Annotated in this window: 44 protein-coding genes; 13 read left to right on the top strand and 31 right to left on the bottom strand. The window is 55.0% G+C overall.

All coding sequences use genetic code 11. The features are described from left to right. The 9 genes from ACMV5I_RS24645 to fkpA form a co-directional block, all read right to left on the bottom strand. The coding region (locus ACMV5I_RS24645) for a GTP-binding protein (RefSeq protein WP_233169678.1) at positions 1-298 on the bottom strand (298 nt) is incomplete at its 3' end. 71 nt (positions 299-369) lie between these two features. After that, positions 370-2,484 (bottom strand): elongation factor G, encoded by a 2,115-nt coding sequence (fusA, locus tag ACMV5I_RS24640; RefSeq protein ID WP_121608465.1) that lies wholly within the window; start codon positions 2,482-2,484, stop codon positions 370-372. A gap of 90 nt (positions 2,485-2,574) precedes the next feature. After that, positions 2,575-3,045, bottom strand: coding sequence for a 30S ribosomal protein S7 (gene rpsG, locus ACMV5I_RS24635; protein ID WP_021181637.1), 471 nt, complete (start codon positions 3,043-3,045; stop codon positions 2,575-2,577). 91 nt (positions 3,046-3,136) lie between these two features. After that, on the bottom strand, positions 3,137-3,511 hold the full coding sequence (gene rpsL, locus ACMV5I_RS24630; protein ID WP_021181638.1) for a 30S ribosomal protein S12: 375 nt from the start codon (positions 3,509-3,511) through the stop codon (positions 3,137-3,139). 144 nt (positions 3,512-3,655) lie between these two features. After that, positions 3,656-3,943 (bottom strand): sulfurtransferase complex subunit TusB, encoded by a 288-nt coding sequence (gene tusB / locus ACMV5I_RS24625; RefSeq protein WP_121608464.1) that lies wholly within the window; start codon positions 3,941-3,943, stop codon positions 3,656-3,658. Positions 3,944-3,952: 9 nt separating this feature from the next. Beyond that, positions 3,953-4,312 (bottom strand): sulfurtransferase complex subunit TusC, encoded by a 360-nt coding sequence (gene tusC / locus ACMV5I_RS24620; protein WP_121608463.1) that lies wholly within the window; start codon positions 4,310-4,312, stop codon positions 3,953-3,955. 9 nt (positions 4,313-4,321) lie between these two features. Continuing rightward, positions 4,322-4,711 (bottom strand): sulfurtransferase complex subunit TusD, encoded by a 390-nt coding sequence (gene tusD / locus ACMV5I_RS24615; protein ID WP_414825494.1) that lies wholly within the window; start codon positions 4,709-4,711, stop codon positions 4,322-4,324. Then, positions 4,711-5,433 carry a transcriptional regulator gene (locus ACMV5I_RS24610; RefSeq protein ID WP_162304310.1) on the bottom strand — a complete coding sequence of 241 codons (723 nt, stop codon included), beginning with the start codon at positions 5,431-5,433 and terminating at the stop codon, positions 4,711-4,713. The genes tusD and ACMV5I_RS24610 overlap by 1 nt, the downstream gene beginning before the upstream one ends. A 326-nt stretch (positions 5,434-5,759) precedes the next feature. Next, on the bottom strand, positions 5,760-6,638 hold the full coding sequence (gene fkpA / locus ACMV5I_RS24605) for an FKBP-type peptidyl-prolyl cis-trans isomerase (protein WP_024482692.1): 879 nt from the start codon (positions 6,636-6,638) through the stop codon (positions 5,760-5,762). Positions 6,639-6,955: 317 nt separating this feature from the next. Here fkpA and ACMV5I_RS24600 point away from each other — a divergent pair, with 317 nt between their 5' ends. After that, the gene (locus tag ACMV5I_RS24600) at positions 6,956-7,183 is read left to right on the top strand and encodes a SlyX family protein (protein WP_024482693.1); all 228 of its coding nucleotides are present in this window, start codon (positions 6,956-6,958) and stop codon (positions 7,181-7,183) included. Between the two features lie 45 nt (positions 7,184-7,228). Here ACMV5I_RS24600 and slyD read toward each other — a convergent pair whose 3' ends face one another. The 4 genes from slyD to kefG form a co-directional block, all read right to left on the bottom strand. Next, positions 7,229-7,816 (bottom strand): peptidylprolyl isomerase, encoded by a 588-nt coding sequence (gene slyD / locus ACMV5I_RS24595; RefSeq protein ID WP_021181645.1) that lies wholly within the window; start codon positions 7,814-7,816, stop codon positions 7,229-7,231. A gap of 94 nt (positions 7,817-7,910) precedes the next feature. After that, positions 7,911-8,114 (bottom strand): YheV family putative zinc ribbon protein, encoded by a 204-nt coding sequence (locus tag ACMV5I_RS24590; RefSeq protein ID WP_037376686.1) that lies wholly within the window; start codon positions 8,112-8,114, stop codon positions 7,911-7,913. 14 nt (positions 8,115-8,128) lie between these two features. Beyond that, positions 8,129-9,937, bottom strand: coding sequence for a glutathione-regulated potassium-efflux system protein KefB (kefB, locus tag ACMV5I_RS24585; RefSeq protein WP_024482695.1), 1,809 nt, complete (start codon positions 9,935-9,937; stop codon positions 8,129-8,131). After that, positions 9,937-10,491, bottom strand: a complete 555-nt coding sequence (kefG, locus tag ACMV5I_RS24580; protein ID WP_024482696.1) for a glutathione-regulated potassium-efflux system ancillary protein KefG — start codon at positions 10,489-10,491, stop codon at positions 9,937-9,939. The genes kefB and kefG overlap by 1 nt, the downstream gene beginning before the upstream one ends. Positions 10,492-10,625: 134 nt before the next feature. Here kefG and ACMV5I_RS24575 point away from each other — a divergent pair, with 134 nt between their 5' ends. Next, a complete protein-coding gene (locus ACMV5I_RS24575; protein ID WP_024482697.1) occupies positions 10,626-12,545 on the top strand; it encodes an ABC transporter ATP-binding protein in 1,920 nt (639 codons plus the stop codon). A 129-nt stretch (positions 12,546-12,674) separates the two neighbouring features. Here the strand turns inward: ACMV5I_RS24575 and ACMV5I_RS24570 are convergent, their stop codons facing one another. Then, on the bottom strand, positions 12,675-14,195 hold the full coding sequence (locus ACMV5I_RS24570; protein ID WP_202671839.1) for a nicotinate phosphoribosyltransferase: 1,521 nt from the start codon (positions 14,193-14,195) through the stop codon (positions 12,675-12,677). Between the two features lie 135 nt (positions 14,196-14,330). Further along, a complete protein-coding gene (prs, locus tag ACMV5I_RS24565) occupies positions 14,331-15,191 on the bottom strand; it encodes a ribose-phosphate diphosphokinase (protein ID WP_414825493.1) in 861 nt (286 codons plus the stop codon). A 191-nt stretch (positions 15,192-15,382) separates the two neighbouring features. Between prs and ACMV5I_RS24560 the strand changes: the two genes are divergently transcribed. Beyond that, on the top strand, positions 15,383-16,102 hold the full coding sequence (locus ACMV5I_RS24560) for an NUDIX hydrolase (RefSeq protein WP_261282250.1): 720 nt from the start codon (positions 15,383-15,385) through the stop codon (positions 16,100-16,102). Between the two features lie 3 nt (positions 16,103-16,105). On the opposite strand, the gene tauD is transcribed toward ACMV5I_RS24560, so the two are convergent. The 9 genes from tauD to ACMV5I_RS24515 form a co-directional block, all read right to left on the bottom strand. Continuing rightward, the gene (tauD, locus tag ACMV5I_RS24555; protein WP_414825492.1) at positions 16,106-16,954 is read right to left on the bottom strand and encodes a taurine dioxygenase; all 849 of its coding nucleotides are present in this window, start codon (positions 16,952-16,954) and stop codon (positions 16,106-16,108) included. Continuing rightward, positions 16,951-17,784, bottom strand: a complete 834-nt coding sequence (gene tauC / locus ACMV5I_RS24550; RefSeq protein WP_024482702.1) for a taurine ABC transporter permease TauC — start codon at positions 17,782-17,784, stop codon at positions 16,951-16,953. Before tauC ends, tauD begins: the two co-directional genes overlap by 4 nt. Beyond that, positions 17,781-18,548 (bottom strand): taurine ABC transporter ATP-binding subunit, encoded by a 768-nt coding sequence (gene tauB, locus ACMV5I_RS24545; RefSeq protein ID WP_261146774.1) that lies wholly within the window; start codon positions 18,546-18,548, stop codon positions 17,781-17,783. The genes tauC and tauB overlap by 4 nt, the downstream gene beginning before the upstream one ends. Before the next feature lie 10 nt (positions 18,549-18,558). Further along, positions 18,559-19,554, bottom strand: a complete 996-nt coding sequence (tauA, locus tag ACMV5I_RS24540; protein ID WP_414825491.1) for a taurine ABC transporter substrate-binding protein — start codon at positions 19,552-19,554, stop codon at positions 18,559-18,561. Positions 19,555-19,647: 93 nt separating this feature from the next. After that, the gene (locus tag ACMV5I_RS24535; protein WP_414825490.1) at positions 19,648-20,775 is read right to left on the bottom strand and encodes a Gfo/Idh/MocA family protein; all 1,128 of its coding nucleotides are present in this window, start codon (positions 20,773-20,775) and stop codon (positions 19,648-19,650) included. Continuing rightward, entirely contained in the window at positions 20,772-21,836 is a 1,065-nt protein-coding gene (locus ACMV5I_RS24530; protein ID WP_414825489.1) for a sugar phosphate isomerase/epimerase family protein, read from the bottom strand. The genes ACMV5I_RS24535 and ACMV5I_RS24530 overlap by 4 nt, the downstream gene beginning before the upstream one ends. After that, positions 21,833-22,909, bottom strand: coding sequence for a Gfo/Idh/MocA family protein (locus ACMV5I_RS24525; RefSeq protein WP_414825488.1), 1,077 nt, complete (start codon positions 22,907-22,909; stop codon positions 21,833-21,835). Before ACMV5I_RS24525 ends, ACMV5I_RS24530 begins: the two co-directional genes overlap by 4 nt. Next, the gene (locus tag ACMV5I_RS24520; RefSeq protein WP_024482708.1) at positions 22,902-24,164 is read right to left on the bottom strand and encodes an MFS transporter; all 1,263 of its coding nucleotides are present in this window, start codon (positions 24,162-24,164) and stop codon (positions 22,902-22,904) included. The genes ACMV5I_RS24525 and ACMV5I_RS24520 overlap by 8 nt, the downstream gene beginning before the upstream one ends. A gap of 47 nt (positions 24,165-24,211) precedes the next feature. Further along, a complete protein-coding gene (locus ACMV5I_RS24515) occupies positions 24,212-25,129 on the bottom strand; it encodes a GNAT family N-acetyltransferase (protein ID WP_414825487.1) in 918 nt (305 codons plus the stop codon). Positions 25,130-25,458: 329 nt separating this feature from the next. On the opposite strand from ACMV5I_RS24515, the gene ACMV5I_RS24510 reads away from it, so the two are divergent. Further along, positions 25,459-26,439, top strand: coding sequence for a LacI family DNA-binding transcriptional regulator (locus ACMV5I_RS24510; protein WP_121608441.1), 981 nt, complete (start codon positions 25,459-25,461; stop codon positions 26,437-26,439). On the opposite strand, the gene ACMV5I_RS24505 is transcribed toward ACMV5I_RS24510, so the two are convergent. Both ACMV5I_RS24505 and ACMV5I_RS24500 read right to left on the bottom strand, forming a co-directional pair. Next, a complete protein-coding gene (locus ACMV5I_RS24505) occupies positions 26,431-27,213 on the bottom strand; it encodes a PhzF family phenazine biosynthesis protein (RefSeq protein ID WP_414825486.1) in 783 nt (260 codons plus the stop codon). The genes ACMV5I_RS24510 and ACMV5I_RS24505 overlap by 9 nt on opposite strands. A 9-nt stretch (positions 27,214-27,222) precedes the next feature. Then, positions 27,223-27,825 (bottom strand): LysE family translocator, encoded by a 603-nt coding sequence (locus ACMV5I_RS24500; protein WP_021808042.1) that lies wholly within the window; start codon positions 27,823-27,825, stop codon positions 27,223-27,225. Positions 27,826-27,942: 117 nt separating this feature from the next. Between ACMV5I_RS24500 and ACMV5I_RS24495 the strand changes: the two genes are divergently transcribed. The 6 genes from ACMV5I_RS24495 to ACMV5I_RS24470 all read left to right on the top strand — a co-directional run bounded on the left by ACMV5I_RS24495 (position 27,943) and on the right by ACMV5I_RS24470 (position 32,276). After that, complete coding sequence (locus tag ACMV5I_RS24495; protein WP_024482712.1) at positions 27,943-28,923, top strand: hydrolase; 981 nt, start codon at positions 27,943-27,945, stop codon at positions 28,921-28,923. Continuing rightward, complete coding sequence (locus ACMV5I_RS24490) at positions 28,920-29,153, top strand: YheU family protein (RefSeq protein ID WP_021808044.1); 234 nt, start codon at positions 28,920-28,922, stop codon at positions 29,151-29,153. Before ACMV5I_RS24495 ends, ACMV5I_RS24490 begins: the two co-directional genes overlap by 4 nt. 151 nt (positions 29,154-29,304) lie before the next feature. Beyond that, positions 29,305-30,174: a phosphoribulokinase gene (locus ACMV5I_RS24485; protein WP_202809990.1), complete on the top strand. Its 870-nt coding sequence runs from the start codon at positions 29,305-29,307 to the stop codon at positions 30,172-30,174. A 630-nt stretch (positions 30,175-30,804) separates the two neighbouring features. Beyond that, positions 30,805-31,278 carry a hypothetical protein gene (locus ACMV5I_RS24480; RefSeq protein WP_414825485.1) on the top strand — a complete coding sequence of 158 codons (474 nt, stop codon included), beginning with the start codon at positions 30,805-30,807 and terminating at the stop codon, positions 31,276-31,278. Between the two features lie 5 nt (positions 31,279-31,283). Further along, a complete protein-coding gene (locus ACMV5I_RS24475) occupies positions 31,284-31,886 on the top strand; it encodes a LuxR C-terminal-related transcriptional regulator (RefSeq protein ID WP_414825484.1) in 603 nt (200 codons plus the stop codon). Positions 31,887-32,042: 156 nt separating this feature from the next. Continuing rightward, positions 32,043-32,276, top strand: coding sequence for an ANR family transcriptional regulator (locus tag ACMV5I_RS24470; protein ID WP_414825483.1), 234 nt, complete (start codon positions 32,043-32,045; stop codon positions 32,274-32,276). 80 nt (positions 32,277-32,356) lie between these two features. On the opposite strand, the gene ACMV5I_RS24465 is transcribed toward ACMV5I_RS24470, so the two are convergent. Both ACMV5I_RS24465 and ACMV5I_RS24460 read right to left on the bottom strand, forming a co-directional pair. Further along, the gene (locus tag ACMV5I_RS24465; RefSeq protein WP_414825482.1) at positions 32,357-33,535 is read right to left on the bottom strand and encodes an amidohydrolase; all 1,179 of its coding nucleotides are present in this window, start codon (positions 33,533-33,535) and stop codon (positions 32,357-32,359) included. Then, positions 33,532-34,731: an MFS transporter gene (locus ACMV5I_RS24460; protein ID WP_024482714.1), complete on the bottom strand. Its 1,200-nt coding sequence runs from the start codon at positions 34,729-34,731 to the stop codon at positions 33,532-33,534. The genes ACMV5I_RS24465 and ACMV5I_RS24460 overlap by 4 nt, the downstream gene beginning before the upstream one ends. 192 nt (positions 34,732-34,923) lie before the next feature. On the opposite strand from ACMV5I_RS24460, the gene ACMV5I_RS24455 reads away from it, so the two are divergent. Next, entirely contained in the window at positions 34,924-35,832 is a 909-nt protein-coding gene (locus tag ACMV5I_RS24455) for a LysR substrate-binding domain-containing protein (RefSeq protein WP_024482715.1), read from the top strand. Between the two features lie 2 nt (positions 35,833-35,834). Here ACMV5I_RS24455 and ACMV5I_RS24450 read toward each other — a convergent pair whose 3' ends face one another. Further along, positions 35,835-36,242: an OsmC family protein gene (locus tag ACMV5I_RS24450; protein WP_021181673.1), complete on the bottom strand. Its 408-nt coding sequence runs from the start codon at positions 36,240-36,242 to the stop codon at positions 35,835-35,837. A gap of 381 nt (positions 36,243-36,623) precedes the next feature. On the opposite strand from ACMV5I_RS24450, the gene crp reads away from it, so the two are divergent. Both crp and ACMV5I_RS24440 read left to right on the top strand, forming a co-directional pair. Beyond that, positions 36,624-37,256 (top strand): cAMP-activated global transcriptional regulator CRP, encoded by a 633-nt coding sequence (gene crp / locus ACMV5I_RS24445; RefSeq protein ID WP_005969523.1) that lies wholly within the window; start codon positions 36,624-36,626, stop codon positions 37,254-37,256. A 56-nt stretch (positions 37,257-37,312) separates the two neighbouring features. After that, positions 37,313-39,388: a YccS/YhfK family putative transporter gene (locus ACMV5I_RS24440; protein WP_141133109.1), complete on the top strand. Its 2,076-nt coding sequence runs from the start codon at positions 37,313-37,315 to the stop codon at positions 39,386-39,388. 31 nt (positions 39,389-39,419) lie between these two features. On the opposite strand, the gene argD is transcribed toward ACMV5I_RS24440, so the two are convergent. Together argD and ACMV5I_RS24430 are read right to left on the bottom strand one after the other, a co-directional pair. Then, on the bottom strand, positions 39,420-40,637 hold the full coding sequence (argD, locus tag ACMV5I_RS24435; RefSeq protein ID WP_414825481.1) for a bifunctional acetylornithine/succinyldiaminopimelate transaminase: 1,218 nt from the start codon (positions 40,635-40,637) through the stop codon (positions 39,420-39,422). Between the two features lie 94 nt (positions 40,638-40,731). Beyond that, on the bottom strand, positions 40,732-41,307 hold the full coding sequence (locus ACMV5I_RS24430; RefSeq protein WP_059199470.1) for an aminodeoxychorismate synthase component II: 576 nt from the start codon (positions 41,305-41,307) through the stop codon (positions 40,732-40,734). Positions 41,308-41,659 lie beyond the last annotated feature (352 nt).

The raw sequence follows: 41,659 nt of genomic DNA, 5'->3' as shown, positions 1-41,659 counted from the left end.
CCATCTGAGCAGCACCGGTGATCATGTTTTTCACGTAGTCGGCGTGCCCTGGGCAGTCAACGTGCGCGTAGTGACGAGTCGGGGTGTCATATTCAACGTGAGAAGTGTTGATGGTGATACCACGAGCTTTTTCTTCTGGCGCGTTATCGATCTGGTCGAAAGCACGTGCAGAACCACCGTAGGTTTTAGCCAGAACGGTAGTGATTGCAGCGGTCAGGGTAGTTTTACCGTGGTCAACGTGGCCGATAGTACCAACGTTAACGTGCGGTTTGGAACGTTCAAATTTTTCTTTAGACACGGCTATATTCCTTAACTCTTTTGCTCCCCCCTCATGGAGGGAGCACTGATCAATGTGTTAAACCCGAAAGCTTATTTACCACGGGCTTCAATAACGGCCTGAGCGACGTTGTTCGGCGCATCATCGTACTTCAGGAACTCCATGGAGTAAGAAGCACGGCCTTTGGTCAGAGAACGCAGTTGAGTTGCGTATCCAAACATCTCGGACAACGGAACTTCAGCGTGAATCTGAACGCCAGTAGCGTTGGATTCCTGACCTTTCAGTTGACCACGACGACGGCTAAGGTCACCGATGACGTCACCAGTGTTCTCTTCCGGCGTTTCAACTTCAACCTTCATGATAGGCTCAAGCAAAACAGGTTTTGCTTTCTTAAAGCCATCTTTAAAGGCGATAGACGCGGCCAGTTTAAACGCCAATTCGGAGGAGTCAACATCGTGGAAAGAACCGAAATGCAGACGCACACCGAGATCAACTACCGGATAACCGGCCAGTGGACCAGACTTAAGTTGCTCCTGAAGACCTTTATCAATGGCAGGGATGTATTCCGTTGGGATCACACCACCTTTAATGTCATTGATGAACTCGTAGCCTTTCGGATTTGAGCCCGGCTCCAGTGGGTACATGTCGATAACAACATGACCATACTGACCACGACCACCAGACTGCTTGGCGTGTTTACCTTCGATGTCAGTAACTTTCGCGCGAATCGCTTCACGGTAAGCAACCTGTGGTTTACCCACGTTCGCTTCAACGTTAAATTCACGACGCATACGGTCAACCAGGATATCCAGGTGAAGTTCACCCATACCTGCGATGATGGTCTGACCTGATTCTTCGTCAGTCCATACGCGGAATGATGGGTCTTCCTTCGCCAGACGGCCCAGAGCCAGACCCATTTTTTCCTGGTCAGCTTTGGTTTTTGGTTCTACCGCTACGGAGATTACCGGCTCTGGGAACTCCATACGCTCAAGAATGATCGGGCTAGTAGGATCACACAGCGTATCACCGGTAGTTACGTCTTTCAGACCGATTGCCGCAGCGATGTCGCCTGCACGAACTTCTTTAATCTCTTCACGCTTGTTAGCGTGCATCTGAACGATACGGCCCAGACGCTCACGCGCGGACTTCACGGAGTTCAGAACGGTGTCACCGGAGTTAACAACGCCAGAGTACACACGGAAGAACGTCAGGTTACCCACGAATGGGTCGGTAGCGATTTTGAACGCCAGTGCTGAGAACGGCTCGGAGTCGTCAGAATGGCGTACAGCCGGGGTATCTTTACCGTCGTCCAGAATACCGTTGATAGCTTCAACGTCATTTGGTGCTGGCAGGTATTCGATAACCGCATCCAGCATTGCCTGCACGCCTTTGTTTTTAAAGGCAGAACCACAGGTTACCAGAATCACTTCGTTGTTCAGCACGCGCTGACGCAGAGCTTTCTTGATTTCTTCCTCGGTCAGCTCTTCGCCGCCCAGGTATTTGTCCATCAGCTCATCAGAGGCTTCAGCAGCAGACTCAACCAGATTCTGGTGCCATTCAGCAGCCAGTTCTTGCATGTCAGCTGGGATCTCTTCGTATTCGAAGGTCACGCCTGCATCAGCTTCGTTCCAGTTGATGGCTTTCATTTTCACCAGGTCAACAACACCGGTGAATTTCTCTTCTGCGCCAATTGCCAGCTGCAATGGAACCGGGTTTGCGCCCAGACGAGATTTAAGCTGACCAACAACTTTCAGGAAGTTGGCACCCATACGGTCCATTTTGTTAACGAACGCGATGCGTGGCACTTTATATTTGTTAGCCTGACGCCATACGGTTTCAGACTGTGGCTGAACACCACCAACAGCACAGTAAACCATTACCGCGCCATCAAGCACACGCATGGAACGTTCTACTTCGATGGTGAAGTCAACGTGCCCTGGGGTGTCGATGATGTTTACACGGTGCGGCTCAAACTGCTTGGCCATACCAGACCAGAAAGCAGTTGTCGCTGCAGAAGTAATGGTAATACCACGCTCCTGCTCTTGTTCCATCCAGTCCATGGTGGCGGCGCCGTCATGAACTTCACCGATTTTGTGGTTTACACCGGTGTAGAACAGGATACGTTCGGTAGTTGTGGTCTTACCGGCGTCGATGTGAGCACTGATACCGATATTACGGTAGCGCTCAATGGGTGTTGTACGAGCCATTTGATTCCTCTATTGCCTTAGGCGGTTCGGTGAAACCAAGCGGGTTGGCTTCTTGAAGCGCCCACTTGGTTAGCAAAACTACTGCATGGATTACCAGCGGTAGTGGGCGAACGCCTTGTTGGCTTCTGCCATACGGTGAACGTCTTCACGCTTCTTAACAGCAGAACCTTTGTTCTCTGCTGCATCAGACAGTTCGTTCGCCAGGCGCAGAGCCATGGATTTATCACCACGTTTACGAGCGGCGTCAACGATCCAACGCATTGCCAGAGCATTACGACGAACCGGACGAACTTCAACTGGTACCTGGTAAGTAGAACCACCAACGCGGCGAGACTTAACTTCTACAGTCGGGCGCACGTTGTCGAGAGCGACTTCGAAAGCTTCCAGGTGACCTTTACCAGAACGCTGAGCCAGGGTCTCCAGCGCGGTATAGACGATTGCTTCTGCAGTAGATTTCTTGCCATCTACCATCAGAATGTTTACAAATTTAGCCAACAGCTCGGATCCGAACTTAGGATCTGGCAGGATTTTACGTTGGCCTATTACGCGACGACGTGGCATGGAAATACTCCGTTGAAAATTTCAGGATTGTCCAAAACTCTACGAGTTTATTTTGACATTAAAATGTTTGGCCTTACTTAACGGAGAACCATTAAGCCTTTGGCTTCTTCACGCCGTACTTGGAACGAGCTTGCTTACGGTCTTTAACGCCGGAGCAGTCAAGTGCACCACGGACGGTGTGGTAACGCACACCTGGCAAGTCTTTAACACGACCGCCACGGATCAGGATTACGGAGTGTTCCTGCAGGTTGTGGCCTTCGCCACCGATGTAAGAACTCACTTCGAAACCGTTAGTCAAACGCACACGGCAAACTTTACGCAGTGCAGAGTTTGGTTTTTTCGGGGTGGTAGTATATACGCGAGTACATACGCCACGTTTCTGCGGGCAAGCTTCCAGCGCTGGAACGTTGCTTTTAGCAGCCTTCACAGAGCGTGGTTTGCGAACCAGCTGATTAATCGTAGTCATTAAAAAAAGCTCCTGGGTTTTGCTTCGTTTTTTGCTTCGTAAACATGTGATAAATCCCCCGTATGCACTATTGGCACAGTACGAGGACGCAGAATTTTATGGCTGACTGGTAGAGGTGTCAAGAAATATACAACATTGCACGCATTACCATGCCATTTGGCTGTGGTGTTTCTCGGTTAACACAACGAAGTCAGTATAACCGATCGGCGTGATTTTGGGTGAAAAATGACCAGACAGGCCTCTGGCATCCAGATCGTCCTGCAGCGCATAAAGGGATATGGGGGCATTGAGCAATAAATCAAGGCTGGCGCTACCGGCCAGGCCGGCCAGTACGCCGTCTTGCAGTAACAGCAGAGCATCACCTTCTCTGGTGAGCCTTAACAACGCAGGCAGGTCGCAACGGGTTGGGGAATGGCTGAGGGTATACAGCATCAAAATTTCCTAGAAAGTCATGACTACATCGTAAGCAGCCAGTTTCTGGCGCAGAGTATCTGGCGGCAGAATTTCGGCCTTCAGCACCCAGTCGGTGACCTGTTGCAGACCGCGCTCCTGGATGGCCGTTGCGCAGAGATAACAGTTTTCAACGTCATACAGCGGCAATACGCCAAAGGTGGCGATGTAATTGCGGGCCAGGATCTTTTCGGGTTGTTGACCTGGCAGCAGTTGCAACACGCCATCGCCGACAAAAAATACGCCGATATCCTCGCTCAGTGCCGACGTCGCCAGTACCGCATCCAGCCCTTCCCGACCAGTTGCACTGCCATGTGGCCCTTGGGTAAATACAAACGCAACTCGCTTCATTCTGCTCACTTAAAACTGTACCAGGCGATCGTTGCTCAGCGCCGCTTCTGCCAATGAGCCCAAACCGCTGAGGGTAAACCCCGGCTGCAGGTTAGCGGCCGCCAACGCCAACTGTGCGGCTTCTTGCTCATCGGTCACGCCACGGCGCAAAGCTGCCGCCACACAGACATTAAGCTCCACGCCATGTTGCTGCGCCAGAGACGCCCACGCTCGAACCAGATCGAACTCATCGCTGGCCGGAGATGATAGCTGGTTAGCATTCAGCACCCCTTCACGATAGAAAAAGACGCTGGTAATGCGGTGGCCAGCCGCCAACAGGGCCTGGGCGAACTGCCAGGCGCTGCTAGCTTGCTGAGTGCCATAAGCCGGGCCGGTGACCAATAGGCAGTAGTTAAGCATCAGCGCTCATTGCCCAGCAGATCGCCACTCTTGAACTGGCGGATATACAGGTAAACGGTATGTTTGGAGATATTCAGACGGTCGGCAACCTGATTGATCGCGTCCTTGATATCAAAAATGCCTTTCTCATACAGGTTGAGTACGATCTGGCGATTTTTGGCGTTATTGGACACGTTGCGATCGGCATTCACCTCTTCGATGGTGAACTCCAACGTCTGCGCCACCAGATCGTCAACCGAGGAGGCGAAGTTGACAGAGGAAGCCACCTCCTGCGTTTCCGGCGGCATAAAGGTCTGCATGATCTGCGAAAACGGCACATCGAGGTTCATGTTGATACACAGCAGGCCGATCACCCGCTGTTCGCGATTGCGGATGGCAATCGTCACCGACTTCATCAACACGCCACTTTTGGCCCGGGTGAAATAGGCTTTGGAGACGCTGCTATCATCGCCCGCCATATCGTGCAGCATACGCAGTGCCAGATCGGTGATTGGTGAACCGATTTTACGCCCGGTGTGTTCACCATTGGCGATACGCACGGCGGAGCATTTCAGATCCTCCAGGGAGTGCAGCACGATTTCGCAGTGCCCACCAATCAGCATCGCCAGCCCGTCGACCACGACTTCATACGACTTCAGGATTTCATGGTCCGTCTGACTAAACGGACGCTCATTCAGCAAATCAAGTTCGCTGGCTTCGCTGGATAAAAGCGAATTTGACATCGAAGATACCACCTACATAGATCGCCTGTGCCAGGGGACGCAACTAAAACGGCTCGCGCAAGAGGCAATCGCTGCCGGGAGCAGTTTTAGGTACACGCCCTAAGGGGCAGGCGCATGATTCATAAGTTCAGACCCAGAGTCTAGCAAAACGGTCAGATGCTGGTTCTTACATTTGCGCGTGATATTGACGTTAAGCCCGATGCCCGGCAGGCGTCAAGCGATCAGTAAAGGCAGGGAGTAAAGTTGCAGGATATTTTGCATTCTTGGTAGCGCAGAAATGAAAACCGCCGCGAAGAACGTTCGCGGCGGTTGGGAAAATCTCAGACTTATTTGGCTTTAGCGTCTGCAGCAGCTTCGTCAGCCGCTTTTTCTGTTTTGTCGTCAGCCTTGGCTGCCGGTTTCACATCCAACAGTTCAACGTCAAACACCAGCGTGGAGTTGGCAGGGATCCCTGGAACGCCATTTTTGCCGTAGGCCAGAGCCGGTGGGATAACCAGCTTGATCTTGCCGCCTTTCTTGATGTGCTTCAGGCCTTCGGTCCAGCCTGGGATCACGCCGTCCAGACGGAATGACAATGGCTCGCCGCGATCGTAGGAGTTGTCAAACACGGTGCCGTCGGTCAGGGTACCTTTGTAGTTTACCACTACGGTATCACTGTCTTTCGGTGCTTCACCGGTCCCTTCTTTCTCTACTTTGTACAGCAGACCAGATTCGGTTTTCTTCGCGCCTTTTTCTTTGGCGAAGGTTTCAGCGTATTTAGCGCCTTTCGCTTCGTTTTCTTTCGCGTCCTGCTCCATCTTCGCCTGAGCGGAAGCCTTCACGCGCACTTCAAAACCTTGCAGGGTTTTTTCGATGTCAGAGTCATTCAGCTTGCTCTGCTTGGCAAACGCGTCCTTAACAGCCCCGAGCATCACATCTTTGTCCAGCTTGATGCCCAGTTTTTCCTGTTCATCCAGCGAGTTTTCCATGTAGCGGCCAAGTTGCACACCCAGTGCGTAAGCTACCTGCTCATCGTCATTCTTGAACTTGCCAGTGCTTGGTGCTTCTGCAGGTTTAGCCGCTTCAGCAGCAGGCGCAACCTCACCGGTCGTGGTAACGGTGGCCGCATCAGCAGGTTTGGCCGCATCGGCTGCCATAACTTGGGTCGCATTCAGAGCAAGAGCCATAGTGGTTGCCAGAAGCGTGACTTTAAACAAAGATTTCATCCATTTCTCCAGTGTCTGAAGCGGTGCCTCAAACCATCATTAAGTAAGTTAACCGGGCTACTATAGCTGCCTGAAACAAAACAAAACAGTCACACAGGTAACCAATCGAGTCAAGATGTGACCTCATATTGGTAGCAAAGTTCAAGAAAAATAAAAATATCATTGATAATTAACGATTTTATTTAACGACTTTGCGGATTGAATTGCCCGATCTGCGGCAGCGAAAAACTGCTTGCCGAAATTGGCAGGCACAAAGCCGACCGCTACTGATAACATAGTGCCAGAATCCCAGATTTAACAGTGCCAGAGGTAACATCATGCACGAGAAAAACTACGAGAACCTGCTGCTGCGGTTGGAAGAGATGGAAAGCCGCCAGGCCTTTCAGGAAGTGACGATTGAGGAACTCAATCAAACCGTGGTGCAGCATCAGCTTGAAATGCTGAAGATACAAGAGCATCTGCGCCTGCTGACCGACAAACTGCGCGCCAGCCAACCTTCGATGATCGCCTCGCAGTCAGAAGAGACGCCGCCCCCGCATTACTAAAAAAGGCCGCCGAAGCGACCTTTTGTTGCAGTTACAGCACCAGGATTAGTGGCAGCCGCAACCACCGTTGCCACCACAGCCGCCTTTCTTGCCGTGGTCATGATCGTGGTCGTGATCGTGGCCATGACCGCCGCAGCAGCCGTCACCGTGTTCGTGGTGATGATCGTGCTCACCGTGAACGTGGCCGTGGGCCAGTTCTTCTTCGGTCGCTTCACGCAGCGCCACAACTTCTACGTGGAAGTTCAGGTCTTGGCCAGCCAGCATGTGGTTACCATCAACCACTACGTGGTCACCATCAACTTCGGTGATTTCAACCGGAACCGGGCCCTGATCGGTATCAGCCAGGAAGCGCATGCCTACCTGCAGTTCATCAACGCCCATAAAGACGTCTTTAGGAACGCGCTGCACCAGGTTTTCATCGTAGTTGCCGTAAGCTTCGTTAGCGGCGACATGAACGTCGAAACGATCACCAGCTTCGTGACCTTCGAGTGCTTTTTCCAGACCTGCGATCAGAGAACCATGCCCGTGCAGATAGTCCAACGGTGCACTCACCGGAGACTCATCAACCAAAACACCGTCTTCTGTACGTACTTGGTAAGCCAGGCTGACCACCAAGTCTTTTGTTACTTTCATGATATCTCCTACCGTTGGAAACTAAATCGGTGGAGATTGTAGCGGAAATCTCCAGCGCTGTACCCTTCAGCATAAAAAATCACGGCAGATAACGCTACTCCGGATGAAAAATACCGATCACCTGCTCCTGCGGGCGAACGTGTTTTTCCACCTGTTGCTCGGTCTGACGCTGATGGTGGCCACACTTGACGCACTCCACCACTTCAACCTGGTCTTCACGCCAAACCGCCAGCGTATCCATAGCGTTACAGCTTGGGCAAACCGCCCCGGCGATAAATCTTTTACGTGTTGCAGACATCATTGTGCTCCGAATTATTCGTATTCATCCCAACCGTCGAACTGCCGTTTTTCTTTTTGCATTTCACGGTGGAAAAGTTCTTCCAGCTCGCGCCGGGCTTCTTTCACGCGGGAAATCTGGGCCACGTCCCCCAGATGCGGAGGCATCAGTTCACGCAGCATGCGCATATCCAGACGGCGAAAATGCTGCTGAGCGCGATAAGCCTGATGCGGGTGCATTCCCAACTCCGTTAACGCCTTGCGCCCTAGCTCCAGAGCGCTGGAGAAAGTTTCCCGGCTAAACTGTTTTACGCCAGCCTGTAGCAACTCATGCGCTTCCACACGCCCCCGCGCCCGCGCCAAAATGGACAGGTTGGGGAAGTGCTGCTGGCACAGATGGACAATGGCCATGGTATCTTCCGGCTCATTACAGGTAATGACGATAGATTTGGCCTTTGCCGCACCGGCTGCCCGCAGCAGTTCCAGCTCCGTGGCATCCCCGTAATAAACCTTGTAACCGTAGCGGCGCAATACGCCAACCGCGCTAACATCCCGCTCAAGCACGGTGATACGCATCTTGTTAGCCATCAGTAAGCGGCCAACCACCTGCCCGAAGCGGCCGAAACCGACGATGATCACCTGCGGATCGTCGTCTGCCACATAGGGCGCTTCTTCATCCTCGTCTTTGGCGTTATAGCGGCGGGCCAGAATGCGATCGATAATCTGCATCAGCAGCGGCGTGGTCATCATTGAGAGCGTCACCACGACCAGCAGCAAGGCCAGTTGATCGTCGTCGAAGATATGCTGCGTCGACGCCGCCGAGAACAGCACGAAGGCAAACTCACCGCCCTGGCTCAGCACCCCGGAAAATTGCAGACGCACCGAACGCCGCAGGCCAAAAATACGCGCCAACGAGTACAACACACCTGACTTCACCGCCACCAGGATCACCACGCCAAACAGCACTTCCAGCAGATGGGTATACAACACGCCCATATTCAGTGCCATGCCTACCGAGATAAAGAACAGCCCGAGCAACAACCCTTTGAAAGGCTCAATGGCGATTTCCAGCTCATGGCGATATTCGCTCTCTGCCAGCAGCACCCCGGCGATAAAAGTCCCCAATGCCATCGACAGGCCAAGGGCATCCATAAACAGCGCAGCCCCCAGCACCACCAACAACGCGGCGGCGGTAAATATTTCACGCACCCCAGATGAGGCGATATAACGAAATAGCGGACGTAACAGGAAACGCCCGCCGATCAGCATGCCGCCGAAGGCCGCAACCTTCATGGCGATTTTCGCCCAATCGTCGCTGGTGCCTGCGCCACCGGCCAGGATCGGGATCAACGCCAACGCCGGGATCACCGCCATATCCTGGAACAGCAGCACCGAGAAGCCTAACTGGCCCCCTTCGTTGCGGTTCATCCCCTTTTCACGCATCAGTTGCAGTGCCATGGCCGTCGATGACATGGCCAGACCAATGCCGCCGATCACCGCCGCCTGCCAGGCGAAATGGCTGAAATAAAGCAGAGCGCCGAGCACTGCCGCCGTGACCAATACCTGCCCGGCACCGACACCAAAGATCGAACGACGCAGTTCCCATAGTTTGGCCGGGTTCAGTTCCAGCCCGATGATAAACATCAGGAACACCACACCCAACTCGGAGAAATGCAGAATTTCATCCACATCCCGGATGAATCCCAATCCCCACGGGCCGATGGCGATACCGGCAATCAGATAGCCTAAAACGGCCCCGATCCCCAGACGACGGGCAATGGGTACTGTCACCACCGCGGCAAACAGGAACAGCAGTATGGCGGTTAATAGCGCAGAACCTTCCATCAGTGCCTCCCGGTGTGCGGTAAAGGATTACGCAACCAATCGCCATAGGCGCTGGCATGGCTGCTCAGCACTTCCGGTTTCTGCCGGCGTGCCCAGTAGACGAGGATCGGCGTCAGCCAGTGCATATGACACATGGCCGCGGTGAGCTCAAAAGGGCGCAGAATATCCTCGATCGGATAGCGATTGTAACCGCCGGTGCGATAGGCGCCCTCCGGCTCCCCGGTGGTGATCACCGAACGCCAGTATTTGCCTGCCAGGGCATTGCCGCCCATCCCGCTGGCAAAGCCACGGGACAGCACACGGTCCAGCCACTCTTTCAGCAAGGCCGGGCAGCTATAGGTGTATAAGGGGTGTTGGAAAACGATGACCTGATGGTCGCGCAGCAGCTGTTGTTCGTGGTGGATATCAATAAAGAAATCCGGATAGTGCGCGTATAAATCGTGCACGGTGACATGTTCCAACTGCTGTGCCGGTTGTAACAAAACCCGGTTTGCTACCGAGTCCTGGGATTCCGGATGGGCATACAGCAGCAAAACCTTCGGCGGCTGTGACATCATTCCCCTCCAAAGCGTCGTCAGGGTGGCGGATTTCCGTTACCATGCAACGCAAAGACTAATAATAGGACTGCTACGCGTCCTGTTAACGTAAACTCAATTCAATTTAACATACTCTGAACAAACGGCGCTTTATGATTGTTTTCTCCTCGCTACAAATCCGACGCGGCACCCGCGTCCTGTTGGACAACGCCACGGCGACGGTTAATCCAGGTCAGAAGGTCGGCCTGGTGGGTAAGAACGGCTGTGGGAAATCTACGCTGCTTGCCCTGTTGAAAGGTGAGATCGCCGCAGACGGTGGCAGCTACACCTTCCCAAACAACTGGGCGCTGGCCTGGGTGAATCAGGAAACACCGGCACTGGACGTGCCCGCCATTGAGTATGTTATCGATGGAGATCGGGAGTTCCGCCAGTTGGAAGCCGAATTACAGGTGGCAAACGATAATAACGACGGCCACGCCATAGCCACGCTGCACGGCAAGCTCGATGCCCTGGATGCCTGGACTATCCGTTCCCGTGCCGCCAGCCTGTTGCACGGTTTAGGTTTTTCCAATGAACAGCTGCAAAGCCCGGTGCGCGCCTTCTCGGGCGGATGGCGCATGCGCCTTAACCTGGCACAGGCTTTGGTTTGCCGTTCCGATCTGCTGTTGCTGGACGAACCCACCAACCACCTGGATCTGGATGCGGTGATCTGGCTGGAACGCTGGCTGAAAAGCTATCCGGGCACCCTGGTGCTGATTTCGCATGACCGTGATTTCCTCGACCCAATCGTCGACAAGATCCTGCACATCGAAAATGAGACCATCAACGAATATACCGGCAACTATTCCTCCTTCGAGCGCCAGCGCGTCACCAAACTGGCACAGCAGCAGTCGCTGTATCAGAGCCAACAGGAAAAAGTGGCGCATCTGCAAAGCTATATTGACCGTTTCCGTGCTCAGGCCACCAAGGCCAAACAGGCCCAGAGCCGCATCAAGATGCTGGAGCGGATGGAGCTGATTGCCCCGGCGCACGTCGATAACCCGTTCACGTTTAGCTTCCGCCAACCCGAAAGCCTGCCGAACCCATTGCTGCGGATGGAAAAAGTCAGCGCAGGCTATGGCGACAAAGTGATCTTGCAGTCAATCAAGCTCAACCTGGTGCCTGGTTCACGTATTGGCCTGTTGGGGCGTAACGGCGCCGGTAAATCAACGCTGATCAAAATGCTGGCTGGCACGCTGGAGCCGCTAAGCGGGGAGATCGGGCTGGCAAAGGGCATCAAACTGGGTTACTTCGCCCAGCATCAGTTGGAGTTCCTGCGCGCCGATGAGTCACCACTACAGCATCTGAGCCGTATAGCACCTCGCGTGTTAGAACAGCAGTTACGCGATTACCTTGGCGGCTTCGGCTTCCAGGGCGATAAGGTCACCGAAATCACCGAACGTTTCTCCGGCGGTGAAAAGGCACGGCTGGTGCTGGCGCTAATCGTCTGGCAGCGCCCTAACCTGCTGCTGCTCGATGAACCGACCAACCACCTGGATCTGGATATGCGCCAGGCGTTGACCGAAGCACTGATCGATTTCGAGGGGGCATTGGTGGTGGTTTCGCACGATCGCCACCTGCTGCGTTCTACTACCGACGATCTGTATCTGGTGCACGATGGCCAGGTGGAGCAGTTCGAGGGGGATCTGGACGATTACCAGCAGTGGCTTAGCGATCTGCAAAAGCAGCAGGCGCAACAGGATGCCGCACCGAAGCAGGATAACGGCAACAGCGCCCAGGCGCGTAAAGACCAAAAGCGCCGTGAAGCCGAATTCCGTACGCAAACCCAACCACTGCGTAAGCAGATCGCCAAGCTGGAACAACAGATGGATAAGCTGGGTGCCGAATTGGCCGCGGTGGAAGAACAGCTGGCAGACTCGGCGCTGTACGACATCAGCCGTAAAGCCGATCTGACCGCCTGCCTGCAAAAGCAAAGCCAGGCCAAGTCCGCTCTGGAAGAAACGGAAATGACCTGGCTGGATGCCCAGGAACAGCTGGAAAATCTGACCCAGGCGTTTGAAGCAGAGAGTTGATTTAACGCCCCCTCACCCTAGCCCTCTCCCACAGGGAGAGGGGATCTATCGTGCTACAGCTTAACTCTGGTTATAATATTTTAGATCAACCAGTTAAATATTAACTCCGTAATCACCTACGAGCTCAATTCAGCTCCCTCTCCCTGTGGGAGAGGGTTGGGGTGAGGGGCAGGCAATGCGCTGACGGATCTGCTCCAGCGACTCCTGGTTATAGAGTTTTCCATCCAGGAAGCGCGTTTTCAGTTCGCCCTGCTGCTCCTGTTGCCAGTCCTGATTATCCAGCAGTTGATATTCCCCTTCCCCATCGCGGATCACCCGTAACAAACCGCGTGCAGATTGTTTCAGGCCGCTGTCGGTCTTCGGCTGTTTGAAGATGGGGCGCCCCACTCCGTTCACCTCACCGTAGGTGGCCTTCATCGCGAAACCAAAAGTATCGCGGGTATTATACTGATAAGTAAAGGAACCCACGCCAAACACCACGTTAGAGCTGGCAAAACCTTTCGCCTCCAGACGTTGCAGAATTTCCTGGGCGCGCTCCAAAGTGATGGAGTCTCCATAAATCAGCCCGACATGCGGATCCAACACTTTGTAGCCCTTGCTGTTTACCGTGCCGCCAAAGATCTCCCACAACACTTCCACCGAGCCTTTCTCTTCGGCGCTGCGTTGCGCACTGCGGTCGCTGTCGTCGCCGGTTCCACAAAGAATAGCTACCGGATCGCCACTGTCTGGGCGGAAGACCACTCGGCCATCGCGCGCCATGATTTTGCTGTGCAACTCACGGGTAAACTCCGTCAGCACCTGCCAGTAATCCCAGGTATCCGACACGATGGAAACCAACCCATTCGGGTAGAGATCTTCAATCAGGCGGCGGAACGTTTCGATCTCCGTTGCCTGCTCACCCATGCACATTACGCTATGTTCGGTGGCGGGGATGCTGCCAGCCACGAAGTAGTCTTCAGCGGTTGGATAATACTTCTGTGCGTATAGCACCGCGGGAATGTTGTCGGTGCCCTTGAAGCTGAGCAAATGCCCGGTACCGGCCTGCGCGACATCATGCATACCCGACATACCGCGGAAGGAAAAGTCGTGGCATTGGAAATCCAGATGCGCCACATCGTCACAGGTTTTTGCCGCCCACATCTGGCAGATCTTGCGATAATGATGGGCAATGGTGGCATTGGTGGAGGCTTTCCACAGTTCGGCCGAGATCACCGTTTCCAGGTAGTTGACCAGCCAGAAGAACTCCTCACGCGTATTGGTGATGGTCAGCACTGGCACCTTCATCTTCACCTTGCTGCCTTCATCTAATCCTTTGATATGCAGCGGCAGATAGCCCAACCGATGCAGCTCACGAATATGCTCCACGCAGACCCGGTCCTGACCAATGTAGCTGTCCATCAGCTTTTTATATTCCCCTACCACAAGCTCTTCCGGTTGGGCAAAGAATTGCTGATTAAATAAATCCACCATGAACCACTGTAAAAAGCCCTGCAAACCGAAGAACACCAGTTGGCCGTCCGGCAGCGGGGAAGCAAAGAACCGATCGCTGCGCGGCGTGAAGTTGGAGTAGATACGCGTGGTGCCCAGCGGATACTGCTCACGGTGTGACACTTTGTAGCCATCAATCGCCAAAATAGGATTAGTTAACATAGTCGGTTCCTTAGTGAGCGTATACCCGTCGCCTTTCAAGCTGCAGCGTTCTTACCTGCACTCACCCATCCCAGTCACTTACTAAAGTAAGCTCCTGGGGATGAGTGAGCTTGTCGCCTAGCTGCAGCTTGAAATTCATAGGGTATAAATAGATTCAATATCAATCAGTTCAACACGTTGCTCAGCGAGTTCCGCCGCAGCATAGGAAGTGGTGGTATAGATGTTATCGATGCCTTGGTCCAGCAAAGCAGCGGTGCCTTTGGAGAACACCCCGTGGGTGACATACAGGCTGACCGTACGCGCCCCCGCCTGACGCAATACCTGGGCCGAGCCGATAAAGGTGCCGCCACCGTCGCACAGGTCATCCACAATCAGCACGTCTTTGCCCTGCACATCGCCAGCCAGCAGTTCGAACCCCGTCAGTTCGCCGCTGAACACGTCCCGGTGTTTGGTCAGGATGCCGTATTGTGCGATGCCAAAGTGGGCCGCCACCGCGTGAATTTTTTTCAGCGCTCCGGCATCCGGAGCCATCAGGAACAGCTGCTGCTGGGTTAATAAATTGGCCAGTCTGCTGCTGTGCTGCATGCACTGCTGCTGAGTAATGATGTGCATGTTGTCGATCACGGCGGCAGCTACTTCACTGTGTGGATCCAGCACCGTCACACGGTCAAACGCCAAGGTGTTGAGTAATTGGCCGAACACCTTGAGCGCGAAGCTGTCGCCGGAGGTCATATGGCGATCTTGGCGGGCATAGGGCAGATAAGGCAGCTCAAGCAGGCTTTCTTTGATCAGGAACTGGTGGCGTACCGCCTGCGTCAACTGTGCCAACAGCATGAAGTCATCCATGCTGCACATGGCGCTGGCACGAATACGCATCTGCGAAGCCCCCGTTGTTTCAGGCTTTGCAAACCGGGCATACACCGCCCCATCGGGAAACTGTCCGGTTGTCACCTTCACTTCAATGTCGTTCAAAAACAACTGCAGTTGTGCGCTCATATTCTTCCCCCCACCAATTAATGTCCCTAGGACATTTATATAATTGTCTAAGAGACATTTATTGGCAAGCGAAAAATGTCTTAATCGCAGCAAATTCGCTTAACCGTTTGTTTATTTAGGATATTAATAATTATCATTAGCCGGCAGCTATTGTTATATTGTCTCAAAGACCTTTTTAGCCGAGCGCCAGCATGACCACGCAAGCCGAGTACCTGAAAAACTACGATCCGCGCCTCTTCCCCTCACCACTTGTCACCGTCGACAGCGTGCTGTTTACCGTACACGGCGGGAAGCTGTGTGTGCTGTTGGCCAAGCGCGCTAATCACCCTTTTCTCGATCAATGGGGATTGCCCGGCGGGTTTATCGATTTGCAGCACGACGCCTCCACGCAAGCGACGGCCGAACGTAAACTGAGGGAAAAAACCGGTGTGGTGCCGCCCTATCTGGCGCAGTTGGCCAGTTTTTCTGGCCCGGAAAGGGACCCGCGCGGCTGGAGCCTGACCACGGTCTACTTTGCCCTGATCGCCCATGCCGATTGCCAGCCGCATATCGTCGACGTGAGTGACGTAGCCTGGGTGCCGTTGGACAGCCTGCAAACACAGCAGCTAGCTTTCGATCATCAAACGATCGTGGAAGCGGCACTTCAGCGGCTACGGCAAAAAACGGCTTACTCCATGCTGCCGGTCTATTGCCTACCAGCGGAGTTCACGCTTTCCCAGTTGCAGGAAGTGATTGAGATTATTTTGTCGCATACGGTGCAGCGCAAAAGCCTGATGCGGCGTTTTGACGCTTCGGAGATGTTTGAGGAAACCGGCGAGAGAGTGGCAACAGGCGCACGTAAGGCACGCCTGTACCGCAGGAAAGCGGGGGTAGATATGAGAAACTTTTCCAGAAACCTGATGGTGGAGTGATCCTCAGGCGCGATAGAACGGCTTATCCCCCAGAATGGTTGCGCGGTGCATAATGCGCCGCTGAGGCAGGTAATCCGCGTTGGCATAATGCTGCGTAACCCGGTTATCCCAAATGGCAATATCGTTGGCCTGCCAGCGCCAGCGCACCTGAAACTCCGGCTTGGTGATATGCGCAAACAGGAAGTTCAGCAGAGCATCACTCTCCTTCGCCGCCAGATCGACAATCCGCGTAGTAAATCCTTCATTGACGAACAGCGCCTGCTTGCCGGTCACCGGATGGGTGCGGATCACCGGATGCAGCAACGGTGGATTTTTCTGCACGGCCAACTGCCAGCGCTGATGCTCTTCCTCACTGCCACGATGTTTATATTCGGGGAACGACTTGGTGAAGTCATGCTCCGCCTGCAACCCGACCAACAACTGTTTAAAGGGGGCAGACAACGCTTCATAAGCGGCAATCCCGCTAGCCCACAGCGTGTCCCCACCGGTCGTCGGCAGCTGCTTGGCGGCTAAAATCGCCCCCTGCGGCGGGTTTTCGATAAAGGTGACGTCGGTATGCCAGTTGTCGTTATCCGGTGGGTTATCGTCATGAGTATCCAGCACAATGATCTCCTCCACGTCGGGAGCATGTGGATACACCGGGTGAATATGCAGATCGCCGAAGCGCCCTGCCAGCTCACGCTGTTGTATCGGTGTGATTGGCTGATCGCGCAGGAACAGCACCTGATGCTTGAGCAAGGCATGGTAAAGCTGTTCAAACTGACCATCGCCCAGTGGTCGCGCCAGATTGACGTTTTCCACCAACGCACCGATATAAGGCCCCAACGGGGTAATTGCTAAACGTTCGTTCATTGCTGTACTCCATGCCAGGGGGTCAAACGGCGCTGTAAGGCACGCAGCCCCAGCTCCAGACCAAATGCGATTATCGCAATCACGCTGATACCGGCGATCACCACGTCGGTCGCCAGAAACTCACCAGCGGACTGCACCATAAATCCCAGACCGCGCGTGGCGGCAATCAGTTCGGCGGCCACCAGCGTAGACCAGCCGACGCCCAGGCCAATACGGATGCCGGTCAGAATTTCCGGTAGCGCACTAGGCAACACCACAAAGCGCAGCAATTGCCAGCGGTTGGCTCCCAAAGCCTGCGCGGCACGAATGCGCACCTGCGCTACGCTGCGTACGCCTGCCACGGTCGAAAGCGTCACAGGGGCAAAAATCGCCAGGTAGATCAGTAGGATTTTCGAGGTTTCACCGATGCCAAACCAGATCACCATCAGCGGCAGATAGGCCAGCGGAGGTACCGGGCGATAAATTTCAATCAGGGGATCAAGCAGGCCACGCACTGTCTCACTTAGCCCCATCGCAATACCCACCGGGACACCGATCACCACAGCGGCCAGTAATGCCACCAGGATCCGCCCCAGACTGGCGGCCAGGTGTTGCCACAGCGTGGCATCCATAAAGCCTTGCGGGCTGGCAATGACCACCAACTGATGCAAGACCTGCTGCGGCGCGGGCAGAAATAACGGGCTGATCAGTTGCAAGGCGGTTACCGCCCACCAGACAGCCAATAGCACCAGCAAGGTTGCCGTGCTCAGCTTGAGGCTGCGCGGCAGCGTGAAACGAGATTGGCGCACCGCTGTCGGTACTGCGGCTTTCAGAACAGAATGCAGGCTCATAGCAAGGCCTCGCGCTGTTGGAACACCCGGCCCAGCACGTATTCACGCTGGGCGATAAACTCAGGATCGGACTTGATGGAACGGCAAGCCTCTCCGGCGGCATAGCGCTGGCCAAAATTCAGCGATAAACGCTCCACCACCTGCCCAGGGCCAGGAGAAAGCAGTAACAGCTCGCTGGCCAGGAACACCGCTTCTTCGATGTCATGGGTGATCAGCAGCACCTGCTTGCCGGTATCGCGCCAAATGTTCAACAGCAGTTCCTGCATCTGTTCGCGAGTGAACGCGTCCAGTGCCCCGAAAGGCTCATCCAGCAGCAACAGCCGAGGGTCGGCAGCCAAGGCGCGAGCAATACCCACCCGCTGACGCATCCCACCGGACAGTTGCCAGATGAAGTGTTGCTCATAGCCGGTCAGCCCAACGCGTTGCAACATCTGCTGCGCCACCTTGCGGCGTTGCGGCTTGGCCACACCGGCCAGCTGTAAGCCAAACTCCACGTTATCCACCACGTTGCGCCACGGCAGTAAGCCTTCATGCTGGAAGACCACGCCCCGCTCGGCCCCCGGGCCTTTGACGGGGACATCATCCAGCGTAATGCTGCCTGCCGTTGGCTCAATAAACCCGGCGATCAAATTCAGCAACGTGGTCTTGCCGCAGCCAGAAGGCCCCAACACCACCACCAGTTGCCCTTTGGCTATCTGGAACGACACATCGCGCAGCGCCGCACGCCCCTGATAATCGGCCGAAAGATGGTTAACGTTTAGCATGGCGGATCCCTTACGACTGCGGCGCAGCCTGCACCTGTTTGACAAAGCGGTTGGTCACATAGGCGCTGTAATCACTGTCCACCTGCGGGATCTTGCCTTGTTGCTTAAGGAACTCGGCGGTATCGCGAATGGCTTTATCTACCGGCTGGCCCAGTTGAGTGATCTGATCGGCGACCGGCAGGTAGCGGTTACCCTTCACCAGTTCCGGCACCTGTTCTGGTGGCACTCCGCTCAGGCGAGCCAGCGTGCTCAGGTTGCTTGAGTCTTTCAGCCACTGCTCCGGCTGTGCCAGATAGGCTTTCTGCGCTTTCAGGGCGCTGGCAGCAAACGCGGTGACAACTTCCGGATGCTGCTCGGCAAAGTCTTTACGCACTACCCACACGTCCAGCGTTGGTGAGCCCCACTGGCCAACCTGTTCGGAATCGGTCAGCACCTTGCCCTGTTTGGCGAGTTCATTGACCACCGGAGCCCATACATAAGCCCCGTCGATATCCCCACGCTGCCAGGCCGCCGCAATGGCTGGCGGCTGCAGGTTGAGAATTTGCACCTGGTCAGGTTTGATGCCCCAGTGTTTCAGGGAGGCCAGCAGGCTGTAGTGAGTGGTGGAAATGAACGGTACCGCAATGCGCTTACCGATCAGATCCTGGGGAGATTTGATGTCCTTTTTCACCACCAGCGCTTCGGAACTACCCAGCTGCGAGGCGATCAGGAACACTTCGATAGGGAGCTTCTGGCTGGCGGCCACGGCCAGCGGGCTGGAGCCTATATTGCCAATCTGCACATCGCCAGAGGCCAGCGCACGCAACACGCTGGAGCCGCTGTCGAACTTGCGCCAGTCAACGGTCGCGCCAGACTGTTTGGCAAAGCTGTTTTCCGCCTGCGCCACCTTGGCGGGTTCGGCGGAGGTCTGGTACGCCACGGTAACGTCCACTGCCTGGGCACTGGCCGCACCGAGCGATAAAGCCAACAATACTGCACTGCGTAATGAGAAAAGTTTGCTCGCCATGATCCGCTCCGTTGATAAAATTCTGTGCTGTGACCAACAGTTTTATCTGAGCGGCGTCCGGCAATAAAAGAATAAAAAAATCTTCTTTATTACTTATGGCGATATCAACTCCACCCACTCTCCTCCCGCACGGCTACTGCGCTGAGCGGCATCAATAAATGCCATCCCTTGCACGCCGGTTTCAATCCTTGGTAACAACGGTGCCGCCGAAGGACCATCACGCAAACAGCGGGCCGCTTCACGGTAAATCTGGCCAAACCCTTCTAAATAGCCTTCAGGATGCCCTGCGGGTACGCGGGCCAGCAGGCGGTTTTCTGCATGCTGAAATGCCGAGGCGCGGGTGATGCAATAGGCGGGCGCGTCAAAAGGCCGTATCCATAGCTGGTTCGGGTTTTCCTGGCAAAACTCCAGGCTGCCCTCACTGCCGTAAACTCGTAACTTCAGCCCATTCTCATGACCACAGGCCACCTGGCTTGCCCAGAGCCGGCCTTTGGCACCGTTGGCATAGCGCATCTGCACCCGCACATCGTCGTCCAGCTTGCGCCCCGCAATGAATGACGTCAGCTCAGCGCTGATCGCCTCAGGCAACATACCACTGACAAACTCAGCCAGCTGCCAGGCGTGGGTACCTACGTCACCGATGCAGCCGGATCCAGCTTTTTCCGGCTGCGCACGCCAACCGGCCTGCTTGTTGTCGGTCAGCTCCAGCGGTTTTGCCAGCCACTGCTGCAGATATTCCACCTCGACGAAGCGGATCTCGCCCAACTCCCTCGCCAATATCCGGCTACGTGCCTCACGCACCAGCGGGTAGGCGCTGTAGTTATGGGTCAGGATCAGTTGTCTTCCGCTTTGGCGCACCGTTTGTGCCAGTTGCAGAGCCTCGGCATAAGAGGTGCATAACGGCTTATCGCAGATCACATCAATCCCGGCGTTGAGAAAGGCGCTGGCGACTGGAGCATGCAAATGATTCGGGGTCACGATCGCGACGACATCAATCCCATCCTCTCGTGCCGCTTCTGCCTGCGCCATCTGGTTAAAATCGGCATAGCAGCGATCCGGTTGCAGATGCAACAACGCCCCGGTGCGCTGACAGTTGTGCCTATCGGAGGAGAAAGCCCCGGCGACCAGCTCAAACTCATCATCCATCCGCGCCGCCAACCGATGCACCGCGCCAATAAACGCACCTTCACCGCCACCTACCATTCCCAGCTTTAATCTCATGATGCATCCTCCACACCCAGCATGGCTCTGACTCGCGCCCGGTCAGTATCCACCACGGCAAAATCATCAAAGGCCCGTTCCGCTACCGGAATAATATGGCGAGCGATAAAGGCGGCACCTTCGCGTGCCCCCGCCTCCGGCGACTTAAGGCAGCACTCCCATTCCAACGTAGCGACTCCAGGGAAGCCGTACTGCGTCAGCTTGCTGAAAATCGCCGGGAAGTCGATCTGCCCGTCCCCCAACGAGCGGAAGCGCCCAGGCCTTTCCGACCACGGTTGGTAGCCTCCATACACGCCGCTGCGGGCGTTGGGGCGGTACTCGGCATCTTTGACGTGAAACGCCCGGATACGTGGGTGATAACAATCGATAAAGCCCAGATAGTCCATCTGCTGCAAATGCAGATGGCTCGGATCATAGAGAATATGGCAGCGGGGATGGTTGCCGACCTTGGCCAGAAAACGTTCAAAGGTCACGCCGTCATGTAGATCCTCCCCCGGATGCAGCTCATAGCACACATCTACACCAGCCAGATCGAAGGCGTCCAGGATCGGCAGCCAGCGCTTGGCCAACTGTTCGAAGGCCTCCTCCAGCAGTAACGCATTATGCGGCGGCCACGGATAGAAATAGGGCCACGCCAGCGCCCCAGAGAAGGTCGCATGGGCCGTTAGCCCCAAGCGCTGCGAAGCCTGCGCCGCCAGCAGCAGTTGTTCCGTTGCCCAGGCCTGCCGCTGCTGAGGCTTACCCCGGACTTCTGACGGGGCAAAACCGTCAAAGGCCAGATCGTAGGCTGGATGGACGGCGACCAGTTGCCCTTGCAAATGCGTCGACAGCTCGCTGATACGGATGCCGTGCCGCCCAAGCCGTGCGACGATCTCATCGCAATAATCCTGGCTGCGCGCCGCCAGCGCCAAATCGAAAATGGCCGGCTCAAGCGTGGGGATCTGGACGCTGGTGAAACCCAGCCCAGCAGCCCACTCCGCCAAGCCATCCAGCGTATTAAACGGGGCCTGCTCGGCGATAAACTGCGCCAGAAACAATCCCGGCCCCTGCATCGTCTTCATGCTTCTCTCCCTAATATCACCGTACGTTGGCTGCGTACCGCCTCGTCTGCCGCCAGCACCACCCGTAAGCTGTTCAACGCATCCTGAAGATGCTGATTGAGATCCAGCCCCTCACGAATAGCCTGTAAAAAGTACCGCTGTTCACTCAGACACAGCGCTAAATGGTCCGGCTCATCCTGACAGTCGATCCAGCGATCCGGCCGCTTAAAGCGGTTCTCATCGTCCAAATCGGCATAATGCACCCGCAATGATTCGGTTTTGGTATGCCCCCCAACATCGTCAGAAGCCCTTTCGTGATGACGAGCCACGATCGAAACCGCACCGCGCGGCCCAATGACGTCTTTCACAAAGTAGGCCGTTTCACTGATCATCGGCCCCCAGCCAGCTTCGTACCAGCCGATCGAACCGTCGGAAAAACGCACCTGTAGCTGGCCGTAGTTATACATCCCCTGCGGCAGGTCATCGCTCAGCCGGGCGCCGATAGCGCTCACGCTGATCGGCTCCGCCTGTGCCATCTGGCACATCACGTCCAGATAATGTACGCCGCAATCGACGATTGGCGACAATGACTGCATCAGGTTGCGATGCACATTCCACATCTGCCCGTGGCTTTGCTGGTTGAGGTTCATCCGCATCACCAAAGGCTTACCCAAACCCCGAGCGAGCTCCACAAACTGCTGCCAGGAGGGGTGATGACGCAGGATATAGCCCACCACCACCTGTCGTTGTACCTGATGGGCGGCAGCAATTACCCTTTCAGCCCCTGCTACCGTGGTGGCGAGCGGCTTTTCGATAAACAGATGACATCCCGCCGCCAGCGCCGACAAGGCGTAGGCTTCGTGGGTATCCGGATAAGTGGTCAGGCACACGGCATCGGGCCGGGTTTGCGCCAGCGCCAACTCAAAGTCGCTAAAGGTGGGATAACCGCCCCCCAAGCGTTGATTGAGCAGCTCACGCGAGTCACCCCGAGCCACCAGCCCACAGATTGTCACCCCGTCCATAGCGTGGTAGGCCTCGGCATGGGACGCCCCCATATTGCCGCAGCCCACCACCAGCACCCGCAAATCAGCCATCGCGTTTCTCCCCTGCTGGAATATCCCGGTAGTTGAAGGTGAAGAAGAACAGCGCGGCGATCGCCAATGCGCCGAAGGCCGGGTACCACCAGAAGTGCTGCCATTGCGGCAACGCCGCAGCCCCTTCCGCCGTCACCATATGGTTAAACAGCGCACCGCTGATCTGCGAACCAATCAACATACCGATGCCGTAGGTGAACAGCACCAGCAGGCTTTGTGCCTGGCCTTTCACCTTGTCGCCCGCCACTTTATCGGTATAGATAAAGCCGATAACGAAGAAGAAGTCATAGCACATGCCATGCAGGATGATGCCGAGGTAGATCATCCAGCGCATTTCTTCGGTAATGCCCAGAGCGAACATCACGTAGCGCAGGAACCAGGAAAGCATGCCGATCATCAGCATGTACTTGATCCCCAACCGGGCAAACAGGAACGGGATCAGCAGCATGAAGAACAGCTCGGACATTTGCCCCAGCGACATCACGCCACCCACGTTGGTGAAACCAGCCGCGGCAACGAACGGCGCGGCATAGGCGTAATACGCCGCCAGCGGGATGGAGATCAGCATGGCGCAGATGATAAACACCAGGAAATGGCGCTGCTTGAGCATCGCGAAAGCATCGGCGCACAGCAGATCGCGCATTTTTACTGGCTTGCCGCGTTCCGGTGCCGGGGTATGCGGCAGCGTAAAACTGTAAATCGCCAATACCAGCGAGGCTACGGCAGCCAGCGTGAAGATATCGGTACTGTCCGACAGGCCACTGCTGCCGACGATCAGCCCGGCGACAATCCAGCCAAAGGTGCCGAACGCCCGCACGACCGGGAAGGCTTTCTCGCTGTTGCTCAGGCTATAAAATGCCACGTTGTTGCTCAGGGCAATGGTGGGCATGTAGCACAGCATATAGCCGAAGATGATCCACAACAGCCCGCTGCCCTGCCCCTCGGCAAAGAAGCCAGGCATCATCCACAGCAGGCCTGCCCCAATCAGGTGCAACACAGCCAATACTTTTTGCGAGGCAAAGAAGCGATCGACCACCATACCCAGCACAAAAGGCGACAGGATGGAGGCGATCGGCCCGGTGGAATAGGCATCACCAATAATCGCCGCCAGGCCGTATTTGCCCATCACCACGCCAAGCGTAACGTACCAGGCCCCCCAGACAAAAAATTGCAGGAACATCATCAGTGCCAGCCGTGGCACTACCCATTTGAACGTGGCGCCTTTGGCCCCCAAGGCCTGGCTATCTGTTTGCATAACTCCCCCATCGGTGTTGATTGGTTAATACAGCAACGACGCCGGTGCTAACCGCTTTCCGGCAAAAAGGACGGCATCACCACGCCGCCGGGTTGTTGCGCCTGGCCTTTCACCTGCGCGATATGTAATTCACAAATTCGTCCGCCCCAGCGCAGCAAAACCTGGCTAAGCGCGGAGCGCTCTGCGGGTACCAATACCACCGGTGTCGTACCGCGATGATGGCGATCGAGCATCCAGCCAAGTAACTCCAGGGCGATCTCTTCGCTATGGCAGCACCCCGGCCCTAACATACGGGAGGCCGGATGCGCCACCGAGGCCAGATAACCGCCGATGCGATCGTCCAACTCCCAGACGGCAACCCGCCACAGTCCACTGGCGTCATTGAGGAAATAATCGATATCGCGCTGGCGTTCGATGCCCAGTATTTCGCGCTCCAGCTCCAGGATGGCGGGCAGATCGTCGAGCCGGGCAGCCCGTACCTGGCCGCGAGTCAGGCGTGGGTAAGCAAATCCCTGGCTCGGCACCGGGATCGCCATATCCTGATAGAGGGCATACGGGGTAAATCCCCCGCGCTGGTAAAGCGAATAGGAATCCAGGTTCAACGCGCTGGAAAGCAAACGAACCGGTAAGCTACCCGCCAGTTCGTCGGCCTTGGCCAACAAGCGGCTGGCAATTCTGCGGCCAAAATAATCGGGATGAACATTCATGATGCCCAACCCCAAATGAGTTTCACGCGGGTGGAAAAAGCAGGAGCCACAGATCGCCCCTTGTTGATCGCGCGCAATCCAGTGGTGGCCCTGATCCAACTGCTGGTAAACATCAACAAACAGGCCGCAACTTTCTGGCCCGGCAGAGAAGATGTCGCCCAGCCCGTGGCGCTGATACCAGGCATTGGTTGAGCAATGGACCAGAGCGGCAATCTCACTGCGATCCTGCGCCTGCGCTAGCTGAAGCTGTATCTCCATCTGCCACCTCCTATTGCGTCGGTCTTTCGGGATTTCGCGGCAAAAGCCAAAATGAAATCGATTACATTTAGATGATGAATAAAATGTAATCGATTTCTTTTTTTCGGCAACCCGATTAAGCTAGATAAAAGCGTCGAGAAGAGAGATCTGTAATCGGCGTCACAAATTGCCCGTAGGGATCAGATTGATGCCAAATTGGCAATGAGGCTAAATGTGTCGAGGTCGAATATATACGACCGTAGGGGCGCCGCATGCTGCGCCCGTTTAACAGCAACACAACCTCTACATAGTGTGCATTGCCATATAGTAGGCAGAAGGAAAAGCAAACCATGTCGATAGCAAAGGTGGCGAAAATCGCAGGCGTCTCAGCGGCCACCGTCTCACGGGTGTTGAACGGCCAACAGATCGTCAAACCAGCCACTCGCGATAAGGTCCTGGCGGCGATCCGCGCATGTGACTATCAACCCAACCTGCTCGCACGCCAACTGCGCACTGCCCGCAGCGGGATGCTGCTGGTGCTGGTGTCCAATATCACCAACCCCTTTTGCTCCCTGGTGGTACGCGGTATCGAAGAAGAAGCCGAACGCCACGGTTACCATATTCTGCTGTGCAACTCGGAATCTAACCCAACCCGTGAATCCGCCTACCTCAGCCTGCTGAGTGGCAAGGTGGTTGACGGGGTGATCACCATGGATGCCATCAGCTGTTTACCAGGGCTGACCGCCATGATCGGTGATTTCCCCTGGGTGCAATGCGGTGAAGGGGATACCCAATTCCGCGCCTCCTCCGTCACCATCGATAACCACCAGGCCGCCATGGCCGGTGTACAGCACCTGGCAGCCAAAGGGCGCCAACGGATCGCGTTGCTCAATGGTGATATGCGTTACCTGTATTCACAACAGCGGGAACAGGGCTACCGGCAGGCGTTGGCAGAGTTGGGGCTGGACTATTGCCGGGTTGAATATGTCGAAGGGCTGGATTACGCCGCTGGAGCCAAGGCGATGAGTGATTTGCTGGCAGACGGGCCACGGCCAGATGCGGTATTTGCCATTTCAGATGTGATTGCCGGGGGCGCGATGAGTGCCTTGCACCAGCAGGGCTTGCGTATTCCAGAAGATATCGCGGTGATGGGATTTGACGGTGTGCCGTTTGGCAGTATCACCACTCCGCCGCTGACCACCATCGTACAGCCCATGCATCAGTTCGGCGTGCGTAGCGTGCAGTTGCTGCTGGAGAAGATTCAGGGCCAGCAGTTGCCACCTTGCCACGACGTGCTGGATTGGCAACTGCTGGAACGGAGTTCAACCTGAAAGAGAGCCACGCAAGAAGATGCGCGCATAACCACCCAGCAACGTACGTTCTCCTTGCTGCTCGCAGAACAACTCGCCGCCGCGTGATGACAGCTGTTTTGCATGCAACTCCTGGCGGCCCAGACGAGCCGTCCAGTAAGGCATCAGTATGCAATGGGCAGAGCCGGTGACCGGATCTTCGCTGCGATCCATTGAGAAATAGCGCGAGACAAAATCCACCTCATCACCCGGAGCCGTGACGATCACGCCGCAACCCACGTGGTCGATCAGCTCGGCGATCGCAGGCTGCACCGCCCTGACCTGCGCCTCATCGGCCAATACCGCCATCAGCGACTGGGCTCGCCACACTTCCTGCGGTTGCACACCGAGCAAAGCGGCCAACTGTGGCGGTTCAGCAATTTTCTGTGGTGGGCGAGAAGGGAAATCCAGGATCAGCCGTTCACCGTCGGCCGCATCGCGTTTGACATACAGCTCACCGCTGGCGGAACGGAAACGGATATCGCTCAACCCAGGGTTGACCACGTTTAACAGCACGTGCGCCGAGGCCAAAGTAGCATGCCCGCACAGATCCACTTCCCGCGTTGGCGTGAACCAGCGGATCGCATACATGTCGCCATCCTGCCAGACAAAGCTGGTTTCCGGCAGGAATAGTTCATTGGCGATAGCCTGCATCTGCGCCGTTTCCAGCGGTTGTTGCAGCAGGCAGACACCGGCCGGGTTGCCCCGCAGCCCCTCGCCAATAAAGGCATCAACATGGAAATAGTTTTCGGCCATTACAGTTCCTTAATGCCAAATCAGTAATACACAGGCGGCGGTTAACAGCCCCATCGACACGTTAAAGATTATCCAGGCTTTCTTGCTGCGCAGCAGGCGGCCAATCACCGTACCAAAACCCAACCAGATGATCCCGGCAACGATGTTGACGGCAAAGATACCGAAGGCGATGGCCAGAATCGAGTGGTTGTATTTATCCCCCGCCAGGCTAAAGCTCGCCACCGCCCCCAGCGCCATCAGCCAGGCCTTGGGGTTGAGAAATTGCAACAGCCAGCCTTGGTACAGGCGCACTGGCTTCGGTGGCGGCGCGTCGGTTTCCAGCTTTTCATAGGCTGCCGTCGCTACTTTCCACGCCAGCCACAACAGATAAAGGCTGCCGAGGATTTTCAGGATCAGGTGCAAGGAAGGATAAATCAGGATCAACCCACCAACGCCAAATGCTACCAACACCAGGATACTTTGCATGCCCAGCATGATGCCAATCATCAGCCATAATGAACGCATAAAGCCGAAATTGGCCCCTGAGGTGGTGAGCAACATATTGTTGGGGCCAGGGGTGATCGCGGCCACCCACAGGAAGCCTAGCATCGAAAGAAATAAACTCAGTTCCATGAAGCGGGTGCTCCTCACCCAAATGACTTTTTTGCAGTATGATTGCTAATACATGTGTTTGAAGCTAACAGTGCGGTTCGGATCACACAATAGCCGCCAACAAGAATTTTATTCATTATGTATGAATCCTTTCGCCCCCTGACCGGGGCCAGTAATCCACACCTGCAAACCCTGCTGCCACGGCTGGTACGCCGCCGCGTACTGCTGCAACCTCATTGGCAACGGCTGGAGTTGCCGGACGGCGATTTCGTCGATCTGGCCTGGAGTGAAGATCCGCAACTGGCGCGCGATAAACCTCGCGTGGTGCTGTTCCATGGGTTAGAGGGTAATTTCTACAGCCCTTACGCACATGGGCTGCTCAATGCCTGGCGCGAGCAAGGCTGGTTGGGCGTGGTGATGCATTTCCGCGGTTGCAGCGGCGTGCCCAACCGTAAGCAACGCATCTACCATTCCGGCGAAACGGAAGATGCCCGCTTCTTCCTGCGCTGGCTGCGTGACAGCTTTGGCGAAGTGCCAACGGCGGCGGTCGGGATTTCCCTGGGCGGCAATATGCTGGCCTATTATCTGGCCCAACAGGGTAATGACAGCCTGCTGCAGGCGGCAGTGGTCGTTTCCGCCCCGCTGATGCTGGAACCTTGCTCGCTCCGCATGGAACAGGGATTCTCACGCGTTTATCAGCGCTACCTGCTGGGCCAACTCAAGCAAAATGCCACCCGCAAGCTGCTGCACTACCCAGGCACCTTGCCGTTGGATTTATCGCAACTGAACAAGCTGCGGCGCATTCGCGAGTTTGATGATGTGATCACCTCGCGCATTCACGGTTTCAGCGACGCGGTCGATTACTATCGCCGTTGCAGCGCCCTGCCGCTGTTGCCGCAGATCACCACACCGCTGCTGATCATTCACGCTAAAGACGATCCATTTATGACTGATGCGGTGATCCCCGACCTCGCCAGCCTGCCGCCTAATATCGAATATCAGCTGACGGAGTGCGGTGGCCACGTCGGCTTTGTCGGCGGCACCTTGAAAAAACCGCAAATGTGGCTGGAGCAACGTATCCCAGCCTGGCTTTCTCCTTTTTTGGAATCCACCAAGTGATTATTCCCTGGCAAGAAATTGAACAAGAGACCCTCAACAGCCTGATCGAGTCCTTTGTATTACGCGAAGGAACCGACTACGGCGAGCACGAACGTTCGCTGGAACAGAAGGTCGACGACGTGCGCCGCCAGTTGAAAAGCGGCGAAGTGGTGCTGGTGTGGTCAGAGCTACATGAAACCGTCAACATCATGCCTCGCGGGCAGATCCGCGCTGGGCAGGAGGAAATTTAGTCTTATCGCATGCTATGACTGAGGGGAAAAATCAGGTAACAATGCAGTATTGCAAACCAACGCGCACAATTTCGCCTTGGGCGAAAGGGCATCAGCCATACTAAAAATCTTATTCTGAGCCTGCGCATTTAATACGGAGTGACCCTCTATCATGTCTGCCAAACATCCCGTAATCGCGGTGACCGGTTCCAGCGGAGCCGGCACCACCACCACCAGCCTGGCGTTCCGCAAGATTTTTCAGCAGCTAAACCTGCGCGCCGCCCAGTTGGAAGGCGACAGCTTCCACCGTTACACCCGGCCGGAAATGGATGCGGCAATCCGTAAAGCCCGCGATATGGGCCGCCATATCAGCTACTTCGGCCCGGAAGCCAACGACTTTGGCCTGCTGGAGCAGAGCTTTATCGAATACGGCAAGAACGGCACCGGCCGCTCACGTAAATATCTGCATACCTACGACGAGGCCGTGCCTTACAATCAGGTACCGGGCACCTTCACGCCTTGGGAGCCACTGCCCGCCCCGACGGATGTCCTGTTCTACGAAGGGCTGCACGGCGGCGTTGTGGCCGATCAGATTGACGTAGCCAAACATGTCGATCTGCTGGTCGGCGTGGTGCCGATCGTCAACCTGGAGTGGATCCAGAAGCTGATCCGCGATACCGGCGAGCGTGGCCATTCTCGCGAGGCGGTGATGGACTCGGTAGTCCGTTCGATGGAGGATTACATCAGCTACATCACGCCACAGTTCTCACGCACCCATATCAACTTCCAACGCGTCCCGACGGTAGATACCTCCAACCCGTTTGCCGCCAAGGCGATCCCCTCGCTGGACGAAAGCTTGGTGGTGATCCACTTCCGCGGTCTGGATCAGATCGACTTCCCTTACCTGCTGGCAATGCTGCAAGGATCGTTTATCTCGCATATCAATACGCTGGTGGTACCGGGTGGCAAGATGGGGCTGGCAATGGAGCTGATCATGGCACCGCTGGTGCAGCGGCTGATGGAAGGCAAAAGGATCGAATAAATTCATCATACCCGTCGTCTGCGTTAATACCTGCACAAAGCTATCAGGGCCCATCCGTGGGCCTTATCCTTTTTAGAAAGACAATCAATTCGTCATCAGAAATGGGCCCCCTCTTTTTTTGATATTGCGATGAGCAGGGTAGTCGGATTATTTCCTACAGCTAATTCCTCCCGAATAACCTACACCTCCTTTTTTTTACATTCAAAGCGACTAACTGTTTCATAATAGCCAGGAGAAACGACTCGAAATTCAGTGCTCTTTCATGGAGGTTGTTCCTTAACTCCTGCATCGGTTCGTTTATACATCTCTCTTGAAAGGGGTTAAGATTAGCTTAAGAAAGCCACTATCTCATTGTATTTTAATTAATTAATAAAAACCACAGACAAAGGAATGTCTTTAGGTGAATTTTGTTTTTTTATTAATAGAGTAAATGTATCTCTTCCCATAGTCGCTGTTGATAATGCAACCACACATTAATTCAATACTGAATCAAGACAACGTTAATTTAACTATTTCGATCATAGCGCTATTGCGTACCGGCCCTTTTACAACTTTTGGCGAGGGCTTTTTTTAAACATGTCACTGGCCAATCGCCGTGGTGGAGATACTGATAAATATAGGAAAATAACTATGAGTGAAAAAAATATCGTCATTATATCCCCTTACGCCTACATGGCGGCAGCGGTAGAAGCTATGCTCGAGCGAGAAGAGGCACATTACCGCCTTACGCCATTGTTGATAGCTATGATTTTTCCACAGTCTCCCCTTTTTCAGGTTGGCCGGCTAAAAGCGGATACGGTTGTGCTTCATGTCACCAATGGTGTTACGAATTCCGTATGCCGTACTCTCGACAACTTCTATGCCACCTGCTCACCTGAATGGCGAACCCTTATCCTATTCGATATGGAAAGTGCTCATCAGTTGTCATCCCTACCGTGTGTCTGCCAACAGGCCGACGCTATTCTCAGCAGTGCGACCCCATTGTCACGCTTGGCTTCAATTCTGTTGAAACAAGACACTTTTTTACCTTCACCCCAAGAGAGACTCCAGACTTTTTCCCGTGAGACTCGCCTGGGTGCTAATACGCTTCGCTGGAGGGCGTAATCCAGATGACTTCATTGACTCGAGAAACAAAACCGAAACAGACAGTAGCCCTTGTGCATCCATGCTTCTTTACGCGCCAGGGGCTGAAGGCGCTGCTGTCGCCTGCCTATGATGTGATTGATGCTGAAGATATTTGTGATCTTGAGAAAGAACTTGTCTCTGTAGATCTTTTGTTGTTGTCACCACAACTTTTTCCTCCGAACCGTATGAGAGAAGTAGAGCAGTTCATGAAACGGATATACCAACATCACCCACAGTGTTTGGTATTGCTCACATTGGAGACAACTGACATGTCCTACATACGGTATTTAATCAGTCCGTTCAAAGTGGTAGGCGGCTTGGACCTCTCTTATTCAGTGCCGGCATTGCGCTTGCAGCTCGAGGCCATTCTAACCGGGAATGAACATCCCTCTTTGCCCTTTGAGTGGCAGGGATTAAGTTCTCGAGAATACGCAGTCCTCAGCGCCCTTATATCAGGAAATAGACCGGCGCAAGTAAGCAAAGCTTTGGGAGTAAACGTCAAGACTGTCAGTCATTACAAACTCCAGGGATTAAAGAAGTTAGGTGTGCGTAATATGCAGGCTTTTCTATTATCACCTTATTTTTAAAAGCCTATGACAGTGAAGAAGGAGAACACACAATGATGAAAAATAATGGCGGAAATACCCATCAGCCTTGGGTCAGCGTATCTCCACAGGGAAAAGGGAGGCTAATAACATCCCTGAAAGTTACACCAATTACACCATGTGTGTGCGTTCCCTGTAATGGTTATGTTCATTAGGGGGGAGAAAGCGGTGTTTTCTCAGTTGGCTAAACAGGCATCAGAGAGAGAACGCGCAGAAGTGTGGGGAGAGGCACAGAATTTATGGTTTCTTGCGTCCCTGAAGGCCGCCTCTTCCGAGAATCGAGCCTGGGCAACCTGCCGATCTGAGTTTTGTCGTCGACGATCAGAGCGGCAGGGGATGCCCATAAGCGAATTGCATCTAGAGATAGGCTAAGCAACAGATTTGTACATCTGACACTGCGTATCGGTGAAGCTATAGGCGCGGAAAAGTTCTTAGTACCGCGCCCACCGTTGTTAACGCATCAACAGATGGCGGATAAAACCGACGTGCAGTTTCACGCCAATCTGCATCGCCGCCTCGTCCAGTTTAAAACGGGGATTATGCACGCCGTAGGTGGCACCGATCGCCTCGTTACCGCTGCCGATAAACAGGAAGCACCCCGGCACTTTCTCCTGATAGGAAGAGAAATCCTCACTGCCAAACATCGCGCTGGTCAATTCCCGCAACGCCTTTGGCCCCACGGCTTCGGCCACCACCTCGCGCGCAATAGCGCAGGCATCAGGATGGTTATTGCCGATGGTATAGCCACGCGTCCAGTCAACCTTGTAGCTGGCACCGTGCGCCTGGCTGATCCCAGCGACGGTTTGCTCAACCAGCAACGGTACCCGCTCGCGTACTTCCTGATTATGAGTGCGTAGCGTTCCCGCCAGCCGTGCGCTGTCAGGGATGACGTTATAGCTGTCACCTGCCTGGAAGGTCGCCACCGTCAACACAGGAGCATTTAACGGATCCAGCTTCCGTGCCACGATCTGCTGCAATGCGCTAACGATCTCCGCACCAATCGGCACCGGATCGATACACAGATGCGGCATCGAGCCATGTCCACCCTTACCCTGCAGCACGATGTCGAAGTTATCGCTGGAGCCACTGAACACGCCCTGCTTCATGCCCACCTCACCGGTCGGGAAGTTGGGCATGACATGCAGGCCGAAGATCATCTTCACGCCATCCAGAACCCCCAGGTCTACCAGCTGTTGGGCTCCGCCCGGTGGCACTTCTTCGGCATGCTGGAAGATAAAACGCACCGAACCTTGCAGCTGCGCCTGCAACTGGCACAGCACGCTGGCCGCGCCCAGCAACATCGCGCTGTGGGCATCATGGCCGCAGGCATGCATCACCCCTGGCCGGGTCGAGCAGAAAGGTTCGTCGCTTTCCTCCTGGATCGGCAAGGCGTCGATATCGGCGCGCAATGCATAGCACGGCCCCGGCGCTGCGCCCTGCAATTCGGCCACTACGCTATTTGGCGTAGGGCGTGAGATCTTCAACGGGCCAAGGTGGGCCAATTGTGCAGCGATGTAATCTGCCGTCTGCGCCTCTTGAAATGACAACTCTGGATTGGCATGCAGGTGGCGACGCCACTGCAATACCTGTTGTTCCACGTCGGCAATCAGCTTTTCAATGTTCATTTTCATACTCCTTGATTCAGTGCCGGTTGGCGCGCTTTACCAGCCAATGGCAGGATCACCAGCCCGGAAACCACCATAGCCAGTGCCAAAAAGATAAACGTTGTCATGTAGTTGTGGCTGATGGTGATCAAATACCCCATGGCGATAGGGGCCACAAAGCCACCCAAAGTGCCGCCGGTGTTTATCAGCCCCATCGCTGCCCCCATCACTTCCGCAGGCAGGCGCTTCATCGGCAGAGTAAACACCGTGACGAACGAGGCCATCAGGAAGATATAACCCAGGAACAAGAACAGGCTGGCCGTCAGCGCTGATTCGCTGGTAAACACCAGCCAGATGCACAAGGCGCTGATCAGGGAACTGAAGAAGATCACCCACGGCTCACGCCCTTGCAGATAGCGCCCGACCAGCCAGCCGGTACCGAGTGAGGAGATCCAGATCCCCAGACCACCGGCGGCGACCACCATGCTGGAGACGTCAATCGGCATTCCGCGCTGCTGTACCAGGAATTTCGGCAGCCAGGCCATCAGGCCGTACGACGGGATGTTGATACAGAAAATCGCCACAAACAGCAGCAGTACGATGGGGTTTTTCAGCAAGGCCTTATAGTTGGCAGCGGCTGCCCCAGCTTTGGCGGGTGCTGCCTGTGGTGGATTGGGAACCAGCCACAAGATGCAGGCGGCAATCACGAATGCCAACAGGCCAAGTGCAGAGAACGACCCACGCCAGCCGATGTGATCCAGGCAGTAGACCGCGACCAGTGGACCGACGGTCATCGCCAACCCGGCGGAAGACAGCAGAATGGACTGCGCGAAGGTGCGCTGTTCCAGTGGGAAATTCGCCACTACCGCCTTGGCACAGGAACACGGATAGCCGGAGTGGCCAATACCCGACAGGAAGCGGAACGTCACCAGCAGGCCCAGGCCGAACCCCAGAATGCCGAAGCACAGGGCAAATCCCCCCAGCAGCAGTAACGAACTGCACAGCACTTTCTTAAAACCAAAGCGGTCATTGAGCCAGCCCGCCGGTATCTGGAACAGGGAATACGCCAGGAAAAACATCCCGGTAATGTAGCCCAGCTGTTCCGGCTGTAGATTGAACTCGCGTTCGATAGGTAACAGCGCAAAACCCATCACGGTTTTATCGATGTACACCACGACATAGCCCACAAACAGCAAAAAAATCATTAGCGAACGATTTTTCATCGCCGATATTCCTTTAAGTTATCACCCAGGCTGCCCACCAGCGTGGCGGGCGTAGTTTAATAATGTGATCCAGGTCACTTTATAGTTTTAATAACAGTAACTTACAATAACATGCTGAAATTATCGCCTTTTGCCGAGCGGCATAAGATACAATTTTGTAAGGGGTGATGCTTTTTATTGATAGGGTGGGGAATGCGCTATTTACCGAAGTTACAGCAGTTGAAAGTCTTCCAGCAGGTGATCCGCAGCGGCAGTATTCGCGGCGCGGCGCGCGCGCTGGAGCAATCTCAACCGGCGGTGAGCCGCACCATCCGTGAACTGGAACAGATCCTGGAAACCCAGTTGATCAATCGCAGCAGTCAGGGAATGACGCTGACCGAAACCGGCCGCGCCTTCGCCCTGCGAATGCAGTTGATCCTGGAGGAATTGCAGCGCGCCGCCGACGAGATCCAGCAGTTGAATCAGCATTCACAAGGCAACGTCGCCATCGGCTGCTCTTCGCTACTCGCCCTCACGGTATTACCGGAGCTGGTCGAAGCCTTCAAACAGCCGTTTCCGCAGGCCAATCTCCTGATCCGCGAGGCGCAGCTTTCTACGCTGCTGCCAGCATTGCGCGAAGGCCGCCTGGATTTTGCCGTGGGTACCGTCAGCCCGGAACTGCCTCTGGAGGATCTGGTGCGTGAACCGCTGTTCAACGCCTCTTTTTGCATTATCGCACGCCAGGGGCACCCACTGGCGCAGGCCACCTCGCTGGACGAGCTGCGTGAGGCCAAGTGGTTATTACCGGAAACCGATATGGGGTATTACCAGCAGTTGCGCGCGGTGTTAGGCACCTTCTATCAGCAATTGAGTCGTTCGCCCATTCGCTCGGACTCGGTGACCTGTGGCTTGAATATGGTGTTGGAGGCGGATTATTTGACTATCGTGGCGCGGGCGATGAGTGCACCGTTCCATTTGCAGCATCGGCTGGTGGCATTGCCTATCGACACGCTGCCGCAGGCTCAATACTGCGTGCTGTATTCACAGAAATCGCCGCTAACCGTGACGGCACGGCGATTTCTTGATTTATTGCGTGCCCACTGCCTGCGCTACCCTTGGTAGGATCAGGCCACTTCGCGGATTTCGAAGCTGTGGGTGATGCTGGCGGCTTTACCCAACATCAAGGAGACGGAGCAGTATTTCTCGGCGGAAAGATCCACCGCGCGCTCTACAATCTTATCGGTCAGCCCTTTGCCGGTGACAATAAAATGCAGATTGATATGGGTAAACAGACGTGGCGCTTCTTCACGACGCTCGGAGGTCAGTTTTACCTCGCAGTCACGCACATCGTTACGCCCTTTTTGCAGGATCGACACCACATCGATGGCGCTACAGCCGCCGACGGACATCAACACCATTTCCATCGGGCTTGGCGCTTTATCGCCCGCGTTGCCATCCATCAAAACCTGGTGGCCGGACGCAGACTCACCCAGGAATGTCAGTCCTTCTACCCACTTAACTCTTGCCTGCATGTTACACACTCCGGTTAATTTCTTAAAAACAGGGTACGCTTTCGCATACATTCTGGCAACGTAACCTGATGCTAATCATGCTGAAGCGAGACAACACAAGACACCCGCCTCACTCTGTGCTACAAACAGAGCCGCAATAACTCTTTCCAGGTCACCGATTTCAGGGATACGTCCAAGGAAAGGCCCCTATATTGGTTTGTTAACAGAATGTAGCTTGCAGCTCTCCCTGCAAGTTAATATGCTAGAGCACAAGCGTATTTCTATAACACGCCTCAAAACCTGTTGATAGCCACAATTAAAACACCGGGCTATAAGCACGTTTTACAGGGAACTCTGACCCCTGTGATACAAGGCAGCGATAACAACAGAGGATAACAGCGAATGGTTCTCGGCAAACCGCAAACAGACCCGACTCTCGAATGGTTCCTGTCTCATTGCCATATCCACAAATATCCATCGAAAAGTACGCTGATTCACCAAGGTGAAAAGGCCGAAACGCTTTACTACATCGTCAAAGGCTCCGTTGCGGTGCTGATTAAAGATGAAGAAGGCAAAGAGATGATCCTGTCCTACCTTAACCAGGGGGATTTCATCGGCGAGCTTGGATTATTTGAAGAAGGCCAGGAGCGTAGCGCCTGGGTACGGGCCAAAACTGCCTGTGAAGTGGCTGAAATTTCCTACAAGAAATTCCGCCAACTGATCCAGGTTAACCCGGATATCCTGATGCGCCTGTCCGCACAGATGGCTAACCGCCTACAAGTCACCTCAGAGAAAGTGGGTAACCTCGCCTTCCTTGACGTTACCGGCCGCATTGCACAGACCTTGCTGAACCTGGCAAAACAACCTGATGCCATGACTCACCCAGACGGTATGCAGATCAAAATCACCCGCCAGGAAATTGGCCAAATCGTCGGTTGCTCACGTGAAACCGTCGGTCGTATTTTGAAAATGCTCGAAGATCAAAACCTGATCTCCGCGCACGGCAAAACCATTGTCGTGTACGGTACGCGTTAATCCCCAGGGAAACGGTGCAGCAATGCGCCGTTTCTTTACCTACTGAATAGCCAACCATGTGGCGCCGCCTGATCTACCACCCGGAAGTCAACTACGCACTGCGGCAAACGCTGGTGTTGTGCCTGCCGGTGGCGTTTGGTTTGCTGATTGGCAACCTGCAACTCGGCATGCTGTTCTCGTTGGTGCCCGCCTGCTGCAACATTGCCGGGCTGGATACGCCACACAAACGCTTTTTCAAACGCCTGGTTGTAGGCGGCTCCCTGTTCGCACTCAGCAGCCTTCTGCTGCAACAAGCCCTACTGTGGGATCTACCATTACCCTTGCTGATGCTGGGAATGGCGCTGTTGCTCGGCGTCAGCGGTGAAATCAGCCCGCTGCATGCACGCCTGCTGCCAGCCGCACTGGTTGCCGCCATCTTTTCCCTCAGCATGGTAGGTACCGTGCCAATCTGGCACGCCCCTTTACTGTATATCGTCGGCACCGCCTGGTACGGGCTGTTTACCTGGGCCTGGTTCAAGCTGTGGAAAGAGCAGCCGATGCGCGAATCCCTAAGCCAGTTGTATATGCAGTTGGCCGACTATTTTGAAGCCAAATACTCATTACTGACGCAGCATACCGACCCAGAAACTGCCCTGCCGCCGCTGTTGCAACGCCAGCAGAAAGTGATGGATCTGATCAGTCTGCTATACCAACAGCTGAATTTCCTGCCCCATGCCAATAACCTGGAGCAAAAGCGCCTGCAACGTACGTTTCAGGTGGCGCTCGATTTGCAGGAGCACATCACCGTCAGCCTGCATCTGCCGGAAGAAGTACAAAAGCTGGTGGAGCAAAGCCAGGCCGAAGCGATTATCCGCCGCAACGCCCAGGTGATCGCCACGCGCCTGCGGGTGGTGGCCGACGATATTCTCTATCATCGGCACTCTGCGCGTTTCAGTATGAAGAATGAGCTGGCGGCGCTGGAAAAAGTGGCCTCACAGCACGCCGATAACCCGGTTGGCCAGTTCTGCTATTACCATTTCAGCCGCATCGCGCGCCTGCTACGCACTCAGCACCCACTGTACCGTCGCAATCTGATGGCCAACCAGTCACGGTTGCCGTTTTGGCCTGCGGTGGTGAGCTATCTGTCGTTTAAATCCAACGCCCTGCGCAATGCCGCCAGGCTGGGGGTCATTCTGGCGGCAGGCAGCAGCCTGGGCATGCTGTTCAACCTGCCGAAACCCTATTGGATCTTGCTGACCATCATGCTGGTCAGTCAAAACGGCTATAACGCCACGCGGGTGAGGATCCAGCACCGTGCACTCGGCACGTTGGCCGGGTTGGTGATTGCCGCTGGGCTGTTGCAACTACAGATGCCGGAAAGCGTGACGCTGAGCATCATGTTGGCGATCACCCTGGCGGCCTATCTGATCTTGCGGAAAAACTACGGGTTGGCGGTGATGGGCTTCACCGTGACCGCCGTCTATACTTTGCAGCTTTTGGCGCTGAACGGTACCCATTTCCTGGTTCCGCGCCTGATTGATACCCTTATCGGCTGCGTACTGGTGTTTGGCGGCACGATCTGGCTATGGCCGCAGTGGCAGAGTGGCCTGCTGCGTAAAAACGCCCATCAGGCACTGGAGCACGATCAGACAGCACTGCGCTTATTGCTGGAAGAACAGGAACCGGACCCCAGCGAACTGGCCTACACGCGTATGCAGGTCAATCAGGCGCATAATGCCCTGTTTACCTCGCTCAATCAGGCGATGCAGGAACCGGGGTTTGAATCGAATTATCTGGCTGATATGCGGCTGTGGATCACCCATAACCAGTTTATTGTTGAACACCTGAATGCGATGACCATTCTGGCGCGCGAGCACTATATGCTGACGCCAAAGCTGGCTCAGGAGTATCTGCAGACCTGTGAAATCGCCTTGCAGAGCTGCCAGCAGCGGTTGGAATATGACGGCCCGAGTACCAGCAACAGCATCATGCAGCCGCCGGACCTGCATCCGGACATGCCGGTCACCGAGATGGAACGCCACCTGCGGCGGATCCTTTCTCACCTGACCGTGATGCATACCATCTCGTCACTGGCGTGGCGCCAGCGCCCACACCATGGGATCTGGTTGAAGCGCAAACTGCGGGAAAGCTGAGGTTAGCGGGACCGCAGCCCCGCAGACTTGATTAGCCGTTAATCACATCCTGTACGGCCAATTCGAACAGCGCCATGCCTTCGTCGATATCCTTCAGCTCAACCACCAACGAAGGGGCAAAACGGATCACGTTTGGCCCAGCGTTGAGGATCATCAAACCGCGGGCGGCAGCTGCAGTGAGAAAATCGCGCGCTTTGCCGTGATAGCCCGCTTTCAGTTCCGCGCCAATCAACAGCCCCATGCCACGAATATCGCTGAACACATCGTATTTCTTACCGATCTCCTGCAAAGCCTGAACAAACAGCCCACGACGCTGCTCAATCCCGCTTAGCACCTCTGGCGTGTTGATCACGTCCAACGCTGCCTCTGCCACTGCACAGGCCAGTGGGTTGCCGCCGTAGGTAGTACCGTGAGTGCCAACCTGCATCACCGAGGCGATCTCTTCGGTAGTCAGCATCGCACTCACCGGGAAACCGCCGCCCAGCGCTTTGGCGGTGGTGAGGATGTCTGGCGTAATGCCGTAATGCATATAGGTAAACAGCTTGCCGCTGCGGCCCATACCGCTTTGCACTTCATCAAAGACCAGCAGCGCCTGATGTTGGTCGCAGAGTTCACGTACGCCCTTGAGGAAGAGAGGATCGGCAGCGGTAATACCCCCTTCGCCCTGGATAGGCTCCATCACTACCGCACAGGTGTGATCGTCCATCACCGCTTTCACTGCGGCCAGATCGTTGAAGGGCACATGTACGATATCGGCCGGTTTCGGCCCAAAACCGTCGGAATATTTTGGCTGTCCACCCACGGAAACGGTGAACAGCGTACGGCCATGGAAAGCGTTATTAAACGCGATAATCTTGGTCTTATACGGGCTATGACGGATGATGGCGTAATGACGAGCGAGCTTGAAAGCCGCTTCGTTAGCCTCCGCACCGGAATTGGCGAAAAACACCCGATCGGCGAAGGTGGCAGCGATCAATTTACTGGCCAGGCGCAGCGCGGGCTCATTGGTGAACACGTTGCTGGTATGCCATAAGGTTTCGCCCTGCTGCTTTAAAGCCTCAACCAGTGCCGGATGGCAGTGCCCCAACGCAGTCACCGCGATACCACCAGAGAAGTCGATATACTCTTTCCCCTGCTGATCCCATACGCGGCTCCCCTTGCCCTTCACCGGCACAAACTGGGCGGGTGCATAAACAGGCAGGATAACCTGATCAAAGGTGCTGCGGGTAACTGCGGTTTTTTCGGTCATTACTGGCTCCAGGCGGCTAACTATCAAGTGAAAATATAATCACAAAATATGCATAAAAAACCAACCAAGGGCAAGCTTAAAAAGCCACTAACGGCTAACTTCCAAGGAAATTACCCAGCAGTTGGTGCCCCTGTTCGCTGAGAATGCTCTCCGGGTGGAACTGCACACCCTCCAGCGCCAGCGTCCGGTGGCGGATCCCCATGATCTCATCCCGTTCGCCGTCACGTTCGCTCCAGGCGGTCACCTCAAAGCACTCCGGCAACGTCGCAGCATCCAGGATCAGTGAATGGTAGCGGGTGACGGTCAGTGGATTATTCAATCCCTTGAACACGCCGAGATTTTGATGGCGGATAGCAGAGGTTTTGCCGTGCATCACCTCTCGAGCGCGAACCACGTCGGCACCAAACGCCTGGCCCAATGCCTGATGACCGAGGCAGACCCCAAGGATCGGCAACTTACCGGCAAAATGGCGAATGGCAGCCAGCGAGATGCCCGCCTCGTTCGGCGTACAGGGGCCAGGGGAGATCACCAGATGCTGCGGAGCCAGCCGCTCAATATCGGCCAGTTGCAGTTCATCGTTACGCTTCACCAGCACTTCTGCACCCAGTTCGCAGAAGTACTGATAGAGGTTGTAGGTAAAAGAGTCGTAGTTATCGATCAGCAGCAGCATGTTTAAATTAACTTCGTGATTAAGGCTCGTTACGGCAGATATTGATTTGGGCCTATGACACAGGCCTTGCTGGAGTTTAACGCCCATAGCGGTGTGGAGCACAGGCTAATTTTCTGACTTAACGCACTTTAAATCGGTGAAAAAAACAATAGTCTATGCTGCTGTAACCCAATCGTGTCACAGATGGGAGTCATGCAGAACACCGACACGCCGTAAACCCGTCCTTGGGGGCTCGTATCGCGCATATATGGACGCTCCCGATAACGCCAGTGTTTTCTTGAAAAAGGTGAACAGGTATTGCAGGCATATATTCGGTTTCTTTCTGGGTCTTTACGACCCGAACCATGATGAA

This window comes from Serratia sp. T13T92 (assembly GCF_047530105.1).
In the GTDB taxonomy this organism is placed as follows: Bacteria; Pseudomonadota; Gammaproteobacteria; order Enterobacterales; family Enterobacteriaceae; genus Chania; species Chania fonticola.
Note: the sequence above shows the minus strand (reverse complement) of the source record. Positions and strands in the feature narration are given on the sequence as shown.

Bases quoted from the DNA above. Each gene is read 5' to 3' on its own strand.
- rpsG (WP_021181637.1), bottom strand. From the start codon at position 3,045: ATGCCACGTCGTCGCGTAATAGGCCAACGTAAAATCCTGCCAGATCCT.
- ACMV5I_RS24515 (WP_414825487.1), bottom strand. From the start codon at position 25,129: ATGGAGATACAGCTTCAGCTAGCGCAGGCGCAGGATCGCAGTGAGATT.
- ACMV5I_RS24495 (WP_024482712.1), top strand. From the start codon at position 27,943: ATGTATGAATCCTTTCGCCCCCTGACCGGGGCCAGTAATCCACACCTG.
- ACMV5I_RS24520 (WP_024482708.1), bottom strand. From the start codon at position 24,164: ATGCAAACAGATAGCCAGGCCTTGGGGGCCAAAGGCGCCACGTTCAAA.
- tauD (WP_414825492.1), bottom strand. From the start codon at position 16,954: ATGAACGAACGTTTAGCAATTACCCCGTTGGGGCCTTATATCGGTGCG.
- tauC (WP_024482702.1), bottom strand. From the start codon at position 17,784: ATGAGCCTGCATTCTGTTCTGAAAGCCGCAGTACCGACAGCGGTGCGC.
- ACMV5I_RS24535 (WP_414825490.1), bottom strand. From the start codon at position 20,775: ATGAGATTAAAGCTGGGAATGGTAGGTGGCGGTGAAGGTGCGTTTATT.
- slyD (WP_021181645.1), bottom strand. From the start codon at position 7,816: ATGAAAGTAACAAAAGACTTGGTGGTCAGCCTGGCTTACCAAGTACGT.
- tusD (WP_414825494.1), bottom strand. From the start codon at position 4,711: ATGCTTAACTACTGCCTATTGGTCACCGGCCCGGCTTATGGCACTCAG.
- kefB (WP_024482695.1), bottom strand. From the start codon at position 9,937: ATGGAAGGTTCTGCGCTATTAACCGCCATACTGCTGTTCCTGTTTGCC.
- ACMV5I_RS24575 (WP_024482697.1), top strand. From the start codon at position 10,626: ATGATTGTTTTCTCCTCGCTACAAATCCGACGCGGCACCCGCGTCCTG.
- tusB (WP_121608464.1), bottom strand. From the start codon at position 3,943: ATGCTGTATACCCTCAGCCATTCCCCAACCCGTTGCGACCTGCCTGCG.
- ACMV5I_RS24530 (WP_414825489.1), bottom strand. From the start codon at position 21,836: ATGAAGACGATGCAGGGGCCGGGATTGTTTCTGGCGCAGTTTATCGCC.
- ACMV5I_RS24485 (WP_202809990.1), top strand. From the start codon at position 29,305: ATGTCTGCCAAACATCCCGTAATCGCGGTGACCGGTTCCAGCGGAGCC.
- kefG (WP_024482696.1), bottom strand. From the start codon at position 10,491: ATGTCACAGCCGCCGAAGGTTTTGCTGCTGTATGCCCATCCGGAATCC.
- ACMV5I_RS24460 (WP_024482714.1), bottom strand. From the start codon at position 34,731: ATGAAAAATCGTTCGCTAATGATTTTTTTGCTGTTTGTGGGCTATGTC.
- ACMV5I_RS24480 (WP_414825485.1), top strand. From the start codon at position 30,805: ATGAGTGAAAAAAATATCGTCATTATATCCCCTTACGCCTACATGGCG.
- ACMV5I_RS24560 (WP_261282250.1), top strand. From the start codon at position 15,383: ATGACCACGCAAGCCGAGTACCTGAAAAACTACGATCCGCGCCTCTTC.
- ACMV5I_RS24455 (WP_024482715.1), top strand. From the start codon at position 34,924: ATGCGCTATTTACCGAAGTTACAGCAGTTGAAAGTCTTCCAGCAGGTG.
- crp (WP_005969523.1), top strand. From the start codon at position 36,624: ATGGTTCTCGGCAAACCGCAAACAGACCCGACTCTCGAATGGTTCCTG.
- ACMV5I_RS24440 (WP_141133109.1), top strand. From the start codon at position 37,313: ATGTGGCGCCGCCTGATCTACCACCCGGAAGTCAACTACGCACTGCGG.
- ACMV5I_RS24500 (WP_021808042.1), bottom strand. From the start codon at position 27,825: ATGGAACTGAGTTTATTTCTTTCGATGCTAGGCTTCCTGTGGGTGGCC.
- ACMV5I_RS24610 (WP_162304310.1), bottom strand. From the start codon at position 5,433: ATGTCAAATTCGCTTTTATCCAGCGAAGCCAGCGAACTTGATTTGCTG.
- fkpA (WP_024482692.1), bottom strand. From the start codon at position 6,638: ATGAAATCTTTGTTTAAAGTCACGCTTCTGGCAACCACTATGGCTCTT.
- prs (WP_414825493.1), bottom strand. From the start codon at position 15,191: ATGAGCGCACAACTGCAGTTGTTTTTGAACGACATTGAAGTGAAGGTG.
- tauA (WP_414825491.1), bottom strand. From the start codon at position 19,554: ATGGCGAGCAAACTTTTCTCATTACGCAGTGCAGTATTGTTGGCTTTA.
- rpsL (WP_021181638.1), bottom strand. From the start codon at position 3,511: ATGACTACGATTAATCAGCTGGTTCGCAAACCACGCTCTGTGAAGGCT.
- tauB (WP_261146774.1), bottom strand. From the start codon at position 18,548: ATGCTAAACGTTAACCATCTTTCGGCCGATTATCAGGGGCGTGCGGCG.
- ACMV5I_RS24430 (WP_059199470.1), bottom strand. From the start codon at position 41,307: ATGCTGCTGCTGATCGATAACTACGACTCTTTTACCTACAACCTCTAT.
- ACMV5I_RS24465 (WP_414825482.1), bottom strand. From the start codon at position 33,535: ATGAAAATGAACATTGAAAAGCTGATTGCCGACGTGGAACAACAGGTA.
- tusC (WP_121608463.1), bottom strand. From the start codon at position 4,312: ATGAAGCGAGTTGCGTTTGTATTTACCCAAGGGCCACATGGCAGTGCA.
- ACMV5I_RS24475 (WP_414825484.1), top strand. From the start codon at position 31,284: ATGACTTCATTGACTCGAGAAACAAAACCGAAACAGACAGTAGCCCTT.
- ACMV5I_RS24590 (WP_037376686.1), bottom strand. From the start codon at position 8,114: ATGTCTGCAACACGTAAAAGATTTATCGCCGGGGCGGTTTGCCCAAGC.
- ACMV5I_RS24505 (WP_414825486.1), bottom strand. From the start codon at position 27,213: ATGGCCGAAAACTATTTCCATGTTGATGCCTTTATTGGCGAGGGGCTG.
- ACMV5I_RS24450 (WP_021181673.1), bottom strand. From the start codon at position 36,242: ATGCAGGCAAGAGTTAAGTGGGTAGAAGGACTGACATTCCTGGGTGAG.
- ACMV5I_RS24570 (WP_202671839.1), bottom strand. From the start codon at position 14,195: ATGTTAACTAATCCTATTTTGGCGATTGATGGCTACAAAGTGTCACAC.
- ACMV5I_RS24525 (WP_414825488.1), bottom strand. From the start codon at position 22,909: ATGGCTGATTTGCGGGTGCTGGTGGTGGGCTGCGGCAATATGGGGGCG.
- ACMV5I_RS24510 (WP_121608441.1), top strand. From the start codon at position 25,459: ATGTCGATAGCAAAGGTGGCGAAAATCGCAGGCGTCTCAGCGGCCACC.
- ACMV5I_RS24600 (WP_024482693.1), top strand. From the start codon at position 6,956: ATGCACGAGAAAAACTACGAGAACCTGCTGCTGCGGTTGGAAGAGATG.
- fusA (WP_121608465.1), bottom strand. From the start codon at position 2,484: ATGGCTCGTACAACACCCATTGAGCGCTACCGTAATATCGGTATCAGT.
- ACMV5I_RS24470 (WP_414825483.1), top strand. From the start codon at position 32,043: ATGGTTATGTTCATTAGGGGGGAGAAAGCGGTGTTTTCTCAGTTGGCT.
- argD (WP_414825481.1), bottom strand. From the start codon at position 40,637: ATGACCGAAAAAACCGCAGTTACCCGCAGCACCTTTGATCAGGTTATC.